52 protein-coding genes and 2 pseudogenes (1 of these 54 running past the window's edge) are annotated in these 57,671 nt (G+C 35.7%); 26 read left to right on the forward strand and 28 right to left on the reverse strand.

The genetic code is table 11. The annotated features are described in order from the left end of the window. Positions 1-349: 349 nt before the first annotated feature. The 3 genes from tal to opcA all read left to right on the forward strand — a co-directional run bounded on the left by tal (position 350) and on the right by opcA (position 4,964). A complete protein-coding gene (gene tal, locus F6K06_RS01135) occupies positions 350-1,498 on the forward strand; it encodes a transaldolase (protein ID WP_287242347.1) in 1,149 nt (382 codons plus the stop codon). A 332-nt stretch (positions 1,499-1,830) separates the two neighbouring features. Next, entirely contained in the window at positions 1,831-3,360 is a 1,530-nt protein-coding gene (gene zwf / locus F6K06_RS01140; protein ID WP_124143055.1) for a glucose-6-phosphate dehydrogenase, read from the forward strand. Positions 3,361-3,641: 281 nt separating this feature from the next. Next, positions 3,642-4,964: a glucose-6-phosphate dehydrogenase assembly protein OpcA gene (gene opcA / locus F6K06_RS01145; RefSeq protein ID WP_124155467.1), complete on the forward strand. Its 1,323-nt coding sequence runs from the start codon at positions 3,642-3,644 to the stop codon at positions 4,962-4,964. A gap of 505 nt (positions 4,965-5,469) precedes the next feature. On the opposite strand, the gene pyrR is transcribed toward opcA, so the two are convergent. The 3 genes from pyrR to F6K06_RS01160 all read right to left on the reverse strand — a co-directional run bounded on the left by pyrR (position 5,470) and on the right by F6K06_RS01160 (position 8,245). After that, positions 5,470-6,000 carry a bifunctional pyr operon transcriptional regulator/uracil phosphoribosyltransferase PyrR gene (pyrR, locus tag F6K06_RS01150; RefSeq protein WP_124155468.1) on the reverse strand — a complete coding sequence of 177 codons (531 nt, stop codon included), beginning with the start codon at positions 5,998-6,000 and terminating at the stop codon, positions 5,470-5,472. A gap of 506 nt (positions 6,001-6,506) precedes the next feature. Further along, complete coding sequence (gene cbiB, locus F6K06_RS01155) at positions 6,507-7,520, reverse strand: adenosylcobinamide-phosphate synthase CbiB (protein WP_124155469.1); 1,014 nt, start codon at positions 7,518-7,520, stop codon at positions 6,507-6,509. A 281-nt stretch (positions 7,521-7,801) separates the two neighbouring features. Further along, entirely contained in the window at positions 7,802-8,245 is a 444-nt protein-coding gene (locus F6K06_RS01160) for an RrF2 family transcriptional regulator (protein WP_124143059.1), read from the reverse strand. A 311-nt stretch (positions 8,246-8,556) separates the two neighbouring features. On the opposite strand from F6K06_RS01160, the gene F6K06_RS01165 reads away from it, so the two are divergent. Beyond that, positions 8,557-8,976 (forward strand): AbrB family transcriptional regulator, encoded by a 420-nt coding sequence (locus F6K06_RS01165; protein ID WP_124143060.1) that lies wholly within the window; start codon positions 8,557-8,559, stop codon positions 8,974-8,976. Between the two features lie 818 nt (positions 8,977-9,794). Continuing rightward, positions 9,795-10,037: a hypothetical protein gene (locus tag F6K06_RS01170; protein ID WP_124143061.1), complete on the forward strand. Its 243-nt coding sequence runs from the start codon at positions 9,795-9,797 to the stop codon at positions 10,035-10,037. 257 nt (positions 10,038-10,294) lie between these two features. Here the strand turns inward: F6K06_RS01170 and F6K06_RS01175 are convergent, their stop codons facing one another. The 6 genes from F6K06_RS01175 to F6K06_RS01200 all read right to left on the reverse strand — a co-directional run bounded on the left by F6K06_RS01175 (position 10,295) and on the right by F6K06_RS01200 (position 15,432). Beyond that, the gene (locus F6K06_RS01175; RefSeq protein ID WP_287242338.1) at positions 10,295-10,513 is read right to left on the reverse strand and encodes a hypothetical protein; all 219 of its coding nucleotides are present in this window, start codon (positions 10,511-10,513) and stop codon (positions 10,295-10,297) included. Beyond that, positions 10,504-10,794 (reverse strand): hypothetical protein, encoded by a 291-nt coding sequence (locus F6K06_RS01180; RefSeq protein WP_287242336.1) that lies wholly within the window; start codon positions 10,792-10,794, stop codon positions 10,504-10,506. Before F6K06_RS01180 ends, F6K06_RS01175 begins: the two co-directional genes overlap by 10 nt. Before the next feature lie 575 nt (positions 10,795-11,369). Next, positions 11,370-12,278 (reverse strand): MoxR family ATPase, encoded by a 909-nt coding sequence (locus F6K06_RS01185; RefSeq protein ID WP_124145237.1) that lies wholly within the window; start codon positions 12,276-12,278, stop codon positions 11,370-11,372. A 329-nt stretch (positions 12,279-12,607) separates the two neighbouring features. Continuing rightward, positions 12,608-12,913: an RNA-binding protein gene (locus F6K06_RS01190; RefSeq protein WP_124155647.1), complete on the reverse strand. Its 306-nt coding sequence runs from the start codon at positions 12,911-12,913 to the stop codon at positions 12,608-12,610. A gap of 428 nt (positions 12,914-13,341) precedes the next feature. Next, positions 13,342-14,427, reverse strand: a complete 1,086-nt coding sequence (locus F6K06_RS01195) for a bifunctional riboflavin kinase/FAD synthetase (RefSeq protein ID WP_124145239.1) — start codon at positions 14,425-14,427, stop codon at positions 13,342-13,344. Positions 14,428-14,529: 102 nt separating this feature from the next. Next, on the reverse strand, positions 14,530-15,432 hold the full coding sequence (locus tag F6K06_RS01200; RefSeq protein ID WP_287242333.1) for an MBL fold metallo-hydrolase: 903 nt from the start codon (positions 15,430-15,432) through the stop codon (positions 14,530-14,532). A gap of 1,220 nt (positions 15,433-16,652) precedes the next feature. Here F6K06_RS01200 and F6K06_RS01205 point away from each other — a divergent pair. Both F6K06_RS01205 and F6K06_RS01210 read left to right on the forward strand, forming a co-directional pair. Further along, positions 16,653-17,558: a phosphodiester glycosidase family protein gene (locus F6K06_RS01205; RefSeq protein ID WP_124155696.1), complete on the forward strand. Its 906-nt coding sequence runs from the start codon at positions 16,653-16,655 to the stop codon at positions 17,556-17,558. A 541-nt stretch (positions 17,559-18,099) separates the two neighbouring features. After that, on the forward strand, positions 18,100-19,461 hold the full coding sequence (locus F6K06_RS01210; RefSeq protein ID WP_124145242.1) for an ArsB/NhaD family transporter: 1,362 nt from the start codon (positions 18,100-18,102) through the stop codon (positions 19,459-19,461). 1,118 nt (positions 19,462-20,579) lie between these two features. Here F6K06_RS01210 and F6K06_RS01215 read toward each other — a convergent pair. Further along, on the reverse strand, positions 20,580-22,055 hold the full coding sequence (locus F6K06_RS01215; protein WP_287242328.1) for an alpha-amylase: 1,476 nt from the start codon (positions 22,053-22,055) through the stop codon (positions 20,580-20,582). 256 nt (positions 22,056-22,311) lie between these two features. Then, the gene (locus F6K06_RS01220) at positions 22,312-22,473 is read right to left on the reverse strand and encodes a hypothetical protein (RefSeq protein WP_161564550.1); all 162 of its coding nucleotides are present in this window, start codon (positions 22,471-22,473) and stop codon (positions 22,312-22,314) included. 60 nt (positions 22,474-22,533) lie between these two features. On the opposite strand from F6K06_RS01220, the gene F6K06_RS01225 reads away from it, so the two are divergent. From F6K06_RS01225 to F6K06_RS01235, 3 genes are all read left to right on the forward strand, one after another. Then, positions 22,534-23,304: a class I SAM-dependent methyltransferase gene (locus tag F6K06_RS01225; RefSeq protein ID WP_287242323.1), complete on the forward strand. Its 771-nt coding sequence runs from the start codon at positions 22,534-22,536 to the stop codon at positions 23,302-23,304. 514 nt (positions 23,305-23,818) lie between these two features. After that, a complete protein-coding gene (locus F6K06_RS01230; protein ID WP_124145245.1) occupies positions 23,819-26,545 on the forward strand; it encodes a DEAD/DEAH box helicase in 2,727 nt (908 codons plus the stop codon). 207 nt (positions 26,546-26,752) lie between these two features. Further along, entirely contained in the window at positions 26,753-26,992 is a 240-nt protein-coding gene (locus F6K06_RS01235) for a DUF2281 domain-containing protein (RefSeq protein ID WP_124145246.1), read from the forward strand. Positions 26,993-27,285: 293 nt separating this feature from the next. Here the strand turns inward: F6K06_RS01235 and F6K06_RS01240 are convergent, their stop codons facing one another. The 3 genes from F6K06_RS01240 to F6K06_RS01250 all read right to left on the reverse strand — a co-directional run bounded on the left by F6K06_RS01240 (position 27,286) and on the right by F6K06_RS01250 (position 29,548). Then, a complete protein-coding gene (locus F6K06_RS01240; RefSeq protein WP_124155173.1) occupies positions 27,286-27,465 on the reverse strand; it encodes a hypothetical protein in 180 nt (59 codons plus the stop codon). Positions 27,466-27,499: 34 nt separating this feature from the next. Next, the gene (locus F6K06_RS01245) at positions 27,500-28,849 is read right to left on the reverse strand and encodes a 16S rRNA (cytosine(967)-C(5))-methyltransferase (RefSeq protein ID WP_124145248.1); all 1,350 of its coding nucleotides are present in this window, start codon (positions 28,847-28,849) and stop codon (positions 27,500-27,502) included. Positions 28,850-29,281: 432 nt separating this feature from the next. Next, on the reverse strand, positions 29,282-29,548 hold the full coding sequence (locus F6K06_RS01250; protein ID WP_124145249.1) for a hypothetical protein: 267 nt from the start codon (positions 29,546-29,548) through the stop codon (positions 29,282-29,284). Positions 29,549-29,591: 43 nt separating this feature from the next. On the opposite strand from F6K06_RS01250, the gene F6K06_RS01255 reads away from it, so the two are divergent. After that, complete coding sequence (locus tag F6K06_RS01255; RefSeq protein WP_124145250.1) at positions 29,592-29,879, forward strand: chemotaxis protein CheB; 288 nt, start codon at positions 29,592-29,594, stop codon at positions 29,877-29,879. A 575-nt stretch (positions 29,880-30,454) separates the two neighbouring features. Here the strand turns inward: F6K06_RS01255 and F6K06_RS01260 are convergent. Next, entirely contained in the window at positions 30,455-30,598 is a 144-nt protein-coding gene (locus F6K06_RS01260) for a hypothetical protein (protein WP_287308850.1), read from the reverse strand. A gap of 606 nt (positions 30,599-31,204) precedes the next feature. Beyond that, positions 31,205-32,008: an MOSC domain-containing protein gene (locus tag F6K06_RS01265; protein WP_287242317.1), complete on the reverse strand. Its 804-nt coding sequence runs from the start codon at positions 32,006-32,008 to the stop codon at positions 31,205-31,207. A gap of 519 nt (positions 32,009-32,527) precedes the next feature. Here F6K06_RS01265 and F6K06_RS01270 point away from each other — a divergent pair. Next, entirely contained in the window at positions 32,528-33,892 is a 1,365-nt protein-coding gene (locus F6K06_RS01270) for an O-antigen ligase (RefSeq protein WP_124155175.1), read from the forward strand. 490 nt (positions 33,893-34,382) lie between these two features. Next, positions 34,383-35,696 carry a glutathione S-transferase family protein gene (locus F6K06_RS01275; protein WP_124145253.1) on the forward strand — a complete coding sequence of 438 codons (1,314 nt, stop codon included), beginning with the start codon at positions 34,383-34,385 and terminating at the stop codon, positions 35,694-35,696. 559 nt (positions 35,697-36,255) lie between these two features. Here the strand turns inward: F6K06_RS01275 and F6K06_RS01280 are convergent. After that, positions 36,256-36,390 carry a hypothetical protein gene (locus tag F6K06_RS01280; protein WP_287308851.1) on the reverse strand — a complete coding sequence of 45 codons (135 nt, stop codon included), beginning with the start codon at positions 36,388-36,390 and terminating at the stop codon, positions 36,256-36,258. A 12-nt stretch (positions 36,391-36,402) separates the two neighbouring features. Between F6K06_RS01280 and F6K06_RS01285 the strand changes: the two genes are divergently transcribed. The 4 genes from F6K06_RS01285 (at position 36,403) to F6K06_RS01300 (ending at position 40,649) form a co-directional block, all read left to right on the forward strand. Continuing rightward, positions 36,403-36,705, forward strand: a complete 303-nt coding sequence (locus F6K06_RS01285; protein WP_124145254.1) for a hypothetical protein — start codon at positions 36,403-36,405, stop codon at positions 36,703-36,705. Further along, positions 36,698-38,203: a two-component regulator propeller domain-containing protein gene (locus F6K06_RS01290; protein ID WP_287242313.1), complete on the forward strand. Its 1,506-nt coding sequence runs from the start codon at positions 36,698-36,700 to the stop codon at positions 38,201-38,203. The genes F6K06_RS01285 and F6K06_RS01290 overlap by 8 nt, the downstream gene beginning before the upstream one ends. After that, positions 38,181-38,891, forward strand: coding sequence for a response regulator (locus tag F6K06_RS01295; RefSeq protein WP_287242310.1), 711 nt, complete (start codon positions 38,181-38,183; stop codon positions 38,889-38,891). Before F6K06_RS01290 ends, F6K06_RS01295 begins: the two co-directional genes overlap by 23 nt. 129 nt (positions 38,892-39,020) lie before the next feature. Further along, positions 39,021-40,649: a response regulator gene (locus F6K06_RS01300; protein WP_287242307.1), complete on the forward strand. Its 1,629-nt coding sequence runs from the start codon at positions 39,021-39,023 to the stop codon at positions 40,647-40,649. A gap of 378 nt (positions 40,650-41,027) precedes the next feature. Here the strand turns inward: F6K06_RS01300 and F6K06_RS01305 are convergent, their stop codons facing one another. After that, a complete protein-coding gene (locus tag F6K06_RS01305) occupies positions 41,028-41,162 on the reverse strand; it encodes a hypothetical protein (protein ID WP_287242304.1) in 135 nt (44 codons plus the stop codon). 75 nt (positions 41,163-41,237) lie between these two features. Here F6K06_RS01305 and F6K06_RS01310 point away from each other — a divergent pair, with 75 nt between their 5' ends. Further along, on the forward strand, positions 41,238-41,600 hold the full coding sequence (locus F6K06_RS01310; protein WP_124144442.1) for an STAS/SEC14 domain-containing protein: 363 nt from the start codon (positions 41,238-41,240) through the stop codon (positions 41,598-41,600). A gap of 350 nt (positions 41,601-41,950) precedes the next feature. Here F6K06_RS01310 and F6K06_RS01315 read toward each other — a convergent pair. The 8 genes and pseudogenes from F6K06_RS01315 to F6K06_RS01350 all read right to left on the reverse strand — a co-directional run. Beyond that, positions 41,951-42,454 (reverse strand): annotated as a pseudogene (locus tag F6K06_RS01315) (Rpn family recombination-promoting nuclease/putative transposase); the annotation flags it as partial. A 161-nt stretch (positions 42,455-42,615) separates the two neighbouring features. Beyond that, positions 42,616-43,464, reverse strand: coding sequence for an ABC transporter permease (locus tag F6K06_RS01320; RefSeq protein ID WP_124144445.1), 849 nt, complete (start codon positions 43,462-43,464; stop codon positions 42,616-42,618). A gap of 164 nt (positions 43,465-43,628) precedes the next feature. Beyond that, the gene (locus F6K06_RS01325) at positions 43,629-43,847 is read right to left on the reverse strand and encodes a hypothetical protein (RefSeq protein ID WP_124144446.1); all 219 of its coding nucleotides are present in this window, start codon (positions 43,845-43,847) and stop codon (positions 43,629-43,631) included. A gap of 3 nt (positions 43,848-43,850) precedes the next feature. Next, on the reverse strand, positions 43,851-44,765 hold the full coding sequence (locus F6K06_RS01330; RefSeq protein ID WP_124144447.1) for an ABC transporter permease: 915 nt from the start codon (positions 44,763-44,765) through the stop codon (positions 43,851-43,853). Positions 44,766-45,059: 294 nt separating this feature from the next. Beyond that, on the reverse strand, positions 45,060-46,166 hold the full coding sequence (locus F6K06_RS01335; RefSeq protein ID WP_192901097.1) for a PotD/PotF family extracellular solute-binding protein: 1,107 nt from the start codon (positions 46,164-46,166) through the stop codon (positions 45,060-45,062). A 212-nt stretch (positions 46,167-46,378) separates the two neighbouring features. Continuing rightward, positions 46,379-47,527 (reverse strand): ABC transporter ATP-binding protein, encoded by a 1,149-nt coding sequence (locus F6K06_RS01340; RefSeq protein ID WP_124144448.1) that lies wholly within the window; start codon positions 47,525-47,527, stop codon positions 46,379-46,381. A gap of 620 nt (positions 47,528-48,147) precedes the next feature. Beyond that, a complete protein-coding gene (locus F6K06_RS33680) occupies positions 48,148-48,276 on the reverse strand; it encodes a hypothetical protein (RefSeq protein WP_338043160.1) in 129 nt (42 codons plus the stop codon). Between the two features lie 839 nt (positions 48,277-49,115). Further along, entirely contained in the window at positions 49,116-49,877 is a 762-nt protein-coding gene (locus F6K06_RS01350) for a DUF4340 domain-containing protein (RefSeq protein WP_287242299.1), read from the reverse strand. Between the two features lie 573 nt (positions 49,878-50,450). On the opposite strand from F6K06_RS01350, the gene F6K06_RS01355 reads away from it, so the two are divergent. The 3 genes from F6K06_RS01355 (at position 50,451) to F6K06_RS01365 (ending at position 51,782) form a co-directional block, all read left to right on the forward strand. Then, positions 50,451-50,603, forward strand: coding sequence for a hypothetical protein (locus tag F6K06_RS01355; RefSeq protein WP_161564458.1), 153 nt, complete (start codon positions 50,451-50,453; stop codon positions 50,601-50,603). 132 nt (positions 50,604-50,735) lie between these two features. Then, positions 50,736-50,951 (forward strand): hypothetical protein, encoded by a 216-nt coding sequence (locus tag F6K06_RS01360; RefSeq protein ID WP_124144450.1) that lies wholly within the window; start codon positions 50,736-50,738, stop codon positions 50,949-50,951. A gap of 177 nt (positions 50,952-51,128) precedes the next feature. Continuing rightward, positions 51,129-51,782 (forward strand): cytochrome P450, encoded by a 654-nt coding sequence (locus tag F6K06_RS01365; protein ID WP_124144451.1) that lies wholly within the window; start codon positions 51,129-51,131, stop codon positions 51,780-51,782. A gap of 432 nt (positions 51,783-52,214) precedes the next feature. On the opposite strand, the gene F6K06_RS01370 is transcribed toward F6K06_RS01365, so the two are convergent. Continuing rightward, positions 52,215-53,957 (reverse strand): Gldg family protein, encoded by a 1,743-nt coding sequence (locus F6K06_RS01370; RefSeq protein WP_124144452.1) that lies wholly within the window; start codon positions 53,955-53,957, stop codon positions 52,215-52,217. A 546-nt stretch (positions 53,958-54,503) separates the two neighbouring features. After that, complete coding sequence (locus F6K06_RS01375; RefSeq protein WP_124144453.1) at positions 54,504-55,121, reverse strand: hypothetical protein; 618 nt, start codon at positions 55,119-55,121, stop codon at positions 54,504-54,506. 915 nt (positions 55,122-56,036) lie between these two features. Between F6K06_RS01375 and F6K06_RS01380 the strand changes: the two are divergent. The 5 genes and pseudogenes from F6K06_RS01380 to F6K06_RS01400 all read left to right on the forward strand — a co-directional run. Next, positions 56,037-56,156 (forward strand): annotated as a pseudogene (locus F6K06_RS01380) (IS1 family transposase); the annotation flags it as partial. A 430-nt stretch (positions 56,157-56,586) separates the two neighbouring features. Next, complete coding sequence (locus F6K06_RS01385; RefSeq protein ID WP_161564459.1) at positions 56,587-56,757, forward strand: hypothetical protein; 171 nt, start codon at positions 56,587-56,589, stop codon at positions 56,755-56,757. A 189-nt stretch (positions 56,758-56,946) separates the two neighbouring features. Further along, positions 56,947-57,165, forward strand: a complete 219-nt coding sequence (locus F6K06_RS01390) for a hypothetical protein (RefSeq protein ID WP_124144454.1) — start codon at positions 56,947-56,949, stop codon at positions 57,163-57,165. Between the two features lie 81 nt (positions 57,166-57,246). Beyond that, positions 57,247-57,444, forward strand: a complete 198-nt coding sequence (locus tag F6K06_RS01395) for a hypothetical protein (protein ID WP_124144455.1) — start codon at positions 57,247-57,249, stop codon at positions 57,442-57,444. Positions 57,445-57,623: 179 nt separating this feature from the next. Continuing rightward, positions 57,624-57,671 carry the 5' end (the start) of a hypothetical protein gene (locus F6K06_RS01400; protein ID WP_124144456.1) on the forward strand. Its footprint extends 162 nt past the window's final position, so only the first 48 of its 210 coding nucleotides appear in the window; the start codon lies at positions 57,624-57,626; its stop codon lies off the right edge, out of view.

Genomic DNA, 57,671 nt, shown 5'->3' on the forward strand with positions numbered 1-57,671 from the left:
TTAAATGCTGATGTGAATGGAGCATTTAATATAATTAGAAAAGTAATTCCCGATGTTTTTGGGGAATAAAGGGTTTGCCGTTTAACCCTGTAGTGCTTGAACCACTACGAATGACTATACTTTCAGAGTTTTTAGTAAGTTTAGTTGAGCGGTTAATACAACTTAACGTCGGTATGTAAAAGTTTGTAATCAGAACGCAGATTTTATTTCAACTTTCTGACTGCTGATCGCAATACTAAAGAAATTTTGAATACTGCGTTTGAAAAATTAACAGCTTAGTTCTTTTTTCGCAGTATATAAGAACACAAAAAACTCCAAGGAAAATAGTAACAATTAAGGTAAGGTAGCTATGACAACTAATCATTTGCTCGAAATCAAAGACTTCGGTCAGAGTATCTGGATGGATAATCTCAGTCGCAATATCATTGAGTCTGGGGAACTCAAAAATATGATTGCCCAGAAAGGGATTCGTGGTATCACTTCTAATCCCGCTATCTTTGAGAAAGCAATCGCTGGTAATGCTATCTATGATGCAGATATTGAAGCAGGTATCAGCGCTGGTAAGTCAGTGATGGAAATTTACGAATCTCTTGTTTTTAAGGATATTCGTGATGCTTGCGATATATTTATGCCAGTCTACGAACAAACTAATGGATTAGATGGTTATATTAGTATTGAGGTCCCACCTACTATAGCCAAAGATACAGAAAGTACCATCAGCGAAGCAATTCGTTATTATACTGCTATCGGTCGCGAAAACCTAATGATTAAAATTCCAGGTACACCGGAAGGTTTACCAGCAGTAACAAAAGTTATTAGTGAAGGGATTAATGTCAATGTCACTTTGCTATTTTCTGTAGAAAGCTATGTAAACACTGCTTGGGCCTATATTGAAGGTCTAGAAGCAAGAGCAGCTAAAGGAGAAGATGTCAGTAAGATAGCTTCTGTGGCAAGTTTCTTTTTGAGTCGCATTGATAGTAACATTGATGCTACCATTGATAGCAAAATCAAGAATGTAACCGATGATACTGTCAAGGCCAAACTAGAAACCGTCAAAGGAAAAGTAGCGATCGCTAATGCCAAAATAGCCTATCAAGAATACAAAAAAATTATTCAGAGCGACCGCTGGAAAGCTCTATCTGCAAAAGGTGCAACAATGCAAAGGCTATTATGGGCAAGTACTAGCACCAAAAATCCCACCTACAGTGATGTGATGTATGTGGATGAATTAATTGGGCCTGATACAGTAAATACTTTGCCTCCCCAAACCATAGATGCTTGTGCTGATCACTGTCATGTTGATAACCGAGTAGAGACTAATATAGAAGAAGCGATGCAGCTAATAGAAAGTCTTAAAGACCCCGATATTAATATCAATATCGACCAAGTTATGGACGAACTGCTAGCAGAAGGGATCGACAAATTTATCAAACCCTTTAGTTCCCTAATTAACTCCCTAGAAGAAAAAGTCAAAAAATTAGCACCTGTCTCAAGTTAGAAAAATCTTATAGCAGGGAACAGAGAACAGGGAACAGGGAACAGTGGGAAAAGCATACGGTTCATCATCAATCTATATTCCTAATTCCTAAGCAACTCGTTCCTTGCTATATGTCATCAGTCATTTTCATGTCGGCGACAGCCGAAACTTAAAAAAAAACGGTTTGACTGATGACCAAAAATTAAAATTAATGTAGCTAAAGACGCTGAATTATTTAATTATTTAGTATAAAACAATCAACATAGCTAATTGTAGTGAAATAATAAAATAGCACACCTCGGCAAAAACAAACAAGCTTCTATAAGTAAATAAATTAGAAGGAGTCAACATAGATGGTAGCATTATTAGAAAATCCCTTGCGGGTTGGGTTACAACAAGACCGAGTCCCAGAACCCCAGATTTTAATTATCTTCGGTGCTTCAGGGGACTTAACTCAAAGGAAACTCGTTCCAGCACTCTATCAAATGAAGCTAGAGCGGAGACTCCCCCCCGAACTAACAATAGTCGGAGTAGCACGCAGAGAATGGAGCCATGATTACTTCCGCGAACAAATGCGGACTGGCGTAGAAGAATTTGGTGGTGGATTACAATCTGAAGAACTCTGGAATGACTTTGCCAAAGGGATTTTTTACTCTCCCGGTAATATCGACAAACCAGAAGATTACCAAAAACTAAAAGAATTTTTGAGCCAACTTGACGAAGAAAGAGGTACGCGAGGTAATCGCGTATTTTACTTATCTGTAGCACCACGCTTTTTTGGAGAAGCTGCTCAACAGTTAGGCGCAGCAGGAATGTTAGAAGACCCCAAAAAACATAGATTAGTAATTGAAAAACCCTTTGGTAGAGACCTCAGTTCAGCCCAGGTACTCAATAAAATCGTTCGCCAAGTTTGCCCAGAAGAGCAAATATATCGCATCGACCACTATCTAGGAAAAGAAACAGTTCAAAACTTAATGGTATTTCGATTTGCCAATGCCATTTTTGAACCCCTATGGAATCGTCAATTTGTCGATAACGTTCAAATCACTGTTGCAGAAACAGTAGGATTAGAAGGACGTGCTGGATATTATGAAACATCAGGTGCCCTGCGGGACATGGTACAAAATCATCTGATGCAACTATTCTCCCTCACAGCAATGGAACCCCCTAATTCCCTCGATGCTGACAGTATTCGTAACGAAAAGGTAAAAGTAGTTCAGGCAACCCGCTTGGCAGACTTAGAACGCCTGGAGCTTTCTGCAATTCGTGGCCAGTATACAAACGGTTGGATGAAAGGCAAAGATGTACCAGCTTATCGGGAAGAAGGAGGAGCAGACCCCAACTCCACCACACCTACTTATGCAGCACTGAAACTCTATATTGATAACTGGCGTTGGAAAGGAGTTCCATTTTATCTGCGGACTGGTAAGCGAATGCCGAAAAAAGTCTCAGAAATCGCGATTCAGTTCAAAGAAGTACCATATTTAATGTTCCAGTCAGCAGCTAAACAAGCAAATCCTAACGTATTGGCTTTGCGAATTCAGCCAAATGAAGGAATTTCTATGCGTTTCGAGGTAAAAACTCCAGGCAGTTCCCTGCGGACTCGTTCAGTAGATATGGATTTCCGTTACGATACTGCTTTTGGTAAACCCAGTACAGATGCTTACAGTCGATTGTTAGTTGATTGTATGTTAGGAGACCAAACACTATTTACTCATGGTGATGAAGTAGAAGCATCTTGGCGAGCATTAACACCAATACTAGGTATCTGGGATGCTCCAGCACCACCAGAGGCCATACCTTTGTATGAAGCAGGTACATGGGGACCAGTTGAATCTGAGTTGTTACTCAATCGTGATGGTCGTCGTTGGCGCCGACTGTAGTAGAAGGCAGAAGGCAGAAGACAGAGGGCAGAAAGCAGAAGGATTTCTTCCAATTGTGACTTATATCAAGTCTCATTAATTAGCCATCATAAATTAGCTATCTTTAGTCATCTAAAGATGACTTCTGCTATAGATCCAAGAAATTTATTTCTTGGCGGATGACATAGCTTGCTACAAGAATTGGGCGCGGACATTATTCCCTGTTCCCTGTTCCCTGTTCCCTGTTCCCTGTTCCCTATTCCCTTAAATAACCATCAGTAAAGCATTTACAAACAAGAAAAATGAGTACAACACTTGTTGCCTTACAACAACCAAAAGATATTTCTCTCGGAGAAATTGAAGCAGAACTTAGTAAAATCTGGCTCGGTCAAAATGGAGGAAAAGCAACTGCGATCGCTACCAGAGCAGCTACTTTCAGCATGGTAATATATGAACCCGAAGAATTTCAGCAACTTTTGGCTGGTTTGGGATTCTACAAAGGTGAAATAGATGGTATTAACGGCAATGAGGCCCGTGATGCCATCAAAGAGGCTCAAAAAGCTTATCAGTTACCAATAACAGGTAGGATAGACTCCGAGACTCTCGCTAAGTTACGTTCAGAGTGGGCTGCAAAATCTCCAGAAACTCGGCAATTCCCTAACATGGATGCTAGAGGATTTAGCATTAGTGAAGTAATTGCAGATCAAAACCCCTGTCGAGTCATCACACTATGTCCTACTTTTGGAGAAGATACAGGGGTAACAGCACAAGTTTCTGCTTATTGCCCAGTAAAGAAAAAGCAGTCTTCATTAACTTGCTGTGAATATATTACTCTACGCGGAACTAAAGAAGCACTGGAAAGGGTGAGTGATGTCGTGACATCATTGATGATTCCTGACTTGCCTAAATTTGTTTGGTGGAAAGCTACCCCCAATCAAGAACAAGAATTATTCCGAAACCTATGTGAAAATAGCAATTGCATTATTCTGGATTCATCTTATTTTAGCGATGCAGATTCAGAATTTCTCAAAATGCAAGAGTTGATCGAAAATCAAACATACATTGCTGATTTAAATTGGCATCGTCTCTCTGCATGGCAAGAATTAGCTGCTGCCACTTTCGATCCACCACAACGTCGTGCTTCCTTGGGTGAAATAGATAAAATTACTCTTGACTATGAAAAAGGGAATGCTGCCCAAGCACTAATGTTTTTGGGGTGGTTTGCTAGTCGTCTTGATTGGCAACCTACAGCTTATACTGAGACTGGTGGTGATTATGATATCGTTCATGTCAAGTTTACCAGTCCTACGGATAAGGAGATTTTAGCTGAGTTAGCAGCAATTCCTACCGCTGACTATGGTGAAATTCCTGGAGATTTAGTAGGCGTGCGTTTGGGGTCTAGTAATCCCAATGCTGACTGTTGCACGATTTTGTGTTCTGAAGATACTGGTTGTATGCGATTAGAAGCAGGTGGTAGTGCTCAGTCTTGTCGTACAGAGCAAGTCAGTGCTTTGAGCGACCAGAAAGCAGAATATTTGATGGCTCAACAGTTACAACGTTGGGGTCGGGAAGTTTTATATGAAGAGAGTTTGGCTATAACTGCTGACATTCTCAAGTTACGTTAAAAAAGCACCTCAGTGATCAGCACCGAGAGCGATCGGCAGATTTTTTAGCTTGAAGAAACCGTAGGGGCGTTACGAAGTATGCGCAAGGAAACAGCCGTTTGCCCCTACAAACTGTTTTAAATCAACAATCTGAGCACCATTGCCAACTCTTTCTCCATCTCCCCACGTTCCCCTCCAGGGAGGGGTTCGGGGTGGGTTCCCATCTCCCCGAACTCCTCACACTCCTCACACTTTCTAGTGCAGGATTGCAGAAATAACTAATATCATGTTCGGTTAAATACTTATACTTTGGAGAAAGCAAGGCAGAAGGCAGAAGGGAAAGAAAGATTCAAAGAGATAAGGTTTTTATAACTGATTATTTGAACATGATATAACCAGTAACAAAATCCTAAAAGCCTTACCAATCAATACTTTTGACTGTCTTGAGTGCGTCTTACATTCTGAGGGGACCTCAGAATTACGCACTCGCTTTTGAATTTTAACTTTTGACTTCCGCGTAGCGGCACTAGCGAAATAACTCCACACCATCTCTCCGATCAATATCTTGCACATAAACTTTGACCTTCTCTTCTCTAGAAGTGGGTAGCTTCTTACCTGTGAAATCTGGATGAATTGGTAGTTCCCGATGACCTCTATCAACCAACACAACTAATTTAATTGCTTCTGGGCGACCATATTCAAGAACTGCGTTCAAAGCAGCTCGCACTGTTCGACCTTTATAGATCACATCGTCAACTAAAACCACAATCTTGCCAGTAATATCACCAGGAATTTCCGTTTTAGCTGGAGTTCGCATTCCCGTTATGTTCAAGTCATCCCGATAAAAAGTAATATCCAATGCTCCCACAGGTATCTTGACTTGCTCTAGCAATTCAATTTGATTTGCTAATATTTTCGCTAGCGGTACTCCTCTAGTATAGATGCCTAACAATACCAGTTGAGACAAATCTCCCGCATTTTCAATTACTTGGGAAGCAAGACGAGTAACAGTACGCCGTAACTCCTGTGCGGATAAAATTTCTACAGTATTGCTCATATATTCCACCACCTTAATGAAGTCAGAAGTCAGAAGTCAAACGAAGTCAGAAGTCAGAAGTCAGAAGTCAGAAGTTGTTTTTGTAACGGTGATTTACAGCAGTTTTCATTATTAAGTAGACTAAAAAATTCTTTTTTAGGACTTACGCATATACACTATATATAGTACTCATAACTATTGTCTAATAGTTACTGGACTCTATACACAGTGTCTTTGCGTAAGTCCTGTTTTTGCTTAGGGAGTAGGGAGTAGGGAGTAGGGAGCAGAAAAATGCTTTGACCACTGTACTCTATCTATTTGAAAACCTTGAAAACCGCTATAAGCTCCCCTCCAAAAACATTTCGCCAATCAAGGCGGGATATTACACCCAATTATTTTGATAAATAATATCATGTCCCCTGGGGCACGTTTGTGTAAAACCAAGGGTGAATATCTACAGGAAATTTACGTTTTTTCATACTTTTAAGCCTTCTTCCCTCTTCCTTCTTCCTTCTTCCTTACCTTCACTATACAATACCGATGCTACCGGACATTATATAACAAATAAAAAATAACCCTAACCAAATTAGAAAGCAATATCGAGTTAACTGCAATGCTCGATCAATAATTTCTGGTGTAATTGGATAGGTGGGGTCTCCTAATAGTGGTTTATGTTTAACCACTCCCTTGTACAAATTTGTACCACCTACCTGTACTCCCAAGGTTGCAGCATAGGCACATTCACTCCAACCAGCATTAGGACTAGGGTCTTTCACCGCATCCCTTTGACATATTCTCCAAACATATAAGGGTTTACCAGAGAGCAAAGCTATAGTCAGAACATTTAGACGACAAGGTAGCCAAGTTAAAACGTCCTCTAGTTTGGCACTAAACCATCCTATATCAGTATAGGGCGCTTCTTTGTACCCGACCATCGAATCTAATGTACTAGCAGCTTTGTAAGCAAATGCCAAAGGTACGCTACCTACACCTGGTATTATGGCTCCCACTAAAGCGTAAAATAAAGGTGCAATTACTCCATCTGTTGCATTTTCTGTTACTGTTTCAAAAATTGCTCGAAATATTTCCGATATTGATAAATTTTCTGTATCTCTACCTACATACATACTTAATTTTTGACGTGCTTGAATTAAATTGTCACTTCTTACCAGTTGAAGTACTTCTTTAGCTGCCATACTTAAACTTTTTCCCGCAAAACAGCTAGCTAATAAAATACTCTCTATTATTACTGTTAATAAAGGAAATTGGGTAAAGTTTATTCGTAAAGCTTGAATAATTAACCAACTGATAATTCCACTACCCAAAACAAGAGCGATCGCTAGTAATATACCTGACAATCTAAGTATAAATACGTGAGAGTTATCTTGATAAGGTTTAGTGAGTTTAAATATTTGTTTAGTGTAATGAGTAATTATCCAACCTAAGAACTTTACAGGATGTGGCCAATCCCAAGGATCGCCAATCAAATAATCTAGGCAAGCAGCTATGAAAAGAATAATTAAAGTATAGTTGGCACTCACAGGAATTCAATAGTTATAAATTTGTTTTAATAAGTAATCATGGTGAATCATAGTAAGCATTTAGCTGTCAGCTATTAGCTATCAGCTATTAATGTTGGGAAAGGTAAAAGCAACCTTTTAAATTGAGTTTGAATAAAAAGTTACTGTTAAAGTCCCCAGACCTAACCTCAGAAGTAATTATTCATTATTAATTGCTGAAGTGCTGAGTGCTAATAGCTGAATGCTTATGAATCATATACTACTGATTAACTCTTACAACTTGACACTCAAACTATCAAAAATTAAACAACAAAACTCGCTTCTTCTCCTACTACAGCTTGCCAACTACGGACATCATAGTATAAGTCTTCTAAAGAAATATTGTAAAGTGCTTCAGAAAGTTTTTTATCTAATCTATGCCAGATAGAATAAGTAACCCAGTCTTCTGCCTGTTTATTATCAGGAACATATCTAGGTAAAGGTTTGATTGTTTCACCCACGGATTCTAGTATTTGTCCTATAGATATTTGAGCAGGTAATTTAGCTAATTTATATCCTCCTTGGGCACCACGAACTGATTTGACTAAACCAGCACGACGCATCTCTATTAATAACTTTTCAAGGTAGGCTATAGGTATGTCTTGACGTAGTGCTATTTCTTTGACAGATATAGGAGTATTATTTTGTTGTAAACTCAAATCTAAAAGTGCCTTAACACTATAATGTCCACGAGTAGTTAACTTCATTGTATTGTGTTTAATTCAAAGGGACTTCAGGAATTTATAGCTATAACTATATTAATAGGCCCTTCAACTAAATAGGTGAATAGTTGATAGTTGATAGCGCAATGCTTAATATTACATACTATAGATATGATTGGTGGCTATAATCAATAGCTCTTCTCAGAATATTGTGTTAAAAATTTGTCGAATATGTGAAATATTTAGATAATTAGTGTAATATAGTTTTACGAGCAAATATTTGTTTATCGTTTCTTGGAATTTAAACAAACCAAGATAAAAACTGATAACTGTAGCAAAATGTTAGGACTGAAAATATGGCTAAAAAGAAAAATATTGAACCCTTATCTGGGGAAGATTTACTTAAAAAAGTCAAAGACTTAGGTAATCAAAGTAAGGAAAAGAAGGCTAGAGAATGTGGCTACTACACTGTTACTAAAAATGGTGTTGAACGAGTTAACATGATGAAGTTTTTGAATGCTTTGATTGATGCTGAGGGTATTCAATTAGATAGTAAACAGAATGGTAATGGCCGTGGAGGACGCTCTGCTAGCTATAGAATTAGTGTACAATCCAACGGTAATTTACTAATTGGCGCAGCTTATACTAAAATAATGGAATTAGAGCCAGGAGATGAGTTTGAGATTTCTTTGGGACGTAAACATATTCACCTGCGTCAAGTAGAAGCAGGTAAAGTTGTGGAAGAAGGAGAAGAAGTATCAGCAGCAGCATCTTAAGTTAAGACTACATCTTACTTAACAGATTCTCTATTTCACTGATTCTCTTCACTTCAAGCATCAAGAACTATAGCGATTGATGCTTGTTGCACCAATAGCTGTACCATCACTTTTTTGTAAATACTTCTTCTCGTGGTCAATATGTCAATACTAATTTAGTACCTTCGTAGTATTTCTCTACAGAATGTAAAGTGTCACAAAGATTACGGTATATATTGGTTTAATGGCGTTGCACAGTGACGAATGATTTGATATTTTTGATTGAATTGGATTGTGGATTAATCAATTGCTAGAATCATTAATATTAGGTTTTTTTAGTCAAAATCTAAACCAATTTTTGGCAATGTCATTCCATAATGTGCAACCCCGGTTTAATAGTGATTGCGTTCACTATAAGGAGGCAAATATTTTTTAGTATAGCTAGTCGAAGGAAAGGGCGCGGACATATCAAAAGTTTAAAACTCAGACAACACAAGATTTTGGCGTTGCATCATCATGGGATGATTTTGATATGTGTCAAAAAATTTTTTTTGATCTATCAAGATTTTCAGATGCGTGCAAATGTGATTATCATCCTACAATTATGCAACACCAGATTTTTCCTTCTTCCTTTTTCCTTCTGCGATACAATCTGTTTTTATCTTCTCTTTTGACCACAATGTTTGCAGGAAGTAAGAAAAAATGGAATAAAGCTCATAGATGACTTTCCTCTGCCATGCTCATATATTGGCGTTGGTGAATGTGTAATATAGAATCCGGTTGAATAGTTATTGTATGCTAGGGAGATAGGGAGACACGGAGACACGGAGACGCGGATATTGAAGTGTAGACAGAATTATGAACATATACTATATAACCGGATTGTATATCAGACGACTGAGGGGACTGCATCTTGGGATACTTTTATTTCCCTTGTTGCTACTACTCGCAAGCTGGGATTGAGCTTTTTTGAATATGTACGCGATCGCATTTCTCAGACCAGAAATATTCCCTCTCTGGCAACTATTATTTACGATCGCTCTTCTATTAATTCCCTTGGCTGGTCTTGGCAGCTATCATAATTGCCTACCCCATCATATTGAGTGGATACTTTTGCAAGACCATTTGGTCTTCAGGTTGAATATATAGCAATGTGCGCTGGCATATTTACACATTAGAGTTGTTGGGAAATAAAAATTTCAAATGCTCAAAAGCTTACTGTATAAGGCTTTCAGGATTTTACACTTAAAAATAGCTATAAACTTTGACTGATAAGGGTTTTAGCCATTTTTTGTGCTTAATTCCCAACAACTCTATTATTTTTTGTACACCTTTTCGCTTACTGCACTTTGAGCTGGACATTGTAAATACCTGAGCGCTCATTGCTATATTTTGGGTAAACTCGATCACCGTCAGTGACATACCAAAAGCTATGCCAAAACTGGATAACTTGCCATAACTTCTCAAAAGTTTGCCCTGGAGCGATCATGCTCCGCATCGCTATCGCGAACGCCAATTTCCCAAAGGATAATTCCCGGTTTCCAATGATTAACCACACAAGCTATTCCAAACAATCTGTTTTTTATTTCCCACAAACGTCTGTAGTTCATCAATCTCAGTGATTTCAGGAATTTCATCATCCTGTGGTTCATCGGATAACTGTTGTGCCAATTCTTTTACCCAATTGATAATGGTAGTATGGTCAATTTCTGTAACTAGATGCGATGGCTGGAAATCCCATGCCGTTGAGATACATTTTGAGACAGAGTTTTTTGACTTTTGGATGATCAGCGTTATTACTTGGAGATTCAACAATCTTGTTGGCCACAATTTTGACATTGATGGCATTGTTTCCCCCGACGAAAACCATTTTTTTTAAATCGAGATGATAGACATTTGGGACAGTGGATTGTTTTGAGCTTTCCTTGTGACACTTTAGATTTTACAGCATTCTCCACCCACCAAAGCCAAAAAACAAAGTATGTCACAAAAAGTAAAGTAGCTCAGAAACCTCTTTTATTCTGCCTACTGCCTTTATCTAACAATAAATGTTAACGCCTACCTACTTATAACAAATCCGGTGATCAAAAATACTTTATAGGATAGACTAGTCGGTTTATAACTTAAAAAATCCCCAAAAACCTTGTTCTGTAAGGATTCTAGATATTAGGAATTAAAAATGCTTAGAATTATTGCTCTGTCTAGGTTGGAGCGATTTTTTCCCTCTATATTAGCGACAACTCTGATGTAAGATTAAATTCTCTCCCCATCTCCCCTACACCCTACCTCCCCATCTGCACAATCATCAGACTCTATAAACCGGATTTAGTATTACCTGTATTTCTCATTAATTTGAGCAAACCTAGTTAACTATCAAATAGCTAACCGCACTTCTAACAATCAAAAACTCAAACTTAGGAAACCATTACAGAAGTCAGTAATCTTTCCACAATTGTTTGAGCACGTCTTCCTCCTGCTGGTATCAAACGATGGGAAAGGACATAGGGAGAAAGAAATTTCACATCATCAGGAATAGCGTAATCTCTTCCAGCAAGAAACCCTAAAGCTTGAGCTGCTCGATGCAAAGCAACTGTTCCACGAGGACTAACACCCAGTGTAACTTCTTCATCTTCCCGCGTTGCTCTTACTAATCGGAGAATATATTTTTGTAAAGACTCATCTACTTTCACTAGACTACACAAACGACGCAACTCTTCGACTTCCTCTAAAGTAATACAAGCTTTTAGTGTACTTAATCCTACTCCCTCAGAAATTCTTTGTAGCATCTGTAACTCTTCAGATTCTGTAGGATAGCCTAATGTCAGAGATAAACTAAAACGATCCATTTGTGCTTCCGGCAGTGGAAATGTCCCCTGATATTCAATAGGGTTCTGAGTTGCAATGACAAAAAATGGCTTAGGAACAGAACGCGAAACCCCATCTATAGTAACCTGTTTTTCCTCCATTACTTCTAATAGAGCAGACTGAGTACGCGGGGTAGCACGATTAATTTCATCTGTCAATAGCACATTGGCAAACACCGGACCTGGTAGAAATTCAAATTTTCCACTGCTAGGGTTCCAAATATTAGTACCAGTAATATCGGTAGGTAGTAAATCAGGAGTACATTGAATTCGCTGAAACTTTCCAGCGATCGAATAAGCTAGAGATTTAGCTAATAAGGTCTTACCCACACCGGGAACATCTTCTAAAAGAACATGACCTTCCGAAAGAAGTGCTACTAATACTAAGTTAATGGCATCTTCTTTACCAAGAATAGTCTGACTAAGATTTTGTTTCAGCTTTTCAATACTTTCTTTCATAAAATTATGATTTGCTATCTATAAATATTGGCTGAAAGTCCAAAATATCCTGGCTTCTAACTACTAAATTAAAACTCTTTCATCAATTGAAAAAATTAACAGACTTATGCAAAAAGTCTGGCACAATAAACACCAAAGAGAAACATCATCAAAATTAAGGCCAAAAATTTTATTTTAACAATTTCTTGAAGTTTAATACTTAAAATATTAGCTTGATCGCGCTATTTACATCAGAAAAATTATCAATCAAATTGTGATTAATACTAGAAGATAAAAGGAACAGGATTAATTCCCATCCCTTGAATTGAATCTAATTTAACTATGAGAGTTTAGTATTCACTAGAGAATTTGTTTCCTCCGCCTCTTCTTCCACCACCAGATGACCCTCGACCTTCTCGTGGCCTTGCTTTATTGACCTTGAGAGTACGTCCCATCCATTCAGCACCATCAAGTGCTTCAATGGCTGCTGTCTCTTCATCTTCTGTCTCCATTTCTACAAAAGCAAAGCCCCTGGGGCGACCAGTTTCACGGTCTGAAGGAACTTGAACTCGCTTAACGCTACCATACTCCTTGAAGACATCTCTGATATCTTCATCTGTTGCATCGTACGAAAGGTTTCCAACGTAAACCGACATATTTGACCTCCAAAATTAAATGCCATCTAGAGAGATTTCGGAAGGCCAGTAATGCCAGATGAAACATCACAAAAAAGCTCACCACTGAAAGCAAAAACTGTAACCTATACCTATTCTCGAACTAGATTATATCATAGACAGTTTTGGCTAAAAATTATACAGATTACAACTTTAGTCCAACTTAAAACTACCAGTAAAACTTTTTAAATTTTAGCTAAATAGAAATTTGATAAAATGTCTAGGCTAAATTATTCATCAAATTTTACAAGTTAAACAGGAATGCTATATTTTTTTTAGCTTTGCATAATTTATTTTTGATACATTCGACCAATAATTAATTTAAAAGCAATGATCAATTAGAGTGATACGACATTTACCCATCACTAAACTATTTTCCATTGAAACAACAAGATTATTTTATATTAAATTTATTTAGTGTTACTTACGAGTATACTTCTAGCAATTGCACAGTCTTCTTGAATTTTTGCTTTTAGTAAATCTAAAGAAGCAAACTTTTGTTCAGGTCTTAAAAACTCAATCAAATTTACCATTATAGTCTGACCATATAAATCTCCAGACCAATTTAACAAGTGAATTTCTGTAGTCGGGTGTAGACCATTTAATGTGGGGCGACAGCCAATATTCATTACTCCTAAGTGTGGACAATCGCCAGAAGAATTTTCCTGAAGTTGCTTCTGTCCAAAGATATAGGCCTCCACAGCATAAACTCCAAAACGAGGCAAAAATTTTTGTGGCGGTAGCTGTAGATTAGCTGTAGGAAATCCTAAAGTTCTACCTAATTTTTGTCCTTCCACCACCTGACCTGCTAAACTGTAGGGACGACCTAATAAACGATTGGATTTTTTCAGGTCTCCTTGCTCAAGAGCTTGACGAATTATAGAACTGCTAATACGTTCTCCATTTTCACAAGTGTATAGAGGTACAATCGTAACTTCTATATTATAGTTAGCTGCAATAGTCTGTAAATCTGTTGCTTTTCCTACCCTGTTTCTACCAAAGCGGAAGTCCCATCCGACACTTACTTGACTTGCTTTTAAGTGTTTTACCAGAATTTTTTCTACAAATTGAGTAGGAGTTAAATTGGCCAATTCTTGGTCAAATTGCAGTAATACCACTTGTTCTACTCCCATCTGTTGAAAAAGAGCTAATTTTTCATCTAGTGGAGCTAACAATTTTTTTGGTTTTCCACTAAAAAACTCTTGGGGATGAGGATTAAAAGTTACAACAGTTGAATAAATTTTTGGCTCTTGACAATCATCATTTTTGTCCAATTCACTTTGGTAATACCATGATGAATTTAATAATTGAAGTTTTGTGTTTTTGTCTACTTCTGTATCTGTTTGTGATGGATAAACATAGAGTGAATTTTTTCTAGTATCTAATTTTAAAGTTGGTTGAACTACTTGCCTATGTCCTCGATGTAAACCATCAAAGTTTCCCAAGGCAACGGTAGTTGGAGTTAGTACTGTAGCTAAAGAAGAAGTTACCCACACACCTTATATTTTTGTTGATTGAATCATTTTCTACTACATTTAATCTTTGTTCATCTATATTTTTTGTCAGCTTACTAACAAAATTAATATTAAGCTGAAACTTTAGATTTTTTTGGAGTGTTTGACTGCTGAATTATTGTCTTCACTATTGCTTGGAGGAATTAATTGAATTGAAAGACCTTCTCTTGCCATCAAACTATTAGGAAATTTTTCTGCTACTTGCTCTCCTACTTTATCTAAGAAATCATCATTATGTATAGGGTCATGGTGAAAAATCACTAATTTTTTAACTTGAGCCACTGTAGCAATTTTTACAGCCTCCTGCCAAGTTGAATGTCCCCAACCTATTTTACTAGACTTGTCCGAATAATATTCTTCATCTGTATAAGTAGCGTCGTAGATTAATACATCTGCTTGACGAGCCAAAAATAAAACATTTTCATCAAAGCGATCGGGAAAATGTTCTGTGTCAGTAACATAAGCTGCAGTGTATCCTTGCCAGTTGACACGATATCCTACTGCTTCTCCAGGGTGGTTGAGTAAAGCATTTTCAATAACTATACCACCAATTTTAATTGGCTGACTTATTTCCAAATCGAAAAACTTAAGTTCAGCCCCCATAACTTGCAAAGGTACAGGAAAATTAGGGTTGAGCATCTGGTCATTCAGCCTCTGTTGAATAGTAGCTCCATTTGGAGCAACTGCTCCATATATATAGAAACAATTATTTTTAACAAAAGCAGGTACAAAAAAAGGAAAGCCTTGAATATGATCCCAGTGGGTATGGGTAAAGAACATATGGGCTTTTACGGGCATTTGAGACATCAGGGATTGACCCAAAACTCGTAGGCCAGTTCCACCGTCAAAAATCAGGCGATGTCCACCAACTCGCATTTCTACACAAGGAGTATTACCCCCATATCTTACTGTTTCTGCTCCGGGAGAAGCAATACTACCTCTTACGCCCCAAAATTGAACTGTGAATTGATTTTGTTTAACCGACATGAGTTTTATCGCAGAATTTCTTGAGTAAGTCCATCGAGGAGATTTTGATTTTACTTATTAGTCAAATTTTTGCCATCATAAAATGGCTTAATCTTTAGTGTAATGATATACTTTCAATATGTTAACTCTTATGCTGAATGAATCTATCAAAATTTGGGTGGAAGATGAGAGTTAAGGTTTTTAGCTCTGCTGATATTTAGATGACTCGGGGAATTTTTATCGACTATTTTCTACATTTATAATAATACTATTTGAGACTCTTTGCTTTAAAAATACAAGTATTCTAGAGCTTCTCTGAAAGGGGTGAAAATCACGTTCAAGATTCTTTCTCGTTACTCTTGGCTAACATCTTTTTTGTGAAAACTGGTATAATAAATTACTATAATGTCTCCTCATTCTAACTGATAAATCAAAGAATCTTTCAGCCAAGCTTCAAGTAAATCTTGATGATATGACCCTTCACTCAATTTAGAGGGGAAAATAATTTTTTTGACCTTAAAGCAATTTTCAAATGGATAAACTAGTCCGACTTCCATAGATCGCCGATCATAAGGTTTCCCCTACCCAAAATATTTTGTGGTTTACTCAAACGAAAAGCCCTGTAAAGCAATAATTACAATGACTCTTTACAGTATATTTTGCCAAATTTAAAATCGTAGGATCTTTACTCCTAATACCAAATTTAAAAAAGGTATTTACAGTATTAATCTCTAGATTTCTACCAACAGAGCAAACTACTGTAGCAATTTTTTATAAAACTGGTATAATTCTATAACCATAAGGATAATTTTCTTGTTTGTAAAATCCAGCTTCGCCTACATAAATTAGATTTTTATTATCTATTTTTGTCAAATTTGTTCTGAATTATGTTCATTTTTTTTAATCTACTTCTTGCTGGCCGTAAGTTTTTTTGCAGGTAATTTGATCGCTTTTAACAGGAATAGCTAAGATAAGGTGCAGAATTTTATATCCGGCAGGTTTGATTAATTCTTCTTAATTAAGCAGAAACTTTACTAGCAGAGTGCTTTGGAATGTATAGCAGTCGAAGGAAAAGGAGCGGACATATCAAAAGCTTAAAACTCACACAACGCCAGATTTTTCCTTCTCTGGTAGATAACTAATCGCCTAGATAACTAAAACATTCTTCCTTCTACCATAATACACCAAAGCTAGAATATAACAGATTCTTTGTACTGCTATAGTTATGAGGACTTTATTTAATGTCTCGCTCTAGAATTTTTACATGGCGATCGCTGTTGACTATTAGCATAGTTTTATGCTTGGTTTTACTACTAACAATTACTACTATACTTGCTGTTATTCGCCCACCTCGAACTAACACTAACTTATTACTATTTCCAGGCATTATTTATCAAAGATTTGCCTTTTCTCAACCACGCCAGGTCATGATTCATGTTGTGACTATAGCTCTGAACACCCCTGGAGTAAAAGCATTAGTCACACCAAGAATTTCTACTTTTCCAGATATGAAAATTCGTGCCCGCACCACTTCTGAATTTGTCAATGAATTTGATTTACAACTAGCAATAAATGCCAATTTTTTCTCCCCCTTTTATGAAAAGACGCCTTGGGATTTTTACCCTAAAAGTGGTGATTTAGTTAATGTAGTTGGTCGGGCAATATCTAATGGTGATGACTACTCTATAATTGATAGAAACTGGCCGACTTTATGTTTGAGTGTTAATAATTATGCTCAAATATCAGATAACTCTATTTGTTCAGCTCAAACTATTCAAGCTATCTCTGGTAATTTAATTTTAGTTGCTAATGGTCAAGCAGTTACTCTGCCAAAAAATTCACCTTTGAATCAAAAACCCTATCCACGGACAGCAGTAGCAATTAATCAAACAGGAGATAAATTATGGTTAATTTTAGTTGATGGTAAACAGCCTTTTTATAGTAATGGTGTTACTTTGGCAGAATTAACTAAATTTATTATTAATTTAGGTGCTGATAAAGCATTAAATTTAGATGGTGGTGGTTCAACAACTTTAGTAGTAAATTCTAATTCCCAAGCTAAATTATTAAATTCACCAACTCATACTCTTGTACCTATGCGTGAACGTTCAATTGCTAACCATTTAGGATTTTATGCTCTACCTTAGACCAGTTTGATAAATATTTGCTACAAATAGATAGGCTATTTCTTCGGAGTAAACCCACACCTAACCCCTCCTAGGAGGGGAAGTCAGGAGTCGTATGGGAATGGCTTCGCTATAATTTTTTAGGTCGTAAATTATCTTTTTTGTCAAAGGGACATTCCATATAAAGCCTTTTAATCACCCACATGATTCATAACATTCTTTTTTTTAATTGGAATTAGACCGGAAATAGAGAAAAAAATTGAATATTTTTCCCTTAACTAAGTCCTGACTACTACTTGCTAAAAATTATTGTAGTAATATTTTTTGAAAGTGTTATGAACCAGATATGAAATGATTGAAGAATAAAGAAGGAAGGACTGAAGTTGGAAAAAGAAAAAAGTGGATGGAGAATACTCAAATAAGCAGCTCTGCTCGACGGAACTCCAACAAACTTGTAGACACTGCAGGTGAGGTGTGGGGTATTAAACCTTAAAAAAAAAAGATAATGTTATAGTAAGTTTAGAAAAAAATCTCACAAAAACAAATAATAATCACCTATATTATGGGTTGGCAAATAGTCTTAATTCCATTGATTTTTCTAGGTACTCTAATTCTTGTATTTTGGCAGCCAAAAGGTTTAGATATAGGTTTCAGTGCAATGATAGGAGCCTGCCTAACACTCACAACTGGTCTAGTTTCTCTAGCAAATATGCCTACATTGATTTGGGCAATTTTAGTAAATACTACCTTTACTTTACTAGCTTTAATAACTATTAGTTGGATATTGCAACAAAAGGGAGTTTTTCGTTGGTTCGGATTTCATATTGCTAATTGGAATCTGGGTAGCGGTAAACTTTTATTTGTCACACTGCTAATATTAGTAGCTCTAGTTAGTGCTATTTTCGCTAACTATGGTAGTACCTTATTATTTCTACCAATAGTAATTGAAGCTCTAATTTTACTCAAGTTTACCCCTAAAGAAATTATCCCATTTCTGATAGCTTGTGGCTTAGTTGCTGACATCAGTAGTCTACCATTTTCTATCAGTAATTCAGTCAATTATATTGCTACTACTACATACAATATTTCTTTTGGTAGTTATATAATTATAATGCTACCTATTAGTTTCGTGACAATTGCTGCCAGTATTGTTGTTTTGTTGTTTTACTTTTGGCCTGATATTCCTAGGAAATATAAAAAATTTAGATTCAGAAAAAATTATCTAGAAAGAGCATTACCAGCAACCAGTATAGAACGAAAAATTAGCCTGAAACTTGCGGAGGAAAGTCAAAATAAGCATAATTTATACCTACAATCAGAAGAATTACTTGAGAGTGAAGAAAGTCACAAAATTTCAGTTAATAGTTTGCAGAATAATTATCGATTCCAAGATTTTATTTCTCAAACTAAATTTTTAACAAATTACTGTTTTTCTCTCTTTAAATTGATATTTTATCCTTTCCTGCCAGTGATTTTATTTATCTGGGCAATGTACATAATAGTTTTTGGTCTGAGTAACTATGGTTTAACAGATGTAATTAAATATTTGTTAGTTCAAATCTCTGGATGGGGATTTTCTCTAGCTATTATTGCTACTGGTTTTTTATCTGCATTTATTAGCGCAGTCTGTAATAATTTACCATCTTCTTTGATTAACATATTGACAATTCAAACTGCACCAATAATAGATTCTAATATTTCAGAAGCAATGGTTTATGCTACTATTATTGGCTGTGTTGTTGGTGCTAAAATTACTCCTATTGGTAGTCTGTCTACTCTATGTTGGTTTTATATGATGAAGCAACATGGTTTTCAAATTAGTTGGAAAAATTACTGTGGTATTAGTTTAGCTATCATTTTACCTATTTTATTTATTAGTCTTTTGAGTTTAATTATTTGGCTGCCAGGAATGCAAATTAATTAAATGCGAATATACCAATTATATAGAACCAATTTGTAATCTATTTAAAAATAGATGGGGAGATGGGGGGATGGGGTGTATTGAAGTATTTTTAATTCTTGCTTCAATCAATTCACGACTCCGTGCCTCTAAAATTTTTACGCGGGTAAATATATCAAAAATCGTTCCTTGGAAATGGAATGAATTAATTATACCAATTCCCAAAAGTAGTGCTATACTTGGGCAATACTTCAGTTGTCAACTAATCAGCACAATCCGAATCACTTTGTATGCTAATTTTAGCTCGCGAATGATGTTAATTATTCTTATGTTTGCTTCTCCCCCATTCCCCTACTCCCCTACTTCCCCTCCTGGGAGGGGTTAGGGATGGGTCCCCTACTCAACAAAATGTAGAAAAGTTTTTGAGAAATGGTATTACTTATCCCACACTTTACCGAAAAATTGTGGGTATGCGCCTCCCCTTTTAAGGGGATAATAAAAAAAATTTTCATGAATTTGTCAATCCTCTTCTTTTCAAGGAGAGGTAATTATTCATTATTCATTATTCATTATTAATTTTTGAATGATGCACTACCGAAATTATCAATTTTTGGCGTTGGTGAAGCGCGTGTATGATATTAATTTTCATTACTTAGGAGTCAGGAGTCAGGAGTCATATCATGTCCGGTAGCATCGGTATTGTATAGAGAAGGTAAGGAAAATGGAAGAGGAAAGATGGAGGAGGAAGAAGGTTTCAGAGTCAGAAAAAAACTTAAACAGGACTTACGCAAATTGACCTTTAAAGCACCATCTGTAGGGGCGAATGGCATTTGCTAACGCAAAGCTCCGCTAACGCCCTAGCTATATGTAGAGTCCCTGCGTAAGTCCTGTTAAATTTCCTGTAGATATTCACCCTTGGGTTTACACAAACGATTGCCTTCGGACATGATATCAGGAGTCAGGAGGGAAGAAAGAAGAATAAACAGGAGTAGAAGGAGAAAGTTTTTTGGTCGCGTAAAGGTAACGGAGTTCTATCGAACTCTTATCCGGGCATGATATCATACCTCAAATCACCAACGCCCAATTTTTTTCCCCTACTCCCTAGTCCCTACTCCCTCTTTTCTGAAAATGTCTATTAGTTATTATTCTTGTAACCAAACAGAAACTGACCCGCCATTACACCGAAATTTAGCCCAACCAGAGTCATTAGTATAAATGGGTTCCTGAATATGTTCCGTGAGGTCATAAAACTTAGCATTTGGTTTACCCACTTCCATCCACTTGTAACCTGGATAGCTATCACTCATAATTACAGCCATTGCTTTTGGATGTTCTTCAGTACCCAAACGAGTCCAACCTACAGTATTGTAATGATCGAAATAATCATATTGCTCCCCATAAGCATAATATTTCCGGGCAAAAAGTAACTTATCAATTATCCAACGGTGGGATGGTAAGAAAATCTTGTAACGGTTGCCATCTTTCCCATAATCTTCATACTCTGCACCATAATAGTCAGCATAAAAAATGCAAGGATATCCTTCACGACGCAACAAAATAATGGCATAAGCTAAAGGCTTAAACCAAGGTTCAACAGGAGCTTCCAATGCTTGTAAAGGTTGTGAGTCATGGTTTTCCACAAAAGTAACAGCATTGACCGGACGTTCCTGCATCAAAGTACCATTGAGAATATGGCGCATATCATAATGTCCGCCCGATTTACTCGCATAATAAAAGTTGTAATGTAGAGGAACATCAAACACAGACATTCTGCCACCAACTGAATTAATATACCAGTGCAACGTACCAATATCGTTGAACCAATATTCCCCAACCATAAATAAATCCTTCTGAAAATGATGTTCTAATACATCTATCCACAGAGGAAAAAACCAGGATGAAATATGTTTGATAGCATCTAGACGGAAACCATCGACTCCCGTAGTTTCTATATACCACTTACCCCAACGTATCACTTCATCCCGAACTTCTTTACTCTGGAAATCAATATCGCATCCCATCAGGTAAGCATAGTTGCCATTTTCCAACGCCACATAATCATCAAAGCTTTTCCCTTCAAATAGATATATAGTATTTTGTTCCTTGCTATAGTCATCATAATCTACTGCATCAAAATGCCACCAATGCCACTCAAAGTCAGAATACTTTTTTTGCCGACCAGGAAATGGAAAATGAGTATAACCTTTAACTTCACGCATTCCACCCTTGGGATGAATGCGGTTATCCTTGGAAAAAGGAGTTGCTTTGACAATTTCTGTTCCATCAGCACCCATGCGGTGGTTGAGAACTCCATCAGCATAGACATCAATACCAACATTGTGTAGAGCTTGAATAGCATCTAAATATTGTTGGCGATCGCCATATTTTGTCCGAACAGTACCTTTTTGGTCAAATTCCCCCAAGTCATACATATCATAAACCCCATATCCCACATCATAAGTCCCCCCTATACCTTTGTAAGCTGGTGGTAACCACATGGCGGTAAAGCCTGCATCTGCTAATTCTTGGGCCATACTTGCCACTTGATTCCACAGGATAAGATTTGGGTCAATATACCAGTGGAAATATTGCATCATTACGCCGTTAATTTCTGCCATGTTCGGAAATCCTCAAATCTATCAATATGATTATGGCTGTTTCGTGGGGGTGAAGCAATAGCGACATTCTTGAAAGGATTACTGGTCCTCATTTTTAGCCATTCTCAGCCTTCTTCGTCAACTACATAAATTTTCAATTCTCACCCAAAGAGATTAATCAAGATAGGTAAACAATAAAGCCCATAATACCAGTTATATAAGTAGAGCAAGGAATATTTAATTTATATTCAAAATTTTGAAAAAACTGGGGCAAGTTTTAGGTTTGGCTCAAAGCCGAATTTTCTTGGACATATTCAACAGTGTTCATAACCGAATCAATCTCAACTTCTGCACCTACGCGAACCACAAATTCACTGGGTCCAAATTCTGTACCAACATTTCCCCATATGTCTAATATTTTTTTTAATTTATATGCCATGATTTGATAATAGAGTTAAATTTATTAAAAGTAATATTAGTTAAGGTATGCAGAGATAAAATGAACCCACTAAATCGATTTTCCGATCGAGCCGAAGATTATGCTCAGTATAGACCAAATTATCCAAAAGAAGCGATCACTTTAATGATTTCTGGATTTGAAAATCCTTCAGAATTATTAGCAGCAGATATTGGAGCTGGTACAGGTATTGGTTCTAGAATGTTAGCTGAACAAGGTATTAATGTCATAGCTATTGAACCAAACCTTAAAATGAAGAATGCTGCTCAATCTCACCCTTTAATAGAGTTTAGAGAAGCAACGGCAGAAGCGACTAATCTTCCTAATGAATCAGTTGATTTAGTAACTTGTTTTCAAGCTTTTCATTGGTTTAATCTGGAACCTACTTTACAGGAATTTCACAGAATTTTAAAACCCTCTGGCAAATTAGCACTTTTATGGAATAACTGGAATAGAGAAGATGGATTTACTAAAGAAAATAGTAACTTAATGAAGCAGATATCTAAACATCATTCAAACACTAAAAAAAAACGACGTTTTTCAATTGCTTCCATAGAAAAAAGTTCCTATTTTGTCAATTTTCAACATTCAACATTTACTCACAGACAAGAGTTAGATTTGCCAGGATTAATAGGTCGTATTATGAGTTCGTCATCAGTGCCAAATCAAGGTTATGAACGAGAACAAATTACGGCAAATTTGAAAGCATTATATGAGCGATGGGTAGATAAAAAAGGTCTAGTTTATTTACTATATCGTACAGAACTATATGTTGCTGAACCCAGGTTAATAATTACTCCAAATCAGTTTTGACAGAACTTAGTAATGCTGTCAGAAAATTTTATTTTTATTTCTACTTAAAAAAATAACTTTGAGCGCAGAGTATTAATTGTGTAGAAAAAATCGTTAAAAATATGATATCAAATCCGTTTAATTAGGTATAAAAATATTGTCCATCTTCACCATTGCCAAATCTTTATAACTGTTTTCCCTCCTGACTCTTGTACGTCGCTAATCCGACGTCTCCCCTACCTGACTCCTGACTCCTACCTTCAAAAAATTTTATACCGATGCTACTGGATTTTATATGACATCCGTCAGATAGACTTTATCTGGCCGACCTCTTCCCTTGAAGAAGGAGACAGGAGACAGGAGACAGGAGACAGGAGGAAAATTACATGGGGATTCTAACCCCAAGTAATTTTGAACACCGTGTAGACGGTGAGGTATTAAACCCACAAAGAAAATGATAATTATTGTCCTCCATTGCTGACTATTTTAATGCACCATTTTAGCTGTGTCGGTCCACTACTACTAAAAAGCTAATATGACAGATAAACCTACAGATTATGCTGCTATTCTCCAAGCTGCAGGAAATCAATTACTATTACCTCCAGAGTGGTTAAAAATTGGTGCAAAAATTTATTCTCCTGAATATGGTATTGGTCAAATTACAGCAGTATTAGGCAAACGTTTAATTGTAGACTTTCTAGAAAATACAACCCCAGTACATTTTCCTGATTGGCAAATAGCAATTAATCAAAAACAAATTCATCAAAGAGATAGTAAAAATTTTCAGACTAAGAAGTTAAAACAGCCTGAAAAATCAAAGATTACTTCCGCAGAAATAGCAGCTATTCCCCGACCAGTATTTCAAACAATAGCCCAAGAATTTTCAGATAAATTAGTAGCTATAGAAAATACACCACCAACTCCAGGAAAACTTTATCCTTTGCCAGAAGATTTACCAATAACTCTCAAAAATTCTCTCATTTTACAAAAGATTACGGAACTCTATGAACATCAAATTGAATCATTAAACGCTCTGAGAAAAAAATTAGACCTTTGCATCTTTACCCCCACAGCTTCTGGTAAAACTCTCTGTTATAACTTAGGGATTTTAGAATCATGTTTACAACAACCTCAGACCACAGCATTATATATTTTTCCCCTCAAAGCATTAGCATTAGACCAGATGCAAAAGTTGGAAAAAATGGTCTCATACTTTCCCGAAAATTCTGTCAAAATTGGATTAATTACAGGTGACACATCCTCAAAACAAAGGAAAAAATTATTTATCCCCAACCCACCCAATATTTTAGGAGTCAGCCCAGATTTATTACACTATCAACTATATAGAATTAGAAGCAAAGATGGAGAAGGATGGCGTAAATTTTTTCAACAACTCCGCTATGTAGTTATAGATGAATCTCATACTTATAGAGGTGCTTTTGGCGCTCATTTTGCCAACCTAATGCGCAGATTAAAAATGGTGGTAGACAGAGTAGGAGGAAGTTCAAAAAAACTACAATTTATTTTTAGTTCAGCTACTATTGGCAACCCCGCAGAAATGGCAATGAGATTTAGCAACCGATCTGAGGAACCGGAACGACTTCATCTAATATCAAAAAGTGGTGCTGATAGTGCTGGTAGAACAATTTTATGTTTGGAACCTAGCGAAACTGCTAACCCCGATGCTTGTCAAATAATTCTGTCTTGGTTACGCCACGATCTAAGTGGGATAGTATTTTGTAATTCTCGCAGTGCTGTGAAAAAACTCCTGGGTATAATTAAGCGAATAGCTGATAAGAATGGTGAGAGTTATTTAGCAGATAAAGTGGCAATTTTTTATGGTTCTTTGCAATTTAATAGACGACAGGATATTATCCAAAAATTAGAAGCTGGTATAGTAAAAGTTATTCTTTCTACTTCTGCATTAGAAGCAGGAATTGATTTACCAGGACTTGATTGTTGTTTGGTGCGTGGTTATCCTGGTAGTTTAATGTCATGGCGACAGAGAATTGGTAGAGCAGGACGTAGAAATCCTGGGTTAGTGATGTTTTTACCAGTAGCTCAAAACCCGTTGGATAATTTCTATGGAAATAAACCAGATTTATTATTAAATGGTGAGGTGGAAAGTGCTGCTTTTAATCCAAATTATCCGACTATTTTGGGCAAACATTTAGAATGTAGTTGTGTCGAAAGTGGCCTACCTTTGAATGAAATAACAGAACGTTTTGGAGAAGTAGCTGGAGCTATTGCTGATAGTTTATTGAAACAAGAAAAAATCTATATTACTAACTCTTCTGAACTTTGGGGATATGGTTTTCCTCATCGGAATATTAATATTCGCGGTCATGCTCAAAATGATGTGGAATTAATCAATATTAATACTGGAGAAACTTTTGAAAAAATGCAAATGAGTCTTGCCCATCAGGAAGTTTTTCCAGGGGCAATTTATTTAGCCCAAAATTATGACAGTGAGTTAATTTTTTATCGTTCTGAGAATCTCGACTTAGATACAAAAAAAGCAATTTTAAAACCTTTAGGCAAAAATTGTAATTTAGAAAGCAAGCCAAAAACTGAGTTAGTTATTCAAGAAACTCAGCAATTAGCAAAATCCCAAATAATTCAAGCAAATATTCCGCACGCTAGATTAAGATTAAGTTTAATCTGGGGAGAAATTACCTTTTTAGTCACAGGATATGATTTGTTTGCTACTGAATATAAAAAAGGAGGTGAAATTACTAAAGTTGTAGATGGAGGTAGTTTCGATCCGCCCTATCAAACTCAATATCAAGCTCCAGTTGTGAAGGTAGAGATAAATTATGCTTTTAGCAATGCTATAGGGGAAAATTTTAGAGAAATTAAGGAGAAAATAAAAGAGAAGTATCAAGACAAAATTCCAGATAAATTCAAAAATTTATGGAGTTGTAATTCAGATTTTATTGCATTGCATAGTATGGGGCATCAACTAATGTTTGCTGTGCCTTTAGTAGTGTTAAGTTCGAGTCAGGATGTTCAATGGTTTGTGAAGCAAGAGAGAGGAGAAACTATCGGTTATTTTTTTGATACTTGCGATGGTGGAAATGGTGCGAGTGAAGCAATTTTTAATCAACTGTTGAAGTTTGCAAAGAAGGCAACAGAATTAGCAAAAAATTGTGATTGTGAATATGGTTGTCCCCGCTGTTTAACTCACCATAGTTGTCCTCAGCAAAATAGAGGTTTATATAAAGATTTAGGGTTGTTAATTTTGGAGGCGATCGCTGTTTAGGGAGTAGGGAGTAGGGAGTAGGGAATAGAAAACAAGAAAAACAACTGTACCTTAGTAACTTGAGAAACGCTATATCGCCCCTCGGTTATTCAGTCAAACTCTTACAAAGTTATATATGATATAATTATGAGTATTGACAAGTGATAACTGAAATTACACAGTTTTTGATGAGATTTTTATCCCTATTATTTGGTTAGAATAAAATTTATGAATACCGATATAGCTTTGTGGAAAGTTGTAATTAATCTGCCTGAATCTCTGAAAAAAGAACTGTTGAATTATGCAGAATATTTACGAGAAAAATATCCGAATAATCAACAATTCACAGAAAAGATAGAAACTGTTAAGGGTTATGGTAGTTGGGCAAATCAAATTATTATGTCAGATGATTTTGATGAACCATTAGAAGATTTGGCAGAATATATTTCAACAATGAATAATGAATAATGAATAATGAATAATTGTTGAACTCACACTTCTTGGGAATTGCAATGACACCTACCACCTAACACCTAAAAACTACCACTTACCGAATAATTAATAATTAAACAATTCAGGTTTAAAGCTTCCCCTTTTAAGGAGATAAAATCAAAAATTTTCCTTTTAGTCAATCCCCTTCTTTTAAGAATAAGTAATAATTAGGGCTTACCGATAAAATATAAAAGTATTGATATATAAAGGTTTGAGCATTTTTATGATTGAAAAAAGTGCCCCTGTTTCAGTTGAAAACCCTCAAAAAGCTAGTATTTTAGGCAAGAGTTGAGCAGAAAAATCATTCTGACAATTCTTACTCCTACCTCCTCGCTCATTCCCATTTCTCCTGACTTCCCCTCCTGGGAGGGGGAGGGGCGAGGGGTGGTTCGTCTCCTGTCTCCTGTCTCCTGTCTCCTGTCTCCTACCTCAGCAAAAAGACTTTCCATACGCAAACCCTAATTAATAATTAATAATTAATTATTAATTATTAATTGTTAATTTCTGACACTTTCTTCTCAATTTCACCATAAAAAAACCATCCATGTGTTCTCTATTAGGCCAAACTTTTACCCATCCTTCCACAGTGGGAGACACTATAAAATCAATAGTTGGCGCTTCAATTTCCCACTCAGAATTATTGGTCAAAAACTTCTCAATCACCTCCTCATTTTCTAAAGGATGAATTGTACAAGTTGCATATACCAAAACTCCGGCTGGTTTGACCCATTTGGCAGTATTTTCTAATAACTCACTCTGAAGTTTTGAGAGCTTTTGAATATTCTCTGGAGTTTGTCTCCACCTTGCATCCGCTCGACGGTGTAAAGTTCCTAAACCAGAACAAGGTGCATCTAATAAAACTCGGTCAGCTTGATTAATAAATTCAGGAAAACTTCGACTATCTCCTATATAAATAGAAATAGATTTTAACTGCAATCTTTCAGAATTTTGTTCTAACATTTTTAGTCGAGAAGCTGTTTTATCAATAGCAAAAATTTTGCCATTATCTCCTATTAATTCTGCTATGTGAGTTGTCTTACCTCCAGGGGCAGCACAGGCATCAATGATGATTTCTCCTGGTTGTGGATTTAATAAATAACTAACTAATTGAGCGCTACTATCTTGAACTGACCACCAACCCTCTTCATAACCCGGTAATTTTTGAATTGAACCTACTGCACCTGTTAGTCTTAAAAGTTGGGGAAATTGAGGTATCCAGTTAACACAAATACCTGTATTTTTCATAGCTGTTTCTACTTCTGTAATTGAGATTTTGAGTGGATTAATTCTTAAATCAAGACTCGGCGATTGATTGAACCATGAGCATAATTCTTCAGTTTCTCTTAAACCTAATGTCTCTATCCAATATTTAACTATCCAGTCAGGAAAACTATATAATGTTCCTAATTTTTGTACTGGATTTTTGGGCAAGTCAATCGTCAATTCTCGCCGAATATATTCTCTGAGTAAACCATTAATAAAACCAGTTAATTTAGCCAGTTTATTTTCTTTTGCTAGCTCAACTGTGGTATTAACTGCTGCTGATTCTGGAATTTGTGTTAAATAGGATAATTGATATAAACCAATATGGAGAATTATCCGTAAGTCTGGATGTTGTTGGTGAGATTTCTTTTTTGCTAATCGATCGATAATTGCATCAAGCGATCGCTGCCTTCTCACACATCCATAAACTAACTCTGTAACTAATCGACGGTTGGCATCAATTAAGTCATTTTTTCTCAAATGTTTATCTAGAGCAAAATCAGCAAAAGCTTCTTTTCGATACACTTCTTGGAGGATAATAAAAGCTAATTGACGAGGATTATTATTCACTACAATTAATTAAAAACAAATTAATAACTTTTTTGATTAATTACGAAATTATAGCATGATAATATAAATGCATGATTTTAACTTTAAAGAAGCGGTCAGCACTCAGCACTCAGTAATCAGTAGAATTATTTTTTTTACGTTTAGAAAGGGATTTCAAAACCTCCTAAACTATCCGGTTTATAGAAAGCGGGGATTTTAACCCAGAGTTCTAAAAGCTGATAGCTAGTTAAACTGTTCAAAATTTAAAATGGGTAGACAAATATTGACTGATTGAATAGTAAGCATTTCCTAGAGCTAATAGTTGAAAAGTCTTTCCCTATTCCCTATTTTCTTGAATAGTTTACTAAAATAAGTAGGGATTGCTGATTAAATATAAAAGTATTTACAGATAAAGGTTTTAGCCTTTTTTTGTTCAAAAAAAGTGCCTGTTTTTCAGCTCTTCACGCTCAAAAAGGAGCGTATTTTAGGCGCATAGTTGGGCAGAAAAATCATTCTTACAAAACGCCCGCTCCTACCTCCTCTAAGTACCCATTTATCCTGTCTCCTGTCTCCTGTCTCCTGTCTCCTACCCTCACCAATAAGACTTATGAGCGCAAACCCTAAGTAGTCAAACAAAACTAATTGTATATTTGATAGTCCGATTAAATAGGTAGGAAAAATTATTTTTATAGCATTGATTAAAGAAGTGAGGTACAACATATTGCCTATTGCTTATTCCCTGTTTCCTCTTCCCCATTAAAAAATGAAATTACAACTAGAAAACCAATTTTTTGTCGTAGGTCTAGCAATATTTGCAGAGAATCTAAAACTATTAGAAACATTTTTTTCTCATCTGCCAAAACAACTAAATATTGCATTCATAATAGTAGTCCAAAATCAATCTGCTAATTTTCCCAGTCACCTTGTCCAACTTCTAAAAGGAAAAACGATCCTCACAGTCCATAAAATAGAAGATGGAATGATAATAAACCCCTGGACTGTATATATTGTGCCAGAGGGAAAATATCTACACTTATGTAATGTTGATTGAGTATGAATGGATTGGAAAAATCTGTAGAATTATCAAACATACCAATCAAAAAGGTACTCGTTTTGAATATGTCTTGTCTTGTATTAATGATAACAAACCTTTTTTTACACCACACACGAAAAATTAATGCCTGTGTCTGTCGATCGCCTATAATATCAACAAGTCCGGCAGCGTCTGTATAATAAAAGGTTGTTTCTAGTAGTCAGTAGGAATAGCTTCAATATCATTTTTGAGGGCCTGCGCAATTCCTTTTTCTCAAAGATCAATCTGACTTCCAGCATTTTAGTTGACCTCATTATTTATAACTTTCTTGAGTGCATACTGCTATCATGGCCAATCCTATCGTTATAGCAAGCTACTACCCAACACATAGCGCTATAATATCATGTCCGGTTGAACAGTTATAAATAAATGATGGAGGAGTCAGGAGTCAACCCACCCCTAACCCCTCCCAGGAGGGGAAGGACCGAGTCAGGAGGGAATAAAGAAGAAGAAAGAACAGGAGAAGGATAAAGTTTTTTGGTCGCGTAAGCGGAACGGAATTCTATCACGCTCTTATCCGGACATGATGTAACTCACTTTGATGGCATTGTAAGTACGCGCCAGACAATAAAACCTGCAAATAAAACATAACCTGCTACTCCTACCCAGTCTTGCCAACTTCCAGATAATTGACTTTCCATAATTTCACTTCCTATTAATTTTGACTTGTATATCATATCAAATCCGTTTAATTCGGTATAAAAAAAGGCGTTGCACAGTGGCGAATGATTTGAGATTTTTGATTGAATTTGATTTTGGATTTGATAATTGCTAGAACAATTAATATTAGGTTTTTTTAGTCAAAGTCTAAACCTCTTTTTGGCAGTATCATTCCATAATGTGCAACCCCTAAAAAAATGTTCCATCTTCAACCATTACCAAATATTTCTCGATCTCTCCATCTCCCCATCTAATTACACCGATGCTACCGGATTTGATATGACTTACGCATGAACGCGATTGGTAGGGTGTGTTAGCGATAGCGCACAAACTCTATAGCGCTGTGCGCAGGCAACAGGCAATAGGCAACAACTCATCTGGGGGAATAAAAAGCTGATAATATAAGACTTTTAGCTATTGGACACCTCCTGTGATTTGTAAATATGCCAGCGCACATTGCTATACTTCTATTGTCAGTGCCTAAGTCCTAATTATAACAAATTATGGGTTACTTAGGACTTATACTGATAATCAACCGTAAGACAGGGAAATATTTTTTCCACTGTTCCCTGTTGCCTGCTATAGACTATCATAATTATTGATTGTTGTAAAAAATATAGAAATTAATCACTCAAAACTTGCAAAAGATCGCCAACCGCTACACTGCCATCACTATCAACAGTTGCCAATACTCCCGTGTGAGCGTGACCAAATTTTTCTTTCAACACCGATAATAAAGGAATATCGCGATCACCTGTTTCTGGATCGACCTCAATATTCATACACCGTCCAATTTTAGCAGTAACAGTAATTTGAGCATTACCCAAGCGCAACTGTTTTCCTACCAAGTCAAACTCTGACCAAGCATCTATTCCATCCACAACTACATTAGGGCGAAACCTCTGCACATCTAATATCGTGCCTGCCTTTTTTCCTAAATCATCCATAGTTGCCTGACTAATAATAGAAATATGTACAATTTCGCGGTCAGGGTAACGAGTTGTCTTACCATTTCCCACTAACTGCACGGGAGCTTTTTGAGGATGACGCGCTCCTTTATTCGGTGTGAGAGTAGTCAAATAATCTGTGAAAAAAGCACTAATGCGATCGCGTTCCTCAGATAAATCTGCATTTGCCTTCAGCAACTCAACTTCCTGCCGTCGCACAGTCAAAAATCCAGTTTCTGGGTCAAACTCGCAATTCAAAGCAGCTAAACCAGGCCAGTCATTTTGTACTGCAAAATGCTTTTTACTCATCCAAGGTATAACTTCTGGTATTGTAGAGTTATCAGAGTCGAGAAACATCAAAGCAAAAGCGCGATCGCCTTTAATGCCATATCCTGAAGTGAGGAAAAAATCCTGGCAATTTTTAGGAGTTAACCCTTTAACTGGATGAATAAATAATTGTTTAACTGTTGCTAATTTCATGTTATTTTTTATTATTGGAGATGCTAGTGGAAAAAAATTAGACCCTTATCTGTTGGGTTTGCTAGCGCTTAACCCAACCTACTTTATTACAAGTTTATATCATTATGCGTTTTCCTGCTCCCTAAAACTTATCATTTTGTACCTCACACTTTTTGGGAATTACTATTGCTATATTAGAGAGTGTTTGTAAAATGAATATAATGTAGTAGACTTACACAGCTAAAACTGTGCATTAGTTTTTAACTTGAAAACTCTTACTTTTGAATGCATGACTTTTGACTTTTGAATTGAATCTAATGCACCATTTAAGGTGTGTCAGTCCAGTAGAGTACGTTAGTATCACGTAACGCACTATCCCACAGCTAGGCAATGTTTTTTTCCACTGTTGCCTCTCTTGGTCAGCATTCCGCAAGCGAGCTGGCGTCGTCGCGGGGTCTGACCGCTGTTGCCTGTTGCCTGTTGCCTGTTGCCTATTCCCTGTTCCCTGTTCCCTGTTCCCTGCTATAATACCTAAAAAAATTGAATCATAATTCTCATCGTTATTTACAAAAAGAGTGGAAGTTCACTCAAATAGGACTATTACTGTTTCCTATATTACCAACTATAGGTATATTAACTCTAATTTTTGCCGTTATTAGCAGTTGGCAACAAAAATGGCGCAGCATTATTCGTCGTCCCCACAATATAGCCTTAGCTGGTCTTGCTGTCTGGTTAGCGATCGCTACATTTTTTGCATTAGACCGTCAGGAAGCCTTTTTAGGGTTAGCTAATTTATTACCGTTTTTTGGAGTATTTGCTGCCTTGAGTACTCTTATCCAAACTCCCTCCCAACTGCGACGACTTTCTTGGGTAATGGTACTCTCTTCACTACCTGTAGTCATTTTAGGTTTCGGACAATTATTTTTTGGTTGGTCTGGCCCCCTGAGTTTACAAATTATTTTAGGTTGGGTACTTGCACCACAAGGCAACCCTCCGGGGAGAATGGCTTCAGTATTTATGTATGCTAATATTCTCGCAATTTATTTGACGGTTGTATTTATTCTTGGGTTGGGGTTGTGGATTGAAAAATGGAAATTTTTATTTGGAAACAGGGTGACAACAGAGAGCGCACACCCAAAACAGAAAATGGGTCGCTTCAATATTTTTCATGGTGAGTCACCTCAAGAACTTATTTTTTTAACAGTGGCAATAATTAGTAATGGCATTGCTTTGGTCTTGACAAATTCACGCAATGCTTGGGGGTTAGTGGTATTTGCTGGTCTTGCTTATGCTATTTATCTTGGTTGGCATTGGTTAGTATGGTTAGTAATGACAGCAGTGGCAACTGTCTTTGGAGCTGCTTTTGCTCCTGCACCTTTGCAGCAATGGTTACGAATAATTGTTCCGGAATACTTTTGGGCACGACTCACAGATCGAGATTTTGATAGACCTGTAGCCATTCTACGCAGCACCCAATGGCAATTTGCTTGGAATATGACTTTAGAAAAGCCTTGGAGTGGTTGGGGTTTGCGGAATTTTACTCCTTTGTATGAAGCACAGATGCAAATGTGGCTTGGTCATCCTCATAATTTATTCTTGATGCTAACGGCAGAAACTGGAATTCCTGCTGCTTTGTTTTTGTTTGTTTGGGTGGGTTGGATATTGGCAAAGGCAGTATTGTTATTAATTAATAGGTCATCAATTTATTCCAGAGGAGACCGTTTCATATTTTTTAGTTATTTAGTAGCTTTTGCTGCTTGTACTATATTTAATATGTTTGACGTGAGTTTGTTTGATTTACGAATTAATACAATAGGATGGTTACTTTTAGCTGCAATTTGTGGGTTAGAGCGCTGCGCGCAGGCAACAGGCAACAGGCAACAGGCAACAGGCAATAAGCAATAGGGGGAATAAAAAACCGAGTCCAGTAGTAGCGCGTCAAGCCTTAAATGTTGTATTAGGATTTTGGACAAAAACAATATATAGCTTAGATTTTACCATTTTCCTATTACCCTATTTTAAGCTTGACACGACAGTAGGGTGTGTTAGCGATAGCGTAACTGAGCAAAACTTAGATATATGCCACCTTTTGACAACTGATAACTGATATCATGTCCGGTAGCATCGGTATTGTATAGAGAAGGTAAGGAAGAAGGAAAAAGGAAGAAGGAAGAAGCTTTAAGAGAAGGAAAAACCTTATAGAACCCCCGATCGTATCTTCATAAATATTAATTTAGTGGGGCGGGTTAATCAGATAATTTCTAACACCATTAATTTAACGCGGAACCCGCCCCTACTATTGCAACATTGGTGTGTCACGCCACTACGAAATATTTATTTGACTTTGATTTATGATAAAATTTCAGGTACATCTATCTAACAAATAAAGCTAGCAATGAAAACAGAGACATCTCAGCAAAAATCTCTTCCTAACTGGGAAGAATTACTAGAGGTTGCCCAACAAAATACTACGGCAAAATGGATATCAAGACCAGGACAAACACCTGCCACTGCAACAATATCCAGTCACCTCCATCGACTCAGTCCTGGGGAAAAACCTTCTGTCTTGCTCTATCGAGATACTCATGGTTGGTGTCCTTTCTGTGAAAGAGTTTGGTTTGCTTTAGAAGAAAAACAAATTCCTTTTGAAACTGAATTAATTGATTTATCAAACAAACCACAGTGGTATAAGGATATGGTGCCAACAGCATTGGTTCCCGCAGTCAAAATTGAGGGCGAGTTAGTTTATGAGTCTAAAGATATTCTGCTTGCCTTAGAAAAAAAATTCGATCGCTTTCCTCTACTGCCGATCGCCTCTCAAGAAAGGTCTGCGGCATTAGATATGATTGAGAATTTTGATGCCAATGGTTTAGTCAAATCAGGATATGCGTTTCTCCGAGGCAAACCTGCTAACTCTGAGCAATCTACAGAAACTATTCCGGAACAGATAGCGGCACAACTGCTGAATTTGCAAACAACTTTTGAGACAAAATCAGACCAGTTAGAGGTAACATTGGGTCAATATCCTGGTGTTTATTTTATGGGCGAGTTTAGTTTGGTGGATATTATGTATACTCCAGCTCTCAGAAGGTTCGCAGCAAATTTACCTGTATTCCGGGGATATTCTCTATACGACAATGACCGCTTTCCTCGACTCAATCAATGGTTGACAGCTATCAATAAACGTTCCTCTTATCAACGGATCAAACCTAGTGCTCGAACTAATAATTTGATTATGCACAAGTTATTTGGCGTACAACCTATCCATAAGAGTAAATCTCTAAGTGTTACTCAACCACAACCCCATGGAGAAGTAGAAAGTCAAACAGAAGAATATTCTATGGAGGCAGCGGCGAGATTAAGTAGTAACTACCAAACTGTGATTGCTGATATTATCAAAAATTCGGGAATTAAAAAATGGGTGATTCAGGAGACTTTACCCAGTATTGAATTAGCTATTGATCGGCATTTGAGACGTTTAGTTCATTGTTTAATTGAAGGAAGTATTCCATTATTTTCTGACAAACCAGTTGACTCAAAAACTGACCAACAGAATGAAGGAAAAGAGGAACCTGCTGCTGATGCTGCTGTAGGAGCGATCGCCCTTGCTTTTCTCAGAAATAGAGTTTGTGTTCCTCGGGATATGAGTGCGGGAGCAGCAGTTGCTTTAGAAACAACAATTGATGCTATGTTGTCTAGTATCTACTAGACATCTCCTAGACATCTCCAGAAAAGAGGGAGTAGGCAGCTTTGTTGTAGGCAGTAGGCAGTAGGGGGGAAAGAATTGATAATTTCTGTGTAATAAGGGAATAGCAGAAAATAAATTATCCCAATTTTTGTATTCTATCGTTAACTAGCTACTCTCTACTCCCTTACTTTTTCAATTTCTTCCCTACTCCCTACTCCCTACTCCTTTGAAGCTATCCCACTATTTTTAACAAGTTTATTTGTTTAAGTAAAATGTGTTTGAAAAGCTTGATTTTTCGTTTTTAAGTATCAACATATTTAGAGTTTTTAGCAAAAGTCTTATTAGTGGGATAGGTTCTTACTTTATTACTTTATTAAAATAGAATAGAAGTGAATCTAATTAGTGGGACTTACACAAAATCAAGCAATAAAATAGGCTCAAATATAGATAGGCACAGGCTTTTACGTCAAAAAGGTAAAATCCTGAATTACTAAGGGTGCTAGCCATTTTTAACGCCTCGACGTAATTCCCTTGTCTAGACTGACTTTGACGCATTTTTCCTACCAAAAAATGTCTAATATCATGTCCGGATAATAGCGTGATAAAAAACCTTTTCCCTTCTAACCTCTTCTTTCCTTCTGCCTCCAGCATAGCTGCCTTCTGCCTTACCTCCTCCAAAGTGTAAGTATTCAACCGGACATGATATAAGTACCATTAGAGGTAATTTGTGGGGCTAGATTTAGTAAGTTGGGTAATACCAAAAGTAGGGGGTTATCTTGTGAAAAAAGCGGGCGATCGCCTAACTCAAACTTTGAATAAAACAGATAAAACAGATATAGAAAAGGCAATTAAATCTGGAGAAAAAGCTGTGAAGGAATGGGAAAAAGAACTCTCGCCTCAACAGCTTTTGTTTTATGCGGCTAAACCGGATGGTTGGAATGGATTTAATAAATTTCTGAGTCAATATTTTGAACATTCTGGTGTTTTGACAGAATTAGAAAAACCATATATTATGAAAAACTATGTATAAAAATCGTCTAAAAAATAATAAATATTATCAGCCAAATATAAACAATAGCAGGACTCAACTGTTTGGGAAACATCCCATTCGGATAGGGTGCATCTCATATTTGCAAAAATACTTTTTTCCTATATATTGCCTATTGCCTGTTGCCTGTTGCCTGTTGCCTGTTGCCTTGGGAGAAGACCACTCCTTTCAGACTGAACAGAAAACAGTAGAAAATTTAGCTACCTTGGCAAAGAAACCAACACCACAGATACTCCGAGCAAGAGATGCAGGAAAATTTACCAAATTCAAACATATCACCAGCAAAGATGGACTTCCGGAAGATAGAGTCTGGAACATTGTTCAAGATAATGATGGGTTTATGTGGTTTGCGATGAATGGCGGACTCATTCGCTATGATGGCAATGGAATGAAAATTTTTCAGCACGATCCTAATAATCCTGGTAGTTTGAGTAGCGATCGCACTAGAGACCTATTGATAGACCGTAGTGGTACACTCTGGATTACAACTTGGAATGCTGGACTTAATCAATATGTACCTTCCACTGAGAGTTTTACCCACTATTATCACGATCCAGACAACCCCCAAAGTTTAAGTAGCGATGCTCTTAGAGCTATCCATGAAGACAGTCAGGGAAATTTATGGATAGGTACTTTGGGTGGTGGACTTAACAAACTGAATCGAAATACAGGCAAATTTACTCGCTACCAACATGATTCCACAAATCCCCACAGCTTAATTAATAACGATGTGTTTAAAATCTATGAAGACAGCAAGGGTGTACTTTGGATCGCAACTTATGGTGGTCTGGAAAGGTTTGACTATGAAACAGAAAAATTTACCCATTATCAGCACGATCCAAACGACCCCCATAGTCTCAGTGACAATGTTGTACGAGGAATTTATGAAGATAGTCGCGGGAATTTATGGGTGGGTACTCAAAACGGTCTCAATACTTTAGACCGGGAAACCCAGAAATTTACTCGATATCAATACAATCCCGACAATATCAATAAGTCAGATAACAACACAGTTTTTACAGTATCAGCAGTTGAGGATGATGCAGGTTTTGTGTGGTTTGCGACTTGGGGTAATGGACTTTACCGATTCGACCCCCAAACAAAAACCTTTACCCATTATGAACATAACTCTGGCGATCCCTATAGTCTCAGTCATGATAATACTCTTCCACTCTACAAAGACGAAGTCGGCAAATTGTGGATTCCCACAGAAAGGGGTGTGAGTATACTGGATCTTTTAGGCAAATCATTTATTCATTATCGTGCCATCCCTGGGGATGATAATAGTTTGAAACATAATGGTACTAATGCTATTTATGAAGACCGATCTGGTATTGTCTGGATTGGAGGTAGTGGTGGGTTAACCAGATTTGACCGAGATTCAGGACAATTTACCCATTACGAATACAACCCTAATAATTCCAATAGCTTAAATAACCCGACGGTTAAATCTATTTGTGAAGACCAAAATCGTCAGTAAAGAAGATATAGAAACTCAAGAACATCCACGTCATGTCATAGCTTTAAAACCCAATCAACCCCGTTATAAAATATTAATTGTAGATGACCGGCCTACTAATCGTTTATTATTGATTAAATTATTACAACCATTAGGATTTGAATTAAAAGAAGCAGAAAATGGAAAACAAGCCATAGAAATCTGGGATGAATGGCAACCTAATTTAATTTGGATGGATATGAGAATGCCAGTTATGGATGGTTACGAAGCAACTCAAATAATTAAAGGCACAATCAAAGGAAATGCCACAGCAATAATTGCTTTAACAGCAAGTGTATTAGAAGAAGAAAAGTCAATTATTTTATCAGCAGGATGTGATGATTTTGTCAGAAAACCATTCCGAGAATCAATAATTTTTGAGACGATGAAAAAGCATTTAGGAGTGGAATATATTTATGCAGAAGAAACTCCAGCTAAAACTACCAGTGAATTACCAAATTTAACAGTAGAAGATTTGCAGGTAATGCCGAGTGAATGGTTAGAAAAACTGTATGATGCAGCTAAAGCTTTAGATGACGATAGTATCTTAGAATTAATAGGACAAATTCCGGTTGAGAAATCTTTATTAGCGGAAAAGTTAATTAATTTAGTCAATGATTTTCAATTGAAGACTATTAGACAATTGATTGAATCTCTTAAATCAGGATAAACCATATAGCATTTCTCAGGCTAGTGAGGTAAACTATTATTTTTACTTCACTATTGCCTGTTGCCTGTTACCTGTTGCCTAAAGCCTAGAGTTTTGTACCTCACTCTTTTTGGGAATTGCTATAAAAATATGAATAATATATCAGAAAAAAATTCAGAAGGAACTATTTTAATCGTTGACGATCAACTTTCTAATTTAAAAATTTTAGCTACTCTTTTAAAAGATAATAATTATAAGGTAAAAAAAGCCATTGATGGAGAGAGTGCATTAATTTCTATTGAAACAGACACTCCCGATTTAATTTTACTAGATATAAAAATGCCCGACCTGAATGGCTACGAAGTTTGTGAACGTTTAAAAGAGCATCCTAAAACTAAAGATGTTCCAGTGATTTTTATTAGCGCTTTAAATGAAGTTTTTGATAAAGTAAAAGCATTTGAAGTAGGGGGAATAGACTATATTACTAAGCCTTTTCAAGAAGAAGAAGTTTTAGCAAGAGTTAAAAGTCAGTTAATTATTCAAAAACAAAAACAGTTATTAGAAAAAGAAAGAGAAAGTCTAAAACAAGAAATTAAACAACGCCAAGAAGCAGAAGCTATTTTATATCAATCTAGGGCATTAATTTCTGGTATTTTAAATTCCTCTCTTGATGGTATTGCAGCGATGGAAGCATTAAGAGACCAGAGAACAGGAAATATTATTGATTTTTCTTGTTTAGTTGTTAATCCAGTTATTGCTAGAGCTTTTAATCAAGAACCACAAGATTTAATTGGTAAATTAGTGCTGAAAAAGTTTTTACATAGAATTCATTATGATTTATTTACAGATTTAGTTAATGTGGTAGAAACTGGAAAATCTTTAGAGCAGGATATTTATTATAATAACCAAGAAGAAGGAAAATGGTATCATTTCATCGCCGTTAAATTAGGGGATGGTTTTGCTATTACAGTAAGAGATATTACAGAAAGAAAAAACTTAGAATTAACCCTTGAAGAAACTAATAAAGAATTAGAAACTTTTAGTTATAGTATAGCTCATGATTTCCGCGACCAATTAGAAACTATTGAGTCATTAACTCATTTTCTCAAAGAAGAATATGGAGATGATAATTATACCAATCAAAATGCTCAAGATTATTTTGATTTAATGTTTCAATCAACTGCTCGAACGCAGCAGATTATTAAAGATTTACTCATGTTGTCCAAGATAAAAAAAAGTCCAATAACTCTTGAATTAGTGCATTTAAGTAGTATAGTTCAACAAATACTAATGAAGCTTCAAATCAAAGAACCACAAAGAAAAGTTGAATTATTAATTCAGCCCAATGTTACAGATCAAGGGGATCAAAGATTTTTAACAATTGCTTTAGAAAATTTAATTGGTAATGCTTGGAAATATTCATCTAAAAAAGATGTTACTCAGATTGAATTTGGAGTTTTATCCGCAGAACAAAAAGAATTAGATTCAATCATTAATCAATGCTCTTTATATTACAAAGACAAAAGCTTATGTGTACAAAAATCAGATGTAATTTATTTTATTAAAGATAATGGTGCTGGCTTTAATATGGAAATATTCACAGAATTATTTACTCCTTTTAAGCGATTCCATTCAGATGATGAGTTTGAAGGAACTGGTATTGGTTTATCAATTGTGAAAAGAATTATTAATTGTCACCAAGGTTTAATTTGGTGTACTTCTCAAGTGGAAAAAGGCACAACTTTTTATTTTACTCTTAATAGCAGTATAAAAATTTAAAAAAGAAGCAGTTAGATAAATAGTTAGCCTCGAATAGCAGTGAGTATGCCTAAAAATTGAGGAGTCACAAAATTGTGAATTCTAGTCTATTTTTATGAAAACCGCTATAATTTTAATTTATGTTCTCTGTTTAGTGAAAATCCTAGTGTCGCTACGCGCAAGTCAAAAGTTAAAAGTTAAAAGTATTGATTGGTAAGGCTTTTAGGATTTTGTAACTGGTTAGTTATTTCTGCCATCCTGCACTAGAACTTTGCACCCAATCTACTGTGCGTGAAGATCATTTTCATTTTCTATTGCTATAATAAAAGAAGAAAAGGTGTTGGTAATTTGAGGTATGATATCATGTCCGGATAAGAGTGCCATAGAACTCCATTCTGTTTACGCGACCAAAAAACTTTCTCCTTCTATTCCTCTTCCTTCTTCTTTCTTCTCTCCTGACTCCTGACTTCCCCTCCTGGGAGGGGGAGGGGCGAGGGGTGGGTTGACTCCTAAGTAATGCGCGATTAATATCATACACGCGCTTTACCAACGCCGAAGAAAAAACTCTACAAACTGCTCTGATATAGATTGAAATCTAGGAGGGCCATTATGATTGAAATCAGTTCCAATCAACAGGATAACGTTCTTGCCTTTACTGCTCATGGTCGAGTCACTGGAGAGGACTACGAATCTGTTTTGATTCCCGCCATAGAGGCTAAGTTAAAAGAAAAACCCAAAATTCGCTTGCTTTATAATTTGGGCAGTGATTTTTCAGGGTTTGAAGCTAAAGCTTTATGGGATGATGCAAAAGTAGGTCTTCAACACCCAACTGCTTGGGAAAAAATTGCAGTTGTGTCCGATAATAAATGGGTTGTCGGAGCAACAAAACTGTTTAGATTTATTATTCCTTGCCCTGTAAAAGTATTCGACAATAATCAATTAGTGGGAGCCACTGAATGGATTAATTCGTAGGTTGAACAAGTAGTAATTGGTATAGCAGAAAGAAGAAGGAACGATTGAGGGACCGAAGTTAGCGAAGTTAGAAAAATTTTGCGTTGTCGGAGTTTTAAGCTTTTGATATATCTGCGCCCTTTTCTTCTACTGCTATATATTTTTATATTCAACTTCTTGGGATTTGCTCAACTTAATCTTTATTTATTATAATTGGGTTGCGAGATACGCTTAACCCAAACTGGTAGCGCGTCTAGCTTTATAGATGTGGGAGAGGTTAGATTAAGGGAGCGATCGCTCTATTCCCTATCCAATTATTTCAACCAATTCAACAAATCTTCCAAACTACTAAAACTTAAAGTTGTTCCTCCTAAATCTTCTAACTCTTTGGGGAACTTCGGTAATTCTACAAATATCATTGCTACTTCTTCGTCTCTATAGTCAAATAATTGCTCTTTCTCTTTAAACACAAAATGATTAATCTATTTGCCGGTTTCTTCAAACATCTCAAAATTTGTAATCGTTAAAGCAATTACTGGTTTTAATTTCCGATATCCTTCCCTAGTGTTTAATTGATTGCCATAAGTTTTACACAAATTATAAACTACTCGCTTTTCAAAAGCCGTAACACTCAATACCTGCATTTAAATAATCACATTGGAGCCGTCATTTAAGATAGCTTTCACATCTAGATAACTATCTTTCAAACTAATCGTATCTCCTGGATTATATGGGTCAATTATTTCCCAATCTTGAATCATAGATTCACCACCATATATTAGAGCATTCAAGAAACTAATCAAAATATCTTTACTCTCAGTTGAGCCAAATATTTTTTTGAAAGCAAAATCTGTTTTAGGACTAATAAATCTCATAGTTTTACTTTGTTTATCAACTCCAGTTATGGGGATTTAAACCCAAACTTTTAGCGCGCTGAAAGCTGAGTTATGTTTACAGAGCATTCCGGTACGGAAAATGCTGATAGCTAGTTAATTATTAATTGTTGAACCACAATTAATCTATTCTGACTCCTGAACTACTTAATACTTTTTTTCTCACTTCTAGTCCGCAAAAATTCTCCAACAATTGCAATCGCTCCTGAGCCTAAAATTAAAATTACACTCAGGGCATTAATATCAGGTTTTACCCCTGTACGAATCCTACTAAAAATTTCCATTGGCAAAGTTGTTGCCCCACTTCCTGAAGTAAAACTAGCAATTAAAAAATCATCCATACTTAATACAAAAGCTAGCAAACATCCAGATATAATTCCTGGCATTAATTGGGGTAACAATACTTGCAAAAAAGCTTGTACTGGAGTTGCTCCCAAGTCAAGGGCAGCTTCCTCTAAATTAGGGTCTAAATCTGCTAATCTTGTGGAAACAACTAAACCCACATAAGCTAGACAAAAAACAATATGAGCTGCAATTATTGTCCATAAACTTAATCTAATTGCCAATGCTGCTAAAAAGACTAGAGTCGCAACAGCGATCGCTATATCAGGAATAATTAATGGTAAATAAGAAACACCTAAGTATAAAGATTTGCCTCGAAATTTATATTTTGCTAAACCTACTGCCATTAAAGTACCAATAATTGCTGACACAGCCACAGCACAAATAGCTACAGTTAAACTATTTTGTAAAGCATTTAAAACTCTAGTATCTTGAAAAAGCTTGACATACCATTGCAGGGTGAAGCCCTCCCATCCTGCACTATATTTAGATTTATTGAAACTATAAAAAGTCAAGACAAAAATTGGCAAGTACATAAACAAAAACATTAAAATTGTAAATATTACCTGCCAAGAAATATGAATTTTTGATTGAGATTTAGACATATCTATTGGGATATTATCTTCTGGATTTATTAAAGTATTTGTCATTTCAGTTATCAGTTATCAGTTATCAGTTATCAGTTATCAGTACCTCTACCTGAAGTCATATCAAATCCGGTAGCATCGGTGTTATTCAGTATTTTAAAGACAAGAGTCCATATTGTAGGGGTAAACGATCGTTCTTCTCTAACCATTGTATGACGACGACAGAATTATATTGCTCCGAAGCCAACGCATTTGAGACCAAGAGAAGAAAATTTTTTCCTTTGAGTCAATCCTATCCGCTTCCAAGGAGAGGTAATTATTAATTGTTGAATCCTACTTCCTCCCTCGTTCCTCCTGTCTCCTGTCTCCTGCCTCCTGTCTCCTGTTTCCTGTCTCCTGTCTCCTGTCTCCTGTCTCCTCCCCTTACGAAAAGACTTTTTCAGCAAACCCTACTTAGAGGGTTTACCATCGCCAAATTTTAGTAAAAGAGCGATCGCTATACTCACCCCCAAAATCATAACCATACTCAAAGCTGAACCAAACCCCCAATTTTGAGTAGCTCCTAAAAATTGATTATAAATTAATCGAGCAGCTGTCATACTAGAAGCACCACCCAATAATTCAGGGTCAACAAAATCTCCTAAAGAACTAATAAAAACTAATAAAGAACCCGCAGCAATACCAGGTAAACTTTGAGGAACAGTCACTTTCCAAAAAGTTTGTATAGGGGTTGCTCCTAAATCTGCCGATGCTTCTAATAATCTCCGGTCTAACTTTTCTAAAGAAGCATAAAGAATAGTCACAATATAGGGTAAATAACTATAACTCATACCAATCAAAACAGCGGGAGTTCGATTCAATACTTCTAAAGGTGGTAATCCAATAATTCCAATAATTGAGTTTAATACGCCAGTTGGTCGTAAAATTGTAATCCAAGCATAAGAACGTAATAAAGATGAAGTCCAAAGTGGCAAGACAAAACCTAATAAAAGTAAATTTCGCCACCGTTTGGGTGACATTAAAGCAATCCAATAGGCTACAGGAAATCCCAATAATAAACATAAAATTGTTGTACCTGTAGCAAAATAAATTGAACGCCAAATTACTTTTAAATTAATCAGGTCAAATACTCGTAAATAGTTACCAATGCCATCAGGGTTTACTAAATCTCCAGGTCGAATATTTTCTACTAAACTCAGTTGGAAAATTACTAAAGTCGGCAACACTAATATCAACAGTAACCATAAACCTGCCGGACCTAATAAAGCTAGAGGACCTAACAGTTTAGAAAATGTTTGACTTATACCATGTTTTGACTGAGAATTAGGGAAAGCTGGAGCAGACGGTTTAGTAGGTGTAGTCATATTTGTCAAGTCAAAATTCAAAAGTCAAAATTCAAAAATAATATTGTAGAAATTGGAACATTTCTCAAGGATTGGGTTCTATAGTGCTATACGAAGTTAAAAGTAAAAAGTTAAAAGTAATCTCTGACTGAGTTTTCGATGCCTAAATGCATAATGCTATATATTTTCAGGAACAAAGAAATTTATTAACTTTTACTGAGGATTTAATGACTAAAAAAAAGTTAGTAGAAAAATTCCATACATAAATCTACTCAGGAATTTGTCTTCCTCCTTCCTCCTTCTTCCTTCTTGCAATTATACACTTCTTAATTTCGTCCAGTATTCATCATAAACTTCTTCATATTTACCCAGTGGAACTAAACTTTCACACTTTTCAATAATTGATTCTGGGGGAAATAAAGTAGGATCTTCTTTTAGTTCTTCTGATAATCTTCGATAAGCTTCACGAGAAGGTGTAGCAAAACTGAGTCTCTCCACAATTTCAGCAGCTATATCTGGCTGTAACATAAAATTAATCCACTGATAGGCACCATCAGGGTTAGGAGCATTTTTGGGAATCACTAATGTATCCGTCCACAGAGAGGAACCACTGCGGGGAGTAATATATTCTAAATCTTCATTTTCTGGTTTAATTTCTGCAGCATCAGAAGAATAACACATAGCTATCAACAAATCTTCTACCAAAATTTGAGACCGCCAACCATCTGTAGTAAAAGAGGCGATCGCTGGTCTAAGTATGAGTAACTCTTGGTAAGCTTCCCTGATACTTTCAACATTAGTAGAGTTGTAGGAATATCCCAGCTTTCGCAAAGCACACCCCATCACCTCGCGCACGTCATTAGCTAGAGTCAGGCGCTTTGATATTAAATTTTTATTTTCCCAGAGATACTCCCAGTCAGTGGGCGCAGTGGGTAACAGTTTGCTATTGTAAATTAAACCAGTAGTACCCCAACTTATGGGTACACTATAGACATTACCAGGGTCATATATAGGGTCTTGAAATTCTGGGAACAGATCGTCTAAACCAAGAATTAGAGAATGGTCTAACTCTGTCAACAAACCCAGGGATTCCATTTTTTGCACCATATAATCAGATGGATAGATGATGCTATATGCTCCACCTCCTCCAGCTTGCACTCTAGCTAGCATCGACTCATTAGAGTCAAACACATCTGCAACTACTTTGATACCTGTTTCATCGTAGAAGCGGTCTAGCAAATCTTGGTCTGTATAACCTGCCCAAGTATATATATAGAGTAAATCTGAATCTCCCTGCATTCGGGGGTTAGATTTTACTTCAGCTAATCTCCAACCACAGCTAGAAAGAGCTGAAGCTGCGATGGTAGCTGCTGACGTTTTGAGAAATTGACGTCTAGAAGTGCGAGCATCTTGCTTGTTAATAGATGCAGCAATAACATTTCCCCGATATTTCTCGAAATTAGTTGGAGGCACTTTCAATAATTAATAATTAATAATTAATAATTAACAATTACCTCTTCTTTTCAAGGAGAGGATTAGACTCTTAAGGAAAATTTTTTCTCCTTTCAAGGAGAGGCTTTAAACCTTAATTATTCGGTAATTTTTCAATAGTGAAAATTTAGTTTACGTTTTTGTTATCTTGTCTCGCTTAGAGCCAAACAATCTTGTTTTGCCCAATAAAGATAGATAGGGGTATCTGCGCTGGGCAAAGTTCCTTGTGTACTGGGCTGCCTGATCGTCATGCGATCGCCTGACAACAAATTTACATGATAATATACATGAGTCCCCATATACATAACATTTATTAATCTACCTTCAAAGCAATTTTCTGATATATCTAGGGAATAAAGACTTAGCTCTATTTTTTCTGGCCGCACACTGACGACTACGGTAGCACCTGCATAAATCTCTCCGTTTTTTGCCTCTTCACTAACTGTTGATTGTTGTACAACAATTTTAATACCACGATCTGTCTTAACTACTATATTTGAATGATCGATAAATTCAACTCGACCCTGAAATAAATTCGTCTCTCCAATAAAATCTGCTACAAAAGGACTTTCAGGGTGCTCGTAAATTTCTTGAGGAGAACCTATCTGCTCTATTCTACCTTCGTGCATCACGGCAATACGGTCAGACATACTCATAGCTTCTTCTTGGTCGTGAGTTACCATCACAAATGTAACGCCTAAATCTTGATGTAAGCTAGACAATTCCATTTGCATTTGTTTGCGTAGTTTCAAGTCTAGGGCACCAAGAGGTTCATCTAATAATAATACTGCTGGACGATTTACCAACGCCCTTGCTAAAGCTACCCTTTGTTGTTGCCCACCAGATATTTGATTGGGATAGCGATCGGCAAATTTTTCCATTTTCACCAGTCGTAAAACTTGTGCCACTTTTTCTTCGGTTTCAGTTTTTCCTACACGTTTAATTCGTAGTCCAAAGGCAATATTATCTTTGACGCTGAGATGATTAAATAGAGCGTAGCTTTGGAAAACAGTATTTACAGGGCGACGGTAAGGAGGAGTTTGATTCATGGATACTCCCCTAATCATTATTTCACCTGCTGATGGGGATTCAAACCCAGCAATTAAGCGTAATGTTGTAGTCTTGCCACAGCCAGAAGGGCCAAGAATACTAAAAAATTCTCCTTGACGGATATTCAGGTCCACACCTCTTACTGCTGTATGGCCTTCAAACACTTTGAATACTTTATGCAGTTCAACGTCATTTTGGGTGTCGGTTATTGTTGTCCCTAGATTAAGTGCAGTTTGAGTCATGGTTGCTATGTCATAAGTGGGAAAGTTACTCTGGAAATCTGGGTCTTATTGAATTTAAGTGTAATATTTTTCAGTATTTTAGCAGTTCTGGCTATTGCGCTTCATCTATTTGGGTCAGGACTTATACCATTTTGATAAATGTTTGCTACAAATAGCTAGGATATTTCTTAGAAGTCAACCCACCCCTCGCCCCTCCCCCTCCCAGAAGAGGAAGTCAGGAAGACTGAGTCACATGGGAATAGTTTCAATACCAGTTTTTAGCTAGGAAATTCTCTTTTTCTCTTGTTGCGCTACTAGGTGCGACTGGTGTGGTCGCGGGGTCGCACCGCTCTCTTGGTCGATTGGATATGGCGAGGAGACCCGTTCTTACAGACCCGCTCCGAAGATCGCCATCCCACCCTACGGGAAGCTACGAAGATCGACCGCTTTGTCAAAGGGACATCTCCTGCAAATATCTTTATAATCATGCTGATTATTCGTAACATTCTTTTTTCATGCATGGTATTACGCATAACCACTAAATATAGTAGGGGTTAACGGCCGTTAACCCCTACAAATTTTGAATTGTTCTGCTTTTTAGTTGTTTGTCTAGGAAATGAAAAATCTTATTTTTCATGTTTTTAATCTCCTACTGCAAAAATCTGTTGGGCGGTTAATTTAAGCTCTGGAAATGTAGGATAAATAATTTTTTCATCTCCTCTAAATTGTTGTACTTGATATTCTTCGTCAATTAACTGATAAATTGACAAAGTAGGTTTTTTGGGTTGCCTATATAATGTTTTTCCCTAATCCAACTATCCAATATTCTGGTATTTCTAAACCCTCATAATCAATTAATTTATGACCATAAATTACGCCAATTTGTACTCACAAGTTCAATAATTAGCTTACAGCGGTTTTCATTGAGTAATTGTGGAACGTTTTTTCCATAAAGGCTCATCTTTTAAAGCAGATTCATCCAGAAAAATTACGTCTGGATTATCACCAGATTTATTTGTATATATCGGTTTAACAATTGCTTGTCTGGGAATAATATAAGGAAGTTCAAGAAGTTCGATTTGTACTCCTAGTTTAAGGGCGAGAAAACCTGCTACTTGTTCGTGAGTTCCTGTAGACTGTATTTCAAAAACAACTCCATTTTGTAATTAATCACGACCATAACCATCTGGATACCAATCTGAAAATTCATCCAAGGTCATTAATTGTGGGGTAGCTTCTACAATCATATTAATCTCTTTTATGTAATTTTATATTAGTTCTATTCTACGATATTAATTGAGCGTTAAATTTTAGCTCTCATTTCTAGAAAATTTATCGAATAATGAAGGTTTAAAGCTTCTCATTTTCAGGAGATACAAGAAAAAAATACTTTTAGTCAATCCTATTATTTTCAGGATAGGTAATTATTAATTATTACAGCAGTTTTCGAGTTGATAAGGTACAAAATTTTATGTTTTTAGGAAACACCGGATCTGTGTTCTGGGAACAAGGAATGAATAAAAATTATAGATTAGTCTTAAACTTTACCTCACTATCCTCAAATTTGCTGTAATTTTTAATTATTGGATAATTCCACCTATCAATTTAGTTATTCTGTTAGTAAATAATCATCAGTAGGTGAAGGAGATCCCTCCGGTTTAGGAGATGATTTTTCTATTTGCACATCATCTTTTTTCTCAGTAGATTCTTCTAATTGTTCGGGAGATTTTTCAGATGATGGTTTAGCTGTTTCCGGTTCATCTTTTTTTTCAGTAGATTCTTCTGTTTCAGCAGATGATTCTTCCGGTTTTTCTTGTTTTTCCCATTCTGCAACTGGTTTAGTTAAAACATTTTTGAAATTGACAGATAATAACAAAACAGACACCTCTTTTGGCGGTTCTCCTTCAACTTCTACTTGAGAATATATAGAAGTACCATCAAAATCTGCTTTTCCTAAAAACAATCTCCTAGTTCGCTCATCTTGAAGTTTAATTTCTACAGTAATTTCTGGTTTTTCTAAACCATATTCAGATAACTGAGAAACAGGAGTATTAATAGAGCGATCGCTTTTTAATCCTGTTATTTGGTCTAACAAAAATTCTACTGTTAGTAAATCAGCTTCTTTTTCTGTAGGTGCAGTTATTTTCCAAGTTGCTTCTTCGGCATTTTCATCCTTTGTTAAAGTTAATATTTCTGATTCTTGTTTGATAGTAATAGCCTGAATTTCTTCTGACTTAAAATTAAACACCTGTTTTTGTTGTTCTTGCAATTCTGCCTGTTGCTGCTTACCTCTAATTTCATAAAAATAAACAAAACCGCCTAAAGCAAGTGCTGTTAATATTAATGTTAAAGTTGTTTTCTTGATTTTCATAACATTTACGAGTTCTGAAAAAAGTTTTCTTCTCGAAGTAAATTAAATTTCAATCCTACATTTTGAACTTCAAAACGTAGTAGAAAGAATAAGGAGTCAGGAATCAGGAGAAAATAACGGTTGCCAATAGAAATAAAACAAATAAATAATTAAGTATTTATGTTTAATATTTTTCTGATAATTTGAGTTTGAAAAAGTTCAACTCCCTTCGGGAGAAGGAATAGGCAACAGGCAACAGTTAAATAAGGACTGGGAGAAGAAAAAAATCTTTTGCCTGTTCTTGGGGTAAGTTAAGTAGGTAGGAACGAAAAAAACAAAGTATGTAATAAAAAGTCAAGTAGCTCATAAGTCTCTTTCCTTTCCTAGGTCATGCTGCGCAAACAGCTCCTGCTGCCCTCTGCCTACTGCCTTTGTCTAAAAATAAACTTTAACGCCTAGCCTACCTACTTAGTCTAAACTCAAGTCTTTAAAGACTGTGTCAAAGTTGTTTTTTGTAATAATATAGTATAGTGATACAGTATGTTTAATATTTTTTGAAAGAGTCACAAATCTAATGAGGAAATTTCAATATTTATGAATATTAATCCAGCTTCTTATTTGCCTTTGCCACCTGGTAATTTAGGATTACCTTTTATTGGAAAAAACAAAATATTTCCCAAGAATTATCAAGACTATATAAAAGAAATGTACGAAAAATATGGTCCTATTTATCAAAGCAGAATTTGAGGTAAAAAATTTATTTACTTTCAAGGATATTAAGCTGTAAAATTTGTTTTCATTAGTTAAAACAAATACTTTACATCACCTATCATTTTCAAAAATTCTCAAATAATTTTTGGTCAAACTGATATTACTAGGTTGGTAGGTAAAGAACATAGAGATAGACAAAAACTATTAGCTCAAGTTCTCAATAAGCAAGGGCTAAATAACTATATTAATACCATTCATAATTTGAGTCAAGGCTATTTTTTAAAATGGATAAAATCTGATTTTGTAGATTTATATTTTGAAATAAATAATTATACTTTAGACCTTGTTTTGAAATTATTGCTAGGTATAGATTCTGCTTCATAAAGTGAAATCGGTAATTATTTAAAAGACATGAAGTCAGGATTAAATACCATTCCGTTAGCTTTTCTTTGGACTAAATTAGGTTGTGCTTTAAAAAGTAAGGATAAATTATTTAATCAATTTGAACAAATCATTGTAAAAAGACAGAAATAGAGTGATTTTGGTTCAGATGTATTAGGTATATTACTTACAGTTCGAGAACAAACGCATAACCAAATAACTATAACAGAAATAGTAGAACAAATGGTTAATCTTTTATCATTAGGAAAAAAGGAATTAAGTTCAGCATTAACTTCTTTTTTGATTTTAACAACAGAGCATTTAGATGTTTTAAACTTACTTCAAATAGAACATGAAAAATTGGATAAATTAGAACCACTATTTTTCGCTAAATTAAAGAAAATGGTTTATCTAGAAGAAGTTATCAAAGAAGTATTACGGCTAGCTCCTCCTGTGAGTGGTGGACTTCGAGAAGTTCTTCAAGATTGCTCTTTTGAGGGATTCCGAATTCCTAAAGGATGGAATGTAGGTTATCGAATTAGTTCAGTTCTTCAAGACCCAGAAATATATAAGCAACCAGAAAGATTTAATCCAGAACGGTTTAATCTTGTAAATGCTGAAGATCAAAAGAAACCTCTTTGTTATATCCCATTTGGAGGTGGTGTAAGGGAGCGTATAGGCAAAGAATTTGCTTATTTGGTCATCAAAATTTTTATATCTGCCCTACTAGATAATTGTAGTTGGAAATTTAAAGAGAATCAAGATTTGACAATTAATACATTTCCTGTTGCTCGCCCAGCAAATAAAATAGAAGTTTGCTTTACGCAAAAGTAAATTAACTGCCAAAATCTACAATAAAATGGCCTTGCTTACCTACTGTGAAAACCGATGCATCACCGTAGACTTCTGATGCCTTTAAAGACCCTAAACTCCAATTATAAATGATTTGTCACACTAGATTGTAATTTTTTCTCTTGCTGAAATCTCTTATGACTTTTCACTTTTACCGTAAGGATTCAACTATTAGTATTCAGCTTTTCCTGCGGAATGCTGCGCAAATAGCTTTTGAACTTAATACTTACTAAGGTTAGTTGATGACTTTTTTCTTAATAACTTTTAATTCTCCTTGGAGACTAATTTATCGTTCCAAAATAATGAGTTAATGGCTGATAGCTGATAGCTGACTGCTGAATGCTTACCTTTTACCTGTCTCCCTTTCTCTCAAATATTAATCTTTTCCAACTTTCTATTACTATAAATTTTAATTTATTGTCTTCGCCACCATATAATTCCACCAATTGTAAAGCCTAAAAATGGTAAAATTACTATTGCCATCCAACTTAAAAATCTAGCTCGTACTAATTTCATTGCAATACGACGGTTTGTGTTTTTTTTCGGACTAATAGAAAGTATTTTTTCTTCTGGTTTACCTAACCAAGAAACTGAGTTAAGAAAAACATCTTTATTGAGTTGTTGTTGAAACCAACCGTTTGTAGCAAATTGAGAATTTCCTAACACTACTAAACGTGCTTCTTCAGATGTATTTTCTGATTTTTCTACTGTTTCTTTCGGGTCAAATTCATCTGGTGGTTGACCAGGAAGTGGAGGAATAACTTCTGCTAAAGTTATCTCTTTTTGCTCTTCTAACTCTGAAGTAGAAGTTGCCACAGGTTCATTCGGTGGTTGACCAGGAAGTGGAGGAATGGGAGTAAGGTCTAATCCTGTTTCATCACTTTTTTCTACAGTAGAAGAACGAGTAAAAGCTACACCTATTGATAATGGTCCAAGGCGATCGCGACCCTCATTAAACTGTAACTGACCCCTTAAATCTGTTTCGGCCCAACTTTGGTCATTAGTCCAAATTAGAGGACTTTCTACTATTCCATCCACTGTTTCACTTTCTATAGGCCGTGCAAAAGGATATAATGAAATACCATTACTAAAATCATCAGTAATAGGATGTTCTCCATAGCTGCTAACTAATACCACCCAAGGGTCAAGACCTACTAACCGACCAATACTTGGGTCATCTATTGCTAGGCGATCGTCAACTAATACTCCCCACTCTTCAAATAAATCATCTAATTCTGGGTCGGTGCTTGGGTCTAACATAATAAACACACCACCACCTCCATCTAAATATTCTTTTAAAGCGGTAACTTCTGCCTCTAAAAATTCTCTTTGCGGACCAGCAATAATTATCACATCTGCATCTTCTGGCACTTGAGAAATACTTGCCAAATTTATCGACTCTACTATATATTTTTTATTTTCAAGAGCTTTTAGAGCTTCGGAAAAGCCTCTTTCCCCTTCTTCTAATTCCCTTTCACCGTGACCTTGAATAAAGTATATTGTTAAAATTTTGCCACCGAGTATTTCTTCTATGCTGTTAGTTAGTTTAGATTCTGTGAGAGGTTCTAGTTTTCTACTAATAATAACTTCTTTTCTTTCTCCTGCTTCGAGATGAATTTCTCCTAATTGTTGTACCCCAAATTCATTAGCTTTTCCTGGTTGTTTCTGGGGGTCTACTAACTCAAAATAAAATTTACCATTTCCTTGTCTTTGATAGTTTTCTATTAGTTGAGTATATTGAGGATTTTCTCCTCGATCGAATATCCAAAGTTTGACTGGTTTTTCGAGATTTTCTAATACTTCAATTGTTTGAGTCGATAATGTAAATTTTTGATTTTCAGTAAAGTCTATTCTAGTTTGATAACGAACTGCTAGAAAGTTAATTAGTGCCAAGATAATCAATACTGAAATAGTAGCAAAAATTGCGTTTGTGCCTGCTTCGGTTGCTCGACCACTCCACCAAGTTGTAGTTGAGTTTTTTTCTACAGAATAAGCTTGATAAAAAATCCACAAACCAATTATGACTATGCCAGTAGTGATTAAACTTAATGGTATAGGTTCCCAAGTTCCTGAAACAACACCTGCTGATACACCGATAATAGTTAAAATTGGTCCTAGCCAAAATATATAAGTCCAAGTACTTTTGATACTGTTCATATTATCTTTTTTTCTATCTGTAAATTGTCTTGAATAGGAAATCAGGAATAATAAAGTTTTACGGAAGTTAAAAGTAAAAAGTAATATTTTATAGGCTCAAAACTCTAATGCTAAACTAATTTCAGGAAATTATTTCACATCTAAAGTTTGAAACTCTTTGTAACACTCTTTTTTCAAGTTAGTATAACACAGAAATAATATTATGAATAAATTTAGGGATTTATGCAATAAATTATTTACTTATTCCCTTTGTTTTTCATTACTGAATAATTAAGGTTTAAAGCCTCTCCTTTAAAGTAGAAAAAAGCGGTCGATCTTCGGAGCTTCCCGTAGGGTGGGATGGCGTACTTCAGAGCGGCTCTGATCAGAGCGGGTCTCCTCCCCATATCCAATCGACCAAGAGAATAATTTTTTTCTTTTAGTCAATTCTCTTCTTTTCAAGGAGAGGTAATGATTAATTATTAATTGTTGAAATATCAGCATCAAATAAATGAAATGTAACAATATTAGGTGATTTAGTATAACTCTTATTTTTATCATATTTTTTTAATTCTCTACTCCTTCCAAAATACCCACTAAAACTTCACCTAAATCTTTTATGTCCTCTGGTATTCTAAATAAATTAATATCTTGTGTAATTTGTTGTTCGGCTTTATTTAATTTACCAAAACGCCAGACATCTCCCATTGTTACTGCGCCATATAAAATATTGTTTTCTTCGACTTCAGCTAATGCAATTAACTCTACAGATAGCTGAGTAAAACCTCTGGTAAAATCGTCATTTTTAGCTTCAATAACTAATAAATTATTATGAGAACGCAGTAAATAATCCAAACTACCTTTTAACCAATCATTGACTTTCAAAGGATATTCAATTCTTAACTGACAATGACAATAATGAACAATTTCCAATAAAATTGGAGAGACTAAAATTTCTCGTCTAGCAGTTTCATTACTTAAATTCACAAAGGGTAAAATATTCTCTAATTTATTCTGTATTTCCGATAAACATTCTAATGTTTTTGTTGTCCTTGGCAAAGATAAATCAGATTTAACTAATGAATAATTTAACTCTGCTAAGATTTCATCAGCTTCATAAGGTAACTCAAAATAAGACCGAAAAGTATAAGATTGATCTTCCTGTAATATTTTTATTTTAGGCATTGCGAGACTCCATTAAATAAGTTATCAGTTATCAGTTATCAGTACCTCCTGGAATAGGGGACTATTAACCTTATTTATTAGTCAGAATAAATGGCTTCAATACCATTTTTTAGGTCAGAAATTAAGTAGGTAAGTGAAAAAATTTACAACTACGTCCGAAGCGACTAGAACGGAGTGGAAGGAAGTAATATCAAGGGTTTTGACTACATCAACATTTTGTTGAATAGCGAAGTTTATTTGCGCCTACCTACTTATCTCTTTTGTCAAAAAGACATCCTTACATTATTTTTTCACCGTTAGTATTATACCTATATTTCCCTACTCCCTATTCTCAAAAATTTCTATCCCCACTTTGCATTAATTCTACCTGGTTATGTTTCCCAAAGTTATGACGCTTCAACCCAATAAATATAATTTCGCCTATTGAATGGTTAGTGAGAAGAATTAAGAGTTCTCTGTCAAACATTCCTAATACTTTTCAAGCATCTAAATTTGACCAGTTTATCTATGGCAAGTTTGTAGGAAATGAAAGTGAATACCGTCTAGTTTCGCACAGTGAAAGTTTAAAGAATAATATCTCATAGCTGGAAGATATACATAAAAAAAATTATTACTTTTGGGGAATTTAAAGTAGCGATCATAATCGCCAAGCTGTAGAAATTTGTGGGAATAATACTTCTATTTTGCCAGAAAAACAAATTATACTTACTCAAGCTGCTCTTGCTAGTAGTCGGGATAAAAAAACACCTTTGTTGAATGGAAACCTCTCATTTTTCCAGCACCGTTATATTTTTTTTCTGAAGCAGAAATGGCTGAATTTAACAATCGATTTTTGGTAGTGCTCAATATGTAATGATAGAGGAGTAAAAGTTAGTGTTGTCCATCTATGCCGACCTGTCCAAAATGTGAATCTTCTTAAGACAAAGGGTATCCAGGCTAGTGCGAAAAACTTTGTCTTTTTCTAAATCTGTGGAAAATCATATTGGTGCAATTTGGTATTTTATTCATCACTATAATCAATCATTACTTGTTTAGCACTACCCGATTTTTTTGGTTATTAGTAGCTTTGAATGATATATCAATACCAACTTTCAGTGATGTCAATTTGCCTGATCATTATGAGAAAAATTACTGAATTTTGGGAAAATAAAGCTTTTTTAACTTATTACCAAAAGATGAAAAAGTAAAGATTCCAATAGAAAAATTTTGTGAAGAGCTTCCCGAATATGTGAAAAAGATTTCGCTTCAAGCACTAGCAGTAATTTTGAATGGTAAAAGACTATTGCTTACTGGCGAACAAGAGGAAAAAGACTAATTACTTATTAATTCTCTATAGTATTTTCCTTTTCCTCCCTACTAATGCACATAATAAAGTATCTTTAGCTATAGGTTAGGTTGACCCTGAATACTGTAAGTGGGCACAAATAATAGTTAAGCTAGATAGTTCTTCAATACATTTACGGGTTTGGCATTAGTTGGAGAAATCACGAGGGATAATTTTAAAAATCTGTTGATCGAACAACTTTTTCCTATTCTAGATATAGAAACTTTTAATCAAAGTAATTTAAAGCAATATTGGCAGAAAAATTTTCCTGATGCACTAGATTCTTTGAATTTATATTTATTAGAAAAATAGAGAGGTATTTTCCATATTCCTGAGATTGCTAATGGTTTAGAACTTATATCATGTCCGGATAATTAGTGATAAAAAAAAGTTTCTCTTTACTTCTTCTTTCTTCCCTCCTGACTCCTGATTCCTTAGTCGTTTATTTATAACTGTTCAACCGGACATGATATTACTAATTATGAAGCTAGTAAGCTTTATATGACTTGTCTAGAATTACACTCATCAACCTATGAACAAAGTTTGCCACTATTGGAATCTATGATTGAAAAGAGCATCAGTTTTCTAGAAGAGAGAGTTAAGTTTCAGACAGATAATTTTATGGCAGTTTATCAATGGTTTAATTCTCTATATTTTCAAGATAAATCCCCAAGCAAATTTACGGATAAGTCTCTGACAAATTTTCAGATAAACCTCTAGATCCGTTTGAATTATTTTTAACCTCAAGGAAAGTCCCAAATAATAGCTTGAAAGATTATCTAGAGACTTATCTAGAGAAAGTTGAGTTCCTTTTTTCTTTACGAGGACTATATAAAACGGAAGATTTTTCTGGATAAAACTATAGGAAAAGGTTTTCCTGTTGAGATTCTAGAAACATGGCTCAAACTATTGAATACTCACTCAGAAGGTCAAGAGGTAGAAGCAGAATTTATGATTAGTAAAGCTTGGTATTTTCTAAATCATAAAACACTCAGATAAATGCGATAAAATCTAACAGACACTTACAAAAAATATGTAGGCAAATTTATTCAGTGGGCAAATCAACAGGAGCGTTTAGATTTAACTCTATTGAGTTAATTAGTGGAGGACTTATTGAGTACATCACTGAAATCTGGTGTCGGTAAAAATCAATTGATGAAAGTCTATAGAATTTGTTAATGTCTGAAGGTGTATTATCAAAGTTGAGCAATGAAGATTGTCTGAAG

This window comes from Okeania sp. SIO1H4, from assembly GCF_010672695.1.
GTDB lineage: Bacteria > Cyanobacteriota > Cyanobacteriia > Cyanobacteriales > Microcoleaceae > Okeania > Okeania hirsuta.

Excerpts from the sequence above, each read along its gene's own strand:
- F6K06_RS01235 (WP_124145246.1), top strand. The coding sequence starts at position 26,753 with ATGAATACCGATATAGCTTTGTGGAAAGTTGTAATTAATCTGCCTGAA.
- F6K06_RS01190 (WP_124155647.1), bottom strand. The coding sequence starts at position 12,913 with ATGTCGGTTTACGTTGGAAACCTTTCGTACGATGCAACAGATGAAGAT.
- F6K06_RS01275 (WP_124145253.1), top strand. The coding sequence starts at position 34,383 with ATGAAAACAGAGACATCTCAGCAAAAATCTCTTCCTAACTGGGAAGAA.
- F6K06_RS01265 (WP_287242317.1), bottom strand. The coding sequence starts at position 32,008 with ATGAAATTAGCAACAGTTAAACAATTATTTATTCATCCAGTTAAAGGG.
- F6K06_RS01310 (WP_124144442.1), top strand. The coding sequence starts at position 41,238 with ATGATTGAAATCAGTTCCAATCAACAGGATAACGTTCTTGCCTTTACT.
- F6K06_RS01215 (WP_287242328.1), bottom strand. The coding sequence starts at position 22,055 with ATGGCAGAAATTAACGGCGTAATGATGCAATATTTCCACTGGTATATT.
- F6K06_RS01280 (WP_287308851.1), bottom strand. The coding sequence starts at position 36,390 with ATGGTACTTATATCATGTCCGGTTGAATACTTACACTTTGGAGGAGGT.
- F6K06_RS01160 (WP_124143059.1), bottom strand. The coding sequence starts at position 8,245 with ATGAAGTTAACTACTCGTGGACATTATAGTGTTAAGGCACTTTTAGAT.
- F6K06_RS01240 (WP_124155173.1), bottom strand. The coding sequence starts at position 27,465 with ATGGAAAGTCTTTTTGCTGAGGTAGGAGACAGGAGACAGGAGACAGGA.
- F6K06_RS01355 (WP_161564458.1), top strand. The coding sequence starts at position 50,451 with ATGAATATTAATCCAGCTTCTTATTTGCCTTTGCCACCTGGTAATTTA.
- F6K06_RS01350 (WP_287242299.1), bottom strand. The coding sequence starts at position 49,877 with ATGAAAATCAAGAAAACAACTTTAACATTAATATTAACAGCACTTGCT.
- F6K06_RS01220 (WP_161564550.1), bottom strand. The coding sequence starts at position 22,473 with ATGGCATATAAATTAAAAAAAATATTAGACATATGGGGAAATGTTGGT.
- F6K06_RS01200 (WP_287242333.1), bottom strand. The coding sequence starts at position 15,432 with ATGTCGGTTAAACAAAATCAATTCACAGTTCAATTTTGGGGCGTAAGA.
- F6K06_RS01225 (WP_287242323.1), top strand. The coding sequence starts at position 22,534 with ATGAACCCACTAAATCGATTTTCCGATCGAGCCGAAGATTATGCTCAG.
- F6K06_RS01180 (WP_287242336.1), bottom strand. The coding sequence starts at position 10,794 with ATGTCAAAATTGTGGCCAACAAGATTGTTGAATCTCCAAGTAATAACG.
- F6K06_RS01260 (WP_287308850.1), bottom strand. The coding sequence starts at position 30,598 with ATGATATACAAGTCAAAATTAATAGGAAGTGAAATTATGGAAAGTCAA.
- F6K06_RS01375 (WP_124144453.1), bottom strand. The coding sequence starts at position 55,121 with ATGCCTAAAATAAAAATATTACAGGAAGATCAATCTTATACTTTTCGG.
- F6K06_RS01185 (WP_124145237.1), bottom strand. The coding sequence starts at position 12,278 with ATGAAAGAAAGTATTGAAAAGCTGAAACAAAATCTTAGTCAGACTATT.
- F6K06_RS01255 (WP_124145250.1), top strand. The coding sequence starts at position 29,592 with ATGAAATTACAACTAGAAAACCAATTTTTTGTCGTAGGTCTAGCAATA.
- pyrR (WP_124155468.1), bottom strand. The coding sequence starts at position 6,000 with ATGAGCAATACTGTAGAAATTTTATCCGCACAGGAGTTACGGCGTACT.
- F6K06_RS01210 (WP_124145242.1), top strand. The coding sequence starts at position 18,100 with ATGGGTTGGCAAATAGTCTTAATTCCATTGATTTTTCTAGGTACTCTA.
- F6K06_RS01230 (WP_124145245.1), top strand. The coding sequence starts at position 23,819 with ATGACAGATAAACCTACAGATTATGCTGCTATTCTCCAAGCTGCAGGA.
- F6K06_RS01250 (WP_124145249.1), bottom strand. The coding sequence starts at position 29,548 with ATGTTGTACCTCACTTCTTTAATCAATGCTATAAAAATAATTTTTCCT.
- F6K06_RS01305 (WP_287242304.1), bottom strand. The coding sequence starts at position 41,162 with ATGATATTAATCGCGCATTACTTAGGAGTCAACCCACCCCTCGCCCCT.
- tal (WP_287242347.1), top strand. The coding sequence starts at position 350 with ATGACAACTAATCATTTGCTCGAAATCAAAGACTTCGGTCAGAGTATC.
- F6K06_RS01165 (WP_124143060.1), top strand. The coding sequence starts at position 8,557 with ATGGCTAAAAAGAAAAATATTGAACCCTTATCTGGGGAAGATTTACTT.
- F6K06_RS01340 (WP_124144448.1), bottom strand. The coding sequence starts at position 47,527 with ATGACTCAAACTGCACTTAATCTAGGGACAACAATAACCGACACCCAA.
- F6K06_RS01370 (WP_124144452.1), bottom strand. The coding sequence starts at position 53,957 with ATGAACAGTATCAAAAGTACTTGGACTTATATATTTTGGCTAGGACCA.
- F6K06_RS01205 (WP_124155696.1), top strand. The coding sequence starts at position 16,653 with ATGTCTCGCTCTAGAATTTTTACATGGCGATCGCTGTTGACTATTAGC.
- zwf (WP_124143055.1), top strand. The coding sequence starts at position 1,831 with ATGGTAGCATTATTAGAAAATCCCTTGCGGGTTGGGTTACAACAAGAC.
- F6K06_RS01300 (WP_287242307.1), top strand. The coding sequence starts at position 39,021 with ATGAATAATATATCAGAAAAAAATTCAGAAGGAACTATTTTAATCGTT.
- F6K06_RS01330 (WP_124144447.1), bottom strand. The coding sequence starts at position 44,765 with ATGACTACACCTACTAAACCGTCTGCTCCAGCTTTCCCTAATTCTCAG.
- F6K06_RS01390 (WP_124144454.1), top strand. The coding sequence starts at position 56,947 with ATGACTTGTCTAGAATTACACTCATCAACCTATGAACAAAGTTTGCCA.
- opcA (WP_124155467.1), top strand. The coding sequence starts at position 3,642 with ATGAGTACAACACTTGTTGCCTTACAACAACCAAAAGATATTTCTCTC.
- F6K06_RS01320 (WP_124144445.1), bottom strand. The coding sequence starts at position 43,464 with ATGACAAATACTTTAATAAATCCAGAAGATAATATCCCAATAGATATG.
- F6K06_RS01290 (WP_287242313.1), top strand. The coding sequence starts at position 36,698 with ATGTATAAAAATCGTCTAAAAAATAATAAATATTATCAGCCAAATATA.